The 57671-nt window shown below is 36.3% G+C and carries 23 protein-coding genes, 1 tRNA gene and 1 pseudogene; 9 read left to right on the top strand and 16 right to left on the bottom strand.

Annotated elements, in window-relative coordinates:
* Positions 1–878 precede the first annotated feature (878 nt).
* Complete coding sequence (glyQ, locus tag GFK82_RS01755) at positions 879–1793, top strand: glycine--tRNA ligase subunit alpha (RefSeq protein ID WP_226811205.1); 915 nt, start codon at positions 879–881, stop codon at positions 1791–1793.
* A 9-nt stretch (positions 1794–1802) separates the two neighbouring features.
* Positions 1803–3866, top strand: coding sequence for a glycine--tRNA ligase subunit beta (gene glyS / locus GFK82_RS01750; protein WP_226811204.1), 2064 nt, complete (start codon positions 1803–1805; stop codon positions 3864–3866).
* Between the two features lie 294 nt (positions 3867–4160).
* Here the strand turns inward: glyS and secF are convergent, their stop codons facing one another.
* From secF to queA, 5 genes are all read right to left on the bottom strand, one after another.
* Positions 4161–5072, bottom strand: a complete 912-nt coding sequence (secF, locus tag GFK82_RS01745) for a protein translocase subunit SecF (protein WP_226811264.1) — start codon at positions 5070–5072, stop codon at positions 4161–4163.
* A 69-nt stretch (positions 5073–5141) separates the two neighbouring features.
* On the bottom strand, positions 5142–6989 hold the full coding sequence (secD, locus tag GFK82_RS01740; protein ID WP_226811203.1) for a protein translocase subunit SecD: 1848 nt from the start codon (positions 6987–6989) through the stop codon (positions 5142–5144).
* 27 nt (positions 6990–7016) lie between these two features.
* Positions 7017–7349, bottom strand: a complete 333-nt coding sequence (gene yajC / locus GFK82_RS01735) for a preprotein translocase subunit YajC (RefSeq protein WP_226811202.1) — start codon at positions 7347–7349, stop codon at positions 7017–7019.
* A gap of 24 nt (positions 7350–7373) precedes the next feature.
* Positions 7374–8498, bottom strand: a complete 1125-nt coding sequence (gene tgt, locus GFK82_RS01730; RefSeq protein ID WP_226811201.1) for a tRNA guanosine(34) transglycosylase Tgt — start codon at positions 8496–8498, stop codon at positions 7374–7376.
* A 157-nt stretch (positions 8499–8655) separates the two neighbouring features.
* Positions 8656–9729 (bottom strand): tRNA preQ1(34) S-adenosylmethionine ribosyltransferase-isomerase QueA, encoded by a 1074-nt coding sequence (queA, locus tag GFK82_RS01725; protein WP_226811200.1) that lies wholly within the window; start codon positions 9727–9729, stop codon positions 8656–8658.
* A 1336-nt stretch (positions 9730–11065) separates the two neighbouring features.
* On the opposite strand from queA, the gene recC reads away from it, so the two are divergent.
* A complete protein-coding gene (gene recC, locus GFK82_RS01720) occupies positions 11066–14425 on the top strand; it encodes an exodeoxyribonuclease V subunit gamma (RefSeq protein ID WP_226811199.1) in 3360 nt (1119 codons plus the stop codon).
* A 1619-nt stretch (positions 14426–16044) separates the two neighbouring features.
* Here the strand turns inward: recC and fabB are convergent.
* Positions 16045–17256, bottom strand: a complete 1212-nt coding sequence (gene fabB, locus GFK82_RS01715) for a beta-ketoacyl-ACP synthase I (protein WP_226811198.1) — start codon at positions 17254–17256, stop codon at positions 16045–16047.
* 1621 nt (positions 17257–18877) lie between these two features.
* Positions 18878–19420 (bottom strand): hypoxanthine phosphoribosyltransferase, encoded by a 543-nt coding sequence (gene hpt / locus GFK82_RS01710; protein WP_226811197.1) that lies wholly within the window; start codon positions 19418–19420, stop codon positions 18878–18880.
* Between the two features lie 1402 nt (positions 19421–20822).
* On the opposite strand from hpt, the gene GFK82_RS01705 reads away from it, so the two are divergent.
* Complete coding sequence (locus GFK82_RS01705) at positions 20823–21689, top strand: YicC/YloC family endoribonuclease (RefSeq protein WP_226811196.1); 867 nt, start codon at positions 20823–20825, stop codon at positions 21687–21689.
* 3632 nt (positions 21690–25321) lie between these two features.
* Here GFK82_RS01705 and pckA read toward each other — a convergent pair.
* From pckA to kdsA, 4 genes are all read right to left on the bottom strand, one after another.
* Positions 25322–26941, bottom strand: coding sequence for a phosphoenolpyruvate carboxykinase (ATP) (gene pckA, locus GFK82_RS01700; protein WP_226811263.1), 1620 nt, complete (start codon positions 26939–26941; stop codon positions 25322–25324).
* Between the two features lie 4375 nt (positions 26942–31316).
* Positions 31317–32009 (bottom strand): septum site-determining protein MinC, encoded by a 693-nt coding sequence (minC, locus tag GFK82_RS01695; protein WP_226811262.1) that lies wholly within the window; start codon positions 32007–32009, stop codon positions 31317–31319.
* Positions 32010–33073: 1064 nt separating this feature from the next.
* A complete protein-coding gene (gene xthA / locus GFK82_RS01690; RefSeq protein WP_226811195.1) occupies positions 33074–33880 on the bottom strand; it encodes an exodeoxyribonuclease III in 807 nt (268 codons plus the stop codon).
* A 1247-nt stretch (positions 33881–35127) separates the two neighbouring features.
* A complete protein-coding gene (kdsA, locus tag GFK82_RS01685) occupies positions 35128–35982 on the bottom strand; it encodes a 3-deoxy-8-phosphooctulonate synthase (protein ID WP_226811194.1) in 855 nt (284 codons plus the stop codon).
* Positions 35983–37999: 2017 nt separating this feature from the next.
* On the opposite strand from kdsA, the gene cls reads away from it, so the two are divergent.
* The 3 genes from cls (at position 38000) to serS (ending at position 46384) form a co-directional block, all read left to right on the top strand.
* On the top strand, positions 38000–39460 hold the full coding sequence (gene cls, locus GFK82_RS01680) for a cardiolipin synthase (RefSeq protein WP_226811193.1): 1461 nt from the start codon (positions 38000–38002) through the stop codon (positions 39458–39460).
* Between the two features lie 3782 nt (positions 39461–43242).
* A complete protein-coding gene (gene lolA, locus GFK82_RS01675) occupies positions 43243–43851 on the top strand; it encodes an outer membrane lipoprotein periplasmic chaperone LolA (RefSeq protein WP_226811192.1) in 609 nt (202 codons plus the stop codon).
* A gap of 1240 nt (positions 43852–45091) precedes the next feature.
* A complete protein-coding gene (gene serS / locus GFK82_RS01670; protein ID WP_226811191.1) occupies positions 45092–46384 on the top strand; it encodes a serine--tRNA ligase in 1293 nt (430 codons plus the stop codon).
* Positions 46385–47596: 1212 nt separating this feature from the next.
* Here the strand turns inward: serS and GFK82_RS01665 are convergent.
* Together GFK82_RS01665 and thiI are read right to left on the bottom strand one after the other, a co-directional pair.
* Positions 47597–47679 (bottom strand) — tRNA-Leu (locus GFK82_RS01665).
* A gap of 1238 nt (positions 47680–48917) precedes the next feature.
* Positions 48918–49151, bottom strand: a pseudogene (gene thiI, locus GFK82_RS04070) (thiazole biosynthesis protein); the annotation flags it as partial.
* A gap of 1326 nt (positions 49152–50477) precedes the next feature.
* Here thiI and ispA point away from each other — a divergent pair.
* Both ispA and dxs read left to right on the top strand, forming a co-directional pair.
* Positions 50478–51380 (top strand): (2E,6E)-farnesyl diphosphate synthase, encoded by a 903-nt coding sequence (ispA, locus tag GFK82_RS01655; protein WP_226811190.1) that lies wholly within the window; start codon positions 50478–50480, stop codon positions 51378–51380.
* 38 nt (positions 51381–51418) lie between these two features.
* Entirely contained in the window at positions 51419–53281 is a 1863-nt protein-coding gene (gene dxs / locus GFK82_RS01650) for a 1-deoxy-D-xylulose-5-phosphate synthase (protein WP_226811189.1), read from the top strand.
* Positions 53282–54047: 766 nt separating this feature from the next.
* Here dxs and GFK82_RS01645 read toward each other — a convergent pair.
* From GFK82_RS01645 to lolB, 3 genes are all read right to left on the bottom strand, one after another.
* Positions 54048–54995 carry a ribose-phosphate pyrophosphokinase gene (locus GFK82_RS01645; RefSeq protein WP_226811188.1) on the bottom strand — a complete coding sequence of 316 codons (948 nt, stop codon included), beginning with the start codon at positions 54993–54995 and terminating at the stop codon, positions 54048–54050.
* A gap of 108 nt (positions 54996–55103) precedes the next feature.
* A complete protein-coding gene (gene ispE, locus GFK82_RS01640; RefSeq protein ID WP_226811187.1) occupies positions 55104–55958 on the bottom strand; it encodes a 4-(cytidine 5'-diphospho)-2-C-methyl-D-erythritol kinase in 855 nt (284 codons plus the stop codon).
* A complete protein-coding gene (gene lolB / locus GFK82_RS01635; protein WP_226811186.1) occupies positions 55955–56575 on the bottom strand; it encodes a lipoprotein insertase outer membrane protein LolB in 621 nt (206 codons plus the stop codon). The genes ispE and lolB overlap by 4 nt, the downstream gene beginning before the upstream one ends.
* Positions 56576–57671 lie beyond the last annotated feature (1096 nt).

The raw sequence follows: 57671 nt of genomic DNA, 5'->3' as shown, positions 1-57671 counted from the left end.
TTTTCCTCTTTAAAAAAACAAAAAAACTGAGATTAATAAAGAGCCTATTTCTATACTCTTATTAGAGTATCGCTCATAGGTAATAATCGGGTACAGATAAAAATAATTATACAGGGATAAATTAATAGAATTTTATATGTGGAAATTTGATATCACACTCTATGTGATCATGATCGATAGATCATATCTTAATAATATGCTGAGACCTAACATTTAGTAATTAAACACTATTATTATCTATGAAAGATTAATAGACGATTACGCTTAGATTATTTAAAGACATCATATCAATTTCAGGAAATAAAACTGATTTCTTAGAGAAGAAAGATAATTTAGTTAATGCATTAAAGATAATTTTTTCTTAATAAAAGCATAATAAAAATAGATTCAATAATAAACTCAGGAGTTTAACTCTATTTAGACTACTAGCTTTTAAAAAAAGCTCATACCTACTTACTGTTCCCATATAGATATCACTTATTATCTAACATATAGAAAATAAATTGTTATTACCATATACTTCATATAAAATAATTATAACTTTTAAGTCAGTAGTCTTAAAGGTTAATTTTCTGCACAATATGTACACTATGATAAAAATATTCGTAAGCAGTTTTATCCAGCCATAAGCAGGAATGTACTCATAAATCTTTCTGGCGCATAAAGCCAATATAAGATATGATACTCATCATTACAACATTTTGATACTTTTATAAATTTCCCTATCATGTAGAATTTAAGAACCCAGATGACTATTCTGATTAAATCTATATCACATATTTACCGTTATTAGTATAATTCGGACTGCATGTCCAAATATGCAGCGCCTATAATAGCGTTTTCTTATTGCATTCACTTATATTATATGCAGATTCAGTATGCAAAAGTTTAATCCAAAAGTCTTTCAGGGCTTAATTCTAACTCTTCAAAATTATTGGGCAAATCAAGGTTGTACCATCATACAACCGCTGGATATGGAAGTTGGCGCTGGAACTTCACATCCCATGACCTGCCTCCGCGCTCTTGGTCCAGAGCCCATGGCAGCTGCCTACGTGCAACCTTCTCGCCGGCCGACTGATAGTCGATACGGTGAAAATCCTAATCGATTACAGCATTATTATCAGTTTCAGGTAATCATAAAACCTTCGCCTGAAAACATTCAGGAGTTATATCTCAATTCGCTTAGAGAAGTTGGTTTAGATCCTACAATTCAGGATATTCGCTTCGTTGAAGATAATTGGGAAAACCCAACATTGGGCGCCTGGGGATTAGGGTGGGAAGTCTGGCTAAATGGCATGGAAGTAACGCAGTTCACGTATTTTCAGCAGATAGGTGGACTGGAATGCCGGCCTGTCACGGGAGAAATCACTTATGGACTTGAGCGATTGGCGATGTATCAGCAGGGTGTTGATAGCGTCTATGATCTAATATGGAACGATGGACTACTAGGTCGGATAACTTATGGGGATATGTTCCATCAAAACGAAATCGAGCAATCCATGTATAACTTTAAACACGCTGACGTAAATTTTCTATTTTTCTGCTTTGAACAGTATGAAAACGAAACTAAAAACCTACTAGCGCTAGAAAACCCGCTACCGCTACCTGCTTATGAGCGCATACTCAAAGCAGCGCATACTTTCAATTTACTAGACGCCCGAAAAGCTATTTCAGTTACGGAGCGCCAGCGTTATATTTTGAGGATCCGCACCTTGACTAAAGGGGTAGCGCAAGCCTACTACGTTTCACGAAAAAAGCTAGGTTTTCCATTGTGTAAAAAGCATGATAAATAAGAGGCTGACATGGCACAACATACTTTTCTGGTGGAAATTGGCACAGAAGAACTACCACCAAAAAATCTTCGTGCTTTAGGAGAAAGCTTCGCCGCCCAAATTGGCGAAGAACTTGATACCGCTCATATCTTCTACGGTAGGGTAAATTGGTTTGCAACGCCTCGTCGACTAGCAGTCAAGGTCACCTCAATTCACGGTAACCAAGCCGATAAAAATATTGAGAGGAAAGGTCCATCTATCGCCATAGCGTTCGATGCCGCTGGCAACCCTACAAAAGCAGCTGAGAAGTGGGCACAATGCTGCGGTATCACAGTTAGGGAGGCTGAACATTTAACGACCGAGAAAGGCGCATGGCTACTATACCGAAACCGGGTAAAAGGAAAACCTGTACAGGATCTGCTATGCAACATTGTTAATACTGCTATAGGAAAACTACAGATCCCGAAAATGATGCGTTGGGGTGATAATAATGTTGAGTTTATTCGACCGGTACACACCGTGACACTTCTGCTAGATAATACCGTAATTCCAGGAAAAGTACTTGACATTGAGGTGGATCGCGTTCTGTATGGCCATCGCTTTATGGGTGAACGAAAAATTAACCTTGAACACGCTGATCAATATGCGCAAGTATTGCTGTCTCGAGGAAGAGTAATGGTAGATTATCTACAACGTAAAGAAACGATTCGCCGAGACGCGACCGCAGCGGCTAAAGAATTAGGCGGTGAAGCAGACATAAACGATAACCTTCTGGAAGAAGTTACGTCGCTAGTGGAATGGCCAGTTGTTCTAACTGCTTGTTTTGAAAAAAAATTTTTGTCATTACCAGCCATTGTTTACACCATTAAAGGCGCTCAAAAATATTTTCCAGTGTATGGGATTGCAGGTAATCTACTACCGTATTTTATCTTCGTTGCGAACATCGAGTCAAAAGATCCATTTCAGATTATTGCCGGTAATGAAAAGGTTGTGCGACCACGGTTAGCAGATGCAGAGTTCTTTTTTAATACTGATCGAAAACAACGCCTAGAAGATCGACTGCCATTCCTAGATGCCGTACTCTTCCAAAAACAACTCGGAACCTTACGAGATAAGAGCACACGCATAGAAGCTCTTGCAAGCTGGATAGCAGATCAGATTGGTGCAAATGTATCACAAGCAGCACGAGCTGGTTTATTATCTAAATGCGACTTGATAACCAATATGGTTTTTGAATTTACTGACTCGCAAGGTGAGATGGGTATGCATTACGCACGTCACGATGGCGAGCTAGAGGTAGTGGCGCTGGCGCAAAAAGAACAATATTATCCTCGCTTCGCTAACGATATACTCCCTACAACCTCAATCTCCTGTACAGTGGCTATCGCTGATAAAATAGATACAGTAACCGGTATTTTCGGTATTGGGGATTTTCCTAGAGGAGACAAAGATCCTTTCGCTTTACGCCGAAAGGCCCTCGGTGTACTACGTATCATCGTAGAAAAACAGTTACCCCTCGATCTTCAATCACTAATTGAAGAGTCTGCACGCCTATACGGTAAGATGCTTACCAATCCAGCGGTGGTGGATAATGTTATTAACTTTATGCTGAACCGTTTTCGTGCCTGGTATCAAGAAAAGGGACACAGGGACGATACGATCCAGGCAGTACTGGCATGCCGACCGACCTGCCCGGTGGATTTTGATGCTAGGATACGTGCAGTTAGTCATTTCCGAACCCTAAAGCAAGGTACCGTGATGGCAGAAGTCTACAAGCGAGTATCAAATATTTTAGCAAAATCTCATGATCCCATTTATCAAAATATACAAAGTACAATACTTCAGGATCCAGCGGAAATCAGATTGGCGATTCATTTATCGATATTAAGCGAAAAACTTCAACCGTTATTTAAAGAAGCTCGTTACCAGGATGCGCTGATAGAATTGGTCACGCTACATGATCCAGTGAATACCTTCTTTAATAACGTCATGGTCATGACAGACGATCGCCAGATACGAATGAATCGCCTTACGCTACTCAACCAATTACGGATGCTTTTCTTGAGAATTGCGGATATGACACTACTACAATGAAAGATATATATTTCATTACGATTTTTCCAGGTGCCACCTAGTGGTGTGTCTCAAAAAAGCATGGATACTATATACTGACTTCGAAGTAGTAAGATAAATAGTAAAAAACTTATTCAAGGCATTAACGACGTGTATTTTATCTTTTTCAGCATCTGCTTACAATAAAGGCTGATTTTTTAATGAACCCCACGAATAGCGGTACTAGTAGTAACTGGCGCATAGACAGAATTATATTCTTTGTTCGCTTTGCATAACCAAGGAAATCAACACAGAAACAAAATTACTTCGTCTTACTTAAGGTAGGCGCCAATACGGGGTGTCCCCCTCTTTTTCCACCATTATTTTTACAAGATGTATCCGCTCTATACCGAGCTTAAGAGCCAGCGCCGATGCCACATAAATTGAACTTACAGTACCTATAATTACACCAATAAATAGTGTCGTCGAAAATCCGCGAAGCATTTCACCACCAAAAATCAATAATACCACCACTACCATAAGTGTAGTGGCAGAGGTAATGATAGTCCGATTTAAGGTTTGCGTTAATGAAATGTTAAAAATATCATAGGAAGTGCCATTCCGGATTTTATGAAAGTTCTCACGAATACGATCTAATACTACAATACTATCGTTTAGAGAGTACCCAATTACTGACATGAGAGCAGCGATAATCGTCAGATCGATCTCGATATGAAATAACGACAGTACTCCAAGCGTAATCGCTACATCATGAGCAAGTGCTAACACCGCCCCCGTTGCCAAACGCCACTCAAAACGAAAACCCACATAAATCAATATACAAACCAAAGCTAATAAAAGTGCCATAGCACCTGATTGAATCAGATCGCTACCGATGCTCGGTCCGATAAATGCTACTCGCGTAACAACGGCGTTCTGATTAGTTGCGTGATTAATCACCCCAAGTACTTTATTACTGATCTCCTGTCCTAATCCATTTTTCATCGGCGGAATACGAACTATTATAGTTTGGCTACTACCAAAATTCTGCACTAAAAGATCCATAAATCCTGCCTGCTCAAATGCAGAACGGATCTGATTTAGGTTCGTAGCATTTTCTAATTGCAGTTCAATGACTGTACCCCCTGTAAAATCTAATCCCCAGTTAAAGCCTCTTATTTCTATGATCGTGATGGAGGCAATTAAGAGGATGACCGAGAGGGTAAAAGCCAGATGATCCCAACTCATAAAGTTGTAAACTTTACGACCGTAGTTTAATGCTTCAACATTTCCCTGTTGCTGAGCCACAGATCACTCCTAGATAGATAACTTCTCAATCCGTTTACCGCCGTAAAGTAAGTTTACAATAGCACGTGTTCCAAAGATCGCCGTAAACATAGAGGTAGCGATACCGATAGCGGTAGTAATTGCAAAACCCTTGATTGATCCTGTTCCCACCGCGTATAAAATAATAACGGTAATAAGCGTCGTAATATTTGCGTCAATGATACTAGAGAAGGCGCCCTGATACCCCTCATGAATAGCCTGCTGCACGGTGCGACCATTTCGTAGCTCTTCTTTGATACGTTCGTTAATTAAAACATTGGCATCTACCGCTACTGCCAATGTTAGAACAATCCCCGCAATACCTGGCATTGTTAGAGTTGCACCGGGCAATAAGGATATAATTCCGATAATTAACATTAAGTTAACAATAAAAGCTGTGCTGGCAATCAGACCAAACTTGCGGTACCAAATCACCATAAATAAAATTGATACCATCAGTCCAAATAGGCACGCTTTTAACCCTTGAGTAATGTTTTTCACTCCCAAGGTCGGACCAATAGTGCACTCTGCTACAATCTGAATTGGTGCAATCAACACTCCTGCGCGAAGCAGTAATGAGAGCTGACGTGCCTCATTAAAATTATTAATCCCGGTAATACGAAAAGTATTACCAAGTCGACTTTGAATAGTGGCAATATTAATAACTTCCTCTTGCTTCGTTAAAATGAATCGACCACTCAGATCTTTTTTACCGCTATTTTTATATTCTACAAATAGAGTTGCCATCATCTTATCGATATTATTCTTGCTGAATTGGGACATGATTTTCCCGCCCGCACTATCTAGGGAAATATTAACTTGTGGATGATGATATTCATCAGTGCTAGTGCGGGCATCAGTAATGTGATTGCCGGTTAAGATAACTGCTTTGTACAAAACCACAACTTGCTGATCGCGAGTGTTTTTTATCTCGGAATCGCTCGGTACATGGCCGTTAGCGACGGTGTTTAGATCTACTGACTGATTAACTAAACGAAACTCAACTGTAGCAGTCCCCCCTAGAATTTCCTTAGCGTGAGCTGTATCTTGGATACCCGGAAGCTCAACTACAATACGATTACTCCCCTGACGCTGTACCAGTGAGTCACTGACTCCTAGCTGATTGATTCGATTACGTAGGATACTGATATTCTCCTGCACTGCATATTCGCGGTTTTTTTGCAAATAATCATCTGTAAAAATGGCATCCAGACTGTTATCTCCAAAATCAGAGATCACTAAATTTTGATGACGGCTTCTCAACCACGATATCGCCTCATCACGAGTCTTAGGAGCGCTAAAATACACTTCAATGCCGTAATTCTTAATTTTACACATTGTTACATAAGGAATCCTCTTATCGTATAAATCACGCCGTAAGGTATCCATCGCCTGCTCCCGCAGTTTATTGAATAAGGTATCCATATTTACTTCGATTAAAAAATGAACCCCACCACGCAAATCCAAACCTAGTTTTATCGGTTCTGCACCTAGAATATTCAACCAAGCAGGTGTGGCTGCAGCTAAGTTCAGTGCCACGACGTAATTTTTTCCAAGCACGTTTAACAAGGCTTCACGAGCTTGTAGCTGCATGTCCTGGCTGGAGAAACGAGCCAAAATTGCACCTTTTTCCAGGGTGATTGATGTACTGGTAATATGTTGTTGTTTTAATATGGTTTGAATTTTTATTAGAAGCGATTCGGTAGCGATGCCACCTCGCTTAGGCGTAACCTGTACAGCGGGATCTTCCCCGTACAGGTTAGGAAGAGCATAAAGCAACCCGATGATTAACACCAGAATCATCATGATATACTGCCATAAGGAATAACGATTTAACACAGTAGTTCCCTTCGGGAAAATTGGCTCTTACAGCGCTTTTATCGTACCTCTTGGCAACACGGCGGCCACAAAATCACGTTTAATAAGCACCACGTTGGTCTCGTTAAGAGCGATGAAAATATAGCCACTATCAGTAACTTTTTTCACGCTACCAACTAACCCTCCGGTTGTCAGCACTTCATCCCCTTTGGAAATGGAGCTAATCAATGTTTTATGAAGCAGAGCGCGTTTTTGCTGTGGACGTAAAATTATGAAATAAAAAATCAGACCAAAAAAAATTAACATCACCAGCATCGAGTAGGGACTTGACTGAGATGGAGGATCGATAGAGGCAACAGCATTAGAAATAAGAAAACTCATTTAATTTCCTCATCGTTATTTCACTTAACAGCTAAAGATGCAACGGGTTTTACCTATCTGGGAATAAAACTCACGCACAAAGTTCTCTAGTTTACGTTCCGAGATAGCCTGCCGTAAACCCGCCATCAACTTATGGTAATAACGTAAATTATGGATAGTATTTAATCTAGCACCAAGTATTTCATTGCAACGATCAAGATGATGCAAATACGCGCGACTATAATTTCGACAGGTGTAACAATCACATCCTGCATCAAGCGATGAAACATCATATTTATACTGGGCATTGCGAATTTTTACGATTCCAGAAGTGATAAAAAGATGACCGTTACGGGCATTGCGAGTCGGCATAACACAATCGAACATATCGATACCACGACAAACACCTTCTACTAAATCCTCGGGCTTCCCGACACCCATCAAATATCGAGGTTTATCTATCGGAAGCTGGGGGAATAGATTTTCTAGCATACGGTTCATATCCACTTTTGATTCACCCACCGCTAATCCACCTACAGCGTAACCATCAAAACCGATCTCTACCAGTCTTTTTACCGATGCATCTCGTAAATCCTTGTAAACTCCCCCCTGAATAATACCAAATAGTGCGTTTCGGTTTTGAGATTTGTCAAAATACTGACGGCTACGAGCCGCCCAGCGCAAAGACATTTCCATTGACTGTTTAGTATAATTCCAAGTGGAGGGGTAAGGTGTGCATTCATCAAAAACCATGACAATATCAGAACCTAAATCATACTGTATTTCCATCGATTTTTCTGGGCTAAGAAAAATTGCATCTCCGTTGATTGGATTACGACAATAAACCCCTTCTTCGGTGATTTTGCACATATGGCTTAGGCTATATACCTGAAATCCACCGGAATCGGTTAATATCGGACCATCCCAATGCATAAAGTCGTGCAAATCGCCATGCAGTTTCATTACTGCCAATCCCGGCCTGAGCCAGAGATGAAACGTATTACCCAGGAGAATTTGCCCTCCGGTCTCCTTTAACTCTTCAGTTGTTATACCCTTCACACTACCATAAGTACCTACCGGCATAAATACTGGTGTTTCTACAATGCCACGATCAAATACTAGTCGCCCACGCCGGGCATGACCATCGATTTTTAATAGTTGATACTGCACACATCCTCCAACATCCGATAAACAGACCGATGTTTAATAAAAGAAACGTATTCGATCAACCCAACCAAGCGATACACAAAGCGGTTTCTTATGTTATCAGTTTATGCAATCGGGATAAGACTGATATAAATCATTGACGCATGCGTCAAGTAATTAATTAGGGCTTTCCTATCTGCTCTTTATCAGCCGTAGGATTGCGAGTAATAAACATAGCATCCCCGTAACTAAAAAAACGATAGGACTGCGCTACTGCTTCTCGGTAAGCCGCTAAAGTATAGCGATAACCAACAAATGCAGAGACCAGCATTATTAGGGTGGACTCTGGTAGATGAAAATTAGTGATCAGCGCGTCAACGACGCGAAAATGATAACCTGGATAAATAAAAATACCCGTATTCCCAAAAAATGGCGTAAGTATTTGATTACCTGATGCTACAGCCGCACTTTCCAGAGAACGTACGGAAGTTGTGCCGACAGCCACAACACGTTTTCCGCGCGCCCTACATGCCAGCACGGCATCAACTGCTTCTTGCGGTACTTCAACATATTCCGCATGCATCTGATGTTTTTCAATCCTATCCACCCGTACTGGCTGGAAGGTTCCGGCTCCCACGTGAAGAGTGACAAACGCCATTTCTACACCTTTAGCCCGCAGTGCTTCGAGCACAAACTGATCAAAATGGAGACCGGCAGTTGGTGCTGCGACTGCTCCAAGACGTTCCCCATACACTGTCTGATATAGCTCACGATCCACTCTCTCATCGAGTCGATCAATATAGGGCGGTAAAGGGATATGACCGGCTTCGTTTAACAATGTCATCACATCGCGAACATCGTGAAATTTTAATTCAAACAGCGAATCGTGACGGGCTATCATAGTAGCAATAATGCTATGATCATCTCCTAATAACAGCGCAGCGCCAGCTTTTAATGCATTGGAAGCACGCACCTGGGCCAACACTCTTTTATCATCGAGAACTATTTCAACTAGGACTTCGATTTTTCCGCCAGTAACCTTATGACCGAATAAGCGCGCGGGAATTACTCGAGTATTATTAAGCACCAGTAAATCACCTGGAGTTAATGCATCTAGCAAATCCGTAAAGACCTGGTGGGTCAAATTCCCTGTCTGTCCCTCTAGAGACAACAAACGACAGGCACTTCGTTCTGCTCGAGGATATCTAGCAATTAGATGATTTGGTAATTCAAAATAGAAATCAGCAACACGCATGAGATATTACTTTAGCATAAAAATAGGAGGTTTTGTCTAAAACTATGTATGACGTGCTGCAAAAATTAGGCATAGTAGAAGCAGTTTTGTCTATACTAGAAACATATCATATTTTAGAATGACTAGGTTTGTTTTTTTGCGTAATCTTATACGCAACTATTTAAAAAATCCCAATAGATTTTGTTTGCATTTTATTACTCGAGATTAATTAAAACAATACCGAATAATTCAGTGATGTATTTATATAGCTTTATGTGTAAGTGGATGCGTAATACTAATTAGTTCAATAAAATTGAAAATGAATTTTTAACACTTCTTTGAGAAGTTAATTCAATCGTTCAAGCATATTATTTCTTAATCTAATAGGGCGTTAGGAATATTCTTTATGTTAACATTCAGAGTTTTAGAAAACGTGTCAAGTTTAGAGCATTTTAATAAACATTATTTATTCGATTAAAGTCGAACTACAAAATCTTTGTTATTGTCTATCATAAGCCGATAGAGAGTCATGGCAAATACTTAACTGAGATTTCTTACATAAATGTCGTGAGATTGACGTTAAAATCAATAGAAGAGACTACAGCGATAGAATAATCCGTGCAGTGTTTTTGAACGCCCAATACAAAAAACTTCGTGTTATCTGATTGATTTTAAAATTTTTACTTGTACCTACGTAAAGCACGATCCAACTCTAATCAAGGATGAAAATAGTTTTAAAATTACCTATTATCATCAATAAGTTATTAAAAAATAAGGAAAAGATATTGTTATATAGGCAGAAAATCTAGATGGCTTCCTAAAACAGGAAGACGGCGTCATTTTTAAATAAAACCAACATAACTTTATTTTTTTTAACCAATGATTTTTATTAGAAAATGCTTAGTGAAAGCAAAGCGATAACACTTACTTATAAACACATGTAGCCTAATAAGTGACTTCAAAGAACTCATGATTATGATGTTTTATTCTCAGCAGTGTTTTAAATCGTCCAATCTCACCAGATTAAGTTATTGATAAGAGATCAATAACTTGATCTGGGAAAAATGAATTCATTTTTCATCGTAATAAAATATAGGGTCAATATAGAACAGTATTCTATATTAGAATACTTAATATTAAATCAGGAATCCAAATAGTAATATGTGACATTAAAACTAAGTCACTAGTTTTTTAACTGCTGCGCGATCATCTTCCATTCTTCGATTATTATCGCTGGTAGAATGGTGTTTACCTTATCTAAGAATTGAAGAAAATCACGTTAGTGTTCTAACAGACGTGGTTATATATCCTAAGGCTTAGCAAGCCCTAGCAAGGCCTACATTAATGAGAAGTATTTATGTTTACTGTTTATCATTCAAATCAGCTGGAACAGCTACTGACGCTAAATGCAAGGATAATCTTAGAACAGCCCCTACACGATCCGTTCCAGCCTGAAATTATCCTGGTGCAAAGCACTGATATGGCCCGATGGATACAAATGGAATTAGCTAAACATCTTGGTATAGCTATCAATATAGAATGTTTACGCCCAGCTGACTTTATCTCTAAAATGTTTACTCGTGTCCTACCGGAACTTCCTCAAAAAAGTATATTTTCTAAATCGTTGATAACTTGGTTTCTACTTCGCCTTTGCCAGATGCCGGATTGCGAGACAGTAAGCGTATATCTGCGTCATGATCATGATAAACATAAAACTTTCAAGTTTGTTACCCAGATAGCAAATCTATTCGAAAAGTATCTACTATACCGTCCTGATTGGTTGGAACGCTGGGAACGCGGCGAGTTAATTCAAGGAATAGGTGAAGCGCAGCGATGGCAGGCACCGCTTTGGTGTGCTTTAGTAGCTGAAACAAAACGAATAGGGAAACGGATATGGGATAACCCTAATCTCTATCAGAGATTTATTCAGACTCTAACGCAAAGCAAAATTTGCCTAGCGGGATTACCGAATAGAGTTTTCATATACGATATCTCTGCCATATCTCCTAGTCAGTTTGACACATTGATAGCGCTAGGTCACCATATTGATATCCATCTACTCTTCAGGAATCCCTGCCGCTATTACTGGGGAGATATCCGGGATCCTGCTGTTCCTGCGCAATTGCCACAGCACCGCCAGAGTTATTTTCAAGAACAGCCAGAGGATAGGCTGTTCCGGAGTCAATCAAAAGCTTGCGCATTCATTAATAAAAAGATGGAACAGAAAATAGACAACCCACTCTTAGTCTCCTGGGGCAAGAAAGGACTTGATACTCTCTACTTACTGACCCAGACAGACAGCATTGCTCAGGTGGATGCATTTATTGAGCCAACAGGTAATTCTCTCTTAAGTATACTAAAGCGCGATATCTTAAGACTAGAAGATCACACTCTAATAAACATGAGTGCTAATAGAGTGTCCGGAAATAAGAGACAGCGACTACTCCAAGCGAATGATCGTTCGCTCAGCATACATGTGTGCCATAGTCCTCAGAGGGAATTGGAAGTACTGCATGATAGTCTGTTAGCAATGATTGAGGAAGATTCCACGATTGAGCCACATAACGTGATCGTTATGGTAGCGGATATCGACCGCTACGCGGCAGCAATTCAATCAGTATTTAGTAAAGCTGGCAGAGAACAATATCTTCCTTTTACTATTTCCGACAGTCGGGTACGGTCAATCCACCCTGTTGTGCTTACCGTTCTTAACCTACTCGAATTACCCCAGAGTCGATTTTCGGCTGAACAGGTTCTAGCGTTACTCGAGGTACCAGCATTATCGGCTCGCTTTAAAATTAATGAGACAGAGCTCCACATACTACGCAAATGGGTAGCAGAGTCTGGCATTCGATGGGGGTTAGACGACGATACATTTCGTAAACTGATGTTACCTGCTACTGGTCAGAATACGTGGCAATTTGGTTTAACTCGAATGCTACTAGGCTATGCAATGGAAAGTAAGAGTGGGGATTGGCAGGGTATTGTGCCTTACGACGAATCCAGTGGCTTGATAGCAAATCTAGTTGGTCAACTAGGGGAGCTGTTAAAACAGCTTCGTCAATGGCAAGACTGGCTTGCACAACCGCGCTCTTTAGATTCCTGGGGTCCTTGCGCTAGAAAAATGATAGAGGATTTCTTCTTACCTGACCCTGAAGCTGAATCGGCGCTTGCATTGATGGAGAATTATTGGCAGCAGATCTTACGATCCGGTATACAAACGGGATACAATCAGCCGGTACCAGTGAGACTACTTCGAGAACAACTAGCTCAAAAGCTAGATCAGAATCGAGTTAATCATCGATTTCTAAGCGGTGGTATAAATTTCTGTACCCTACTACCGATGCGCTTGATTCCATACCGTATTATCTGCCTACTAGGCATGAATGATGGTGTTTATCCGAGAACACCAATGGTAGAAGGGTTTGACCTGATGGCGCAGCAACCTAGACATGGTGACCAAAGCGATCGTTATGGTGAGCGCTATCTGTTTCTAGAGCTTCTCCTGTGTGCACAGGAGAAACTGTATATTAGTTTTATCGGCAATACTCTTCAAGATAATACCTCACGCTATCCCTCGATACTCATAAGTGAGCTCAGTGATTATATCACACATAGTTTTTATCTACTTGATGACATGCACCTGAATGTTGAGAACAATACCGAGCAGATACGTGCACATCTGTGGCAATGGCACAGTCGAATGCCTTTCATGCCAGAAAATTTTCTACCCGATAGCAAGTTCCAAAGCTTCGCTAACGAATGGCTACCAGCCGCCAGAAATGAAGGCAAGCCAGAGTCGCCTTTTATCACCCCGTTAAAACCGCTGGACTTCAACACTATCAGTTTAGATGAATTGATGCGATTTTATCGACATCCGATCCGTGCGTGGTTTGTACAGCGTCTAGGGATCTCCTTTCAGCAGACCTCAATTGAGCTGCTCGGGGAAGAACCTTTTATCTTAGATAATCTGACTCGATATCAACTTAACAACCGGTTGCTAAACGTAATGATCAACGAGGAAAGTACTGAAAAACTGTTTCGCCAAGTCCGTGGCGCCGGCTTGTTACCCTATGGCGCGTTTGGTGAACTATATTGGCTTAAAGAATCTAAAAAGCTGGCACCGCTTGCTCAGCAAGTAAGAGCGTGGCGACTCTTAGATACACAGGATCTTGATATTCATATCAAACTAGACAATATATTGCTTTCTGGTTTGCTGCCAAAGGTACAGGAAAACGGATTATTACGGTGGCGACCTGGCACTCTATCTGCTCGAGACGGCATACTGTTGTGGTTGGAACATCTAGTCTATTGCGCTATGGGGGGAAAAGGAGAGAGTCGGATAGTCGGTATGCGCGGAGCATGGCATTTCGCACCCCTGCCTAGCTGCCAGGCAAAAGATTTTTTAGTTTTCCTGATTAACGGATACTCTCAGGGTATGACGTCACCTCTTTTACTTTTACCTCGGTCGGGAGGAGCATGGCTAACCCACTGTTACAATAAAGTAACACAGAGCGTTAACAAAGAGGAAATCCGACAACTGGAGGCACATGACAAACTGATACAAGCCTGGCAGGGGAATAAGTATTATCCTGGCGAAATCGAAGATCCTTATTTGAATCGAGTACTTCATCCGTTAGATAAAAAACAAATTAAGGCGATTATCTTAGCTGCGAAACACTATTTTCTACCATTCTTTAAATGTAATTTGTTTTAATGTGTAACGCTAAAACGCGAAAAGAAACACTAAAGTTAAATGATAGCATCAAGATGTCCCTACTTAAAAGGACATTAAACACCATTATTTTCTTCTTATATATAAGTGATATGAATCTGAAATAGAAAAGTGAAAAAAGATCGATAAACTAATTATCGGATAAATTAATAGCATAACTGCTAAATAGATTAGAGTATTTTATAGTGATAAGCGAAAGTCGATGAAAATAGTCACATGGGCTATTAATATTAGTCATTACAGGTAATCTAAGAAGTACACATGCGTGACTTTTAATAACCTCTGTTTTTAAAAACAGAGATTCTCTATCATGAGAAGGTGGTTGATGAAAGGAATTCTGATAAGAAAGTATCTAACGCAAATCTTCTCTAAACGAATGAATAAAAAAAATCATGTACGTCTAGGCATTGATGACAGAATATAAAAAATATTTGAGTGATGGTCGCTTATTCAATGATACTGTTATATCACCTAGATAAAATAGCACCAATCTATCGGTTAAACGAATACGTTTCTTTACTGATCTTTCTTTAGTTTATATTAAGTTTTTTTTGCCAAAAAAAATATTAACAACACTGTTAGTAGAGCATTAGGTAGATTTCTTTAGAACCACTAGATAACCAGTCATATCCGTCTCCCGTATTTAAAAAATGTATTCCTTATTAGAAATAAGAATCGTATGCTTTTTTAGCATTTAGAATATCTTTTTTTATATTAAAAGATTAATGCAATAATCATCTCGCCATCGTTATATCCTAGCGAATAATATTGATTTTCAAGATAAAAGGCTACGCACTATAATGCGTGTAGTTGCCTCGTTTAGGATCGAAGATAATTTAAATAATTTTACTACTCGTTTCTATAAGGGATATGGATCGCGAAACTGGGTCCTTAGAAATTATTTTCTTAGGTGCCAGTGCTAAAATAGCAAGAGATTCAGTGCAGTTATCTTCAGGTGATACCCAATTCGAATTTTTTTCATTAGGATTCTGCTTGTTTAGAGACAAGGAGTAATAAAAGTGTATAGTTAAAGAAAATGTTTTTACACCGCTATGTAAATATTAAATCAATAGAAAAACATAATGTTATTGAGAAATATGGGAGAACTTCTTTCAATCTTTGTAAGATTAATTATATATATGAATTAGATCTATCCCAATCGATCTAATCAAATATCTTTACACATACTATTTTTCGCCAATACTTTATAATGCTTGATATATTTTTGTCTCTATAAAAAGACAACATCTGATGAATGCCTTCAATAAAATATTGATGCTGACTAATCTCATATTTAAATAAAGGTTTTTTAAAAGGCACCAGCACTTTTATGCTGAAGCGGTAAAGAGTACTAAACCCTGAAACGAAAGGTGATAAAAAAAGCAAGCGCTTTCATCAAAAGATGCTACTAAAATACCTTTGCAATCTATGAAAGATACATAGACAATTAGATAAATTTAAATACGCTAAAAATAAACCGTACTCTTTCCACTTTAAAATGTCAGATGCCTTTATAAATGTAAAAGTTAATACCATTTCATCTCAAAGGGAATATATGTTGGGTTTTACTAGGATAGTAATCAATACATGACTAATAATACCTAGCGATATTTTCTCATCACGAGAGTTGCGTTTGTACCACCGAAACCAAAGCTGTTACTCATAACGGTAAATAATTTTCGTGGGATGAGCTTAGTTATAAGATTCATACCTTTGGCTTGCGGATCAAGTCCCTCGATATTAATACTTGGTGCTATAAAACTGTTCTGTAGCATCAAAAGCGTAAAGATCGTTTCATGTACCCCGGCTGCTCCAAGCGAGTGACCAGTCATCGCTTTAGTAGATGAGAAAGCCGGGTTCTGGTTGCGGAAAGTTTCGCGAATTGCCCATAGTTCTTTCACATCCCCGACTGGGGTGGAAGTACCGTGAACGTTAAGATAATCTATCGGCGTATCGACATCTTTTAGCGCCATTCTCATACAGCGAATAGCACCTTCTCCAGAAGGAGCGACCATATCAGCACCGTCAGAGGTTGCACCATAGCCGATAATTTCAGCATAAATATAGGCTCCTCGGGTTAGAGCATGTTTCAGTTCTTCTACGACAACAATACCACCACCCCCAGCGATAACAAAACCGTCTCGGTTGACATCATAGGTACGAGAGGCTTTTTCCGGTGTTTTATTATAGTGGGTAGACAAAGCGCCCATAGCGTCGAATTCACAGGCCATTTCCCAACATAGTTCTTCACCGCCGCCGGCGAAAACTAAATTTTGCTTACCTAACTGGATTATTTCCACAGCATTACCGATACAGTGCGTTGAGGTTGAACAGGCAGAACTGATGGAGTAATTAATACCGCGAATTTTAAAAGCTGATGCCAAACATGCCGACACCCCAGAAGCCATTGCTTTTGTTACCATGTAAGGCCCAACACCTCGCAAACCACGAGTTCGCATTCCGTCTGATCCAGCTACTTGATTACGTGGGGACCCCCCTCCAGAGCCAACGATAAGACCAGTACAATCATTAGAGACCATACTAGGAGTGAGGCCGGAATCAGCAATTGCTTGCTCCATTGACAGAAAAGCGTAGATAGAAGCGTCACTCATAAATCGCACCATTTTACGATCAATCAGCCCAGTAGTATCGAGTTTAACATTGCCCCAGACATGACTACGCATGCCTGAATCTTTTAGTTCCTGGGAAAAAGTAATCCCAGAGCGACCTTGTTTCAGTGAGGCTAAAACTTCTTTTTGGTCATTACCGATACTTGATAAAATTCCTAGGCCGGTAATCACAGCACGCTTCATTTAGCACCTCTTATAAAATTTTTAAAATTCCCGTGATGCATTTTAGCTTACAGATGTAAGATAAATAAGTCTGATTGGCAGATATTAGAAAAATTTTCACTAGAAAATCTATATACCTAAAGCGTACTACTCTCCATTCAATAATCTAGCTTTAGATAAGCTACAATACGATTTAACCCGATGTTTTATGCTATAAGAATTATAGTAAGCGTATATTCCCAACATTGATAACATTTACCTCTCAAACCAGAACACTCTGACAAAAAAATAAGCGTGTCATATATCACCAAGTGGCATAATTTATTTTTGACGCTATAAATTTAACTATATTCAAATCTTGAATAAACAGCAATGCTGTTTATTCATCTAATAGTATGATATAAATCATCTTAACCTTTTAAAAACACACGATATTAACAATTGATAACATCTAAGCTAGTAATAATCAAAGAAATGTAGTTTGATCTAATAGTCATTCGGCAGCAGATATAAAATAGCATATCCAAAAATAATATCTTGTTCCAAATTGTTCTCAGCCATCAAAAATCTTAATCGGGCATACATAAAATTATTTTGATATAGTAATAAACAATTCTCACTTAAAAGAAATTATATAAATTTAAGTATTATATTAAATAATACTTAAATGCATTAAGCCATTACCACCACTGATAATCCGCTATACAGTAGCGCAATAATGATTTTATATCATAAATATATAGCAACATGATTCCGCTCTTATTTTTTAGAAAAAATATAAATTAGATAGAACTAACATTATGTTACATAATTTTCTATCTGAATAATGCTCAAAAGAATTAGGAAAGTATTCTTTTCAATCCGTGACATGGAAAGTTTTTACTTAATTCGCTTTGACTTGTGGAGGTCATAGGTTTCCTTATGATAATTATAGGATCTTATGGAGAAGTAAAATTAAAATTTAGATAATACCAGTATTTCAGAAGAAAAGGTCGACGCTAATATACTAACTGCTAGTGAATTGGTTTAGTGTCGCAAACAACCAGAATGAAAAGGACCACTATAAAGAAATTGATTGATGCGGGCGATAGAGGTACGATGAAAGTACGCTACGGTATCATATAGTTAAAATGATATTTCTTCATCTACTTACCCAGTAAGCTGATCTATGAATATAGTGTGATTTTTTATCAGGTCAAATGCTTTTTATATATTCGCCAGATCTAAAATGAATCAAATGAAAATAAAAATGATATTCGTTATAGAAATAACCCAATCCTACTAAGATGCTAATGAGTATTTTTTTATCGGACATTGTAAGCACGCTCAAATTAATGAATTAATATCAACCCTATTACTCGCAATAATTATCTGCTTTTATAACAAAAAACTATATAGAATAAGGCGATGACATAACAGGTAATCATTTGTTTTTAAAGAAAACCCAGAATCATAAGTCTATGGTACTTGATTGATATTTTACAAGCAAAGGCTACTTCTCATAGAAAGCAGTAGCCTTTGCTTGATGTAAGTTCTAATATTCTGTCAACTATAGCTAAATCTTATACCATCTAAAAACTAATGATTCATTAACATTAATTATGTGTTATTATTATATGTATTCATTCCGGTCTATATCCCCTTAGGAAGTCTTTATTTTAGAAGTAATCTTGCCGATATAGGGTAAATGACGATAACGCTGTGCATAATCGATGCCGTAACCAACGACAAACTCATCAGGAATAGTAAACCCAACCCAAGCTACCGCCACAGTCACTTCACGGCGATCAGGTTTATCTAACAGAGTGCAAATACCAATAGACTTAGGCTGGCGCAATGCGAGAATCTCATGAACCCGGCTTAGGGTATTACCCGAATCTATGATGTCTTCCACAATCAATACATCTTTACCAAAGATATCCTCATCCAGGTCCTTAAGAATTTTTACATCTCGGCTGGAACTCATGCTTCTCCCATAGCTGGAAGCAGTCATAAAATCCACTTCGTGAGAAATCGTGATAGTCCGGCAAAGATCTGCCATAAAGATAAATGAACCCCGTAAAAGACCAACTAACACCATTGCGCTGCCACTATTTCGATAATATGCACTAATGGATTGCCCTAATTCAGAAATTCGCTTCTCGATCTCCTTTTCGGAAATCATAATTTCCACGCGATGCCTCATAACTCACCAATTTTACTAATCATAATCCGTTAAACAAATCACAACGGTAAAAAACTATTGAAACACCCACTAATCAACGAAATATCGCTTTCTCAGGTATAGTAAATGGAGTACATAAATCTTTTTAAACCGAAACCTTATATCCGTTAACAGAGCGAGATAGGCTATAAGGATCATAACAAATACATGCTTTTAACTATGCCACTTGCAATTTTTTAAAGAGTATAGTCTGAGTAGTGATCTATGAAGTGTAGAGGAGGCTATATACTCTCAAATTTAAAAATAATTTTCTAAATTAATTAAAGTCTCACTATATACAAACATCTTGTGGAATAAAGTTCCATTTCACTATCCTACATGAATAAAAGTATTTTATGCTTATACATCTAAAGATATCGCAAACTACGTAATCTAAAACCACTAAACAGAAGAGATATTCTAGATTTAAGTATCTCTTGGAAGCCTCGTCTCTAATCATGAAATGATTCTTCCTTGATCTGCAGTGTTAATGGTAAGCTACCCATAGCTCATCTATACAGTCATGAAGTTGATTTCAGATAAAATCTGATACAAATTCTGTGAGACTATAAAACTCTTAAAAAGAGTCATGTTATTTCAATCTCATATGATTTAAAACAATTATTTATGCATTTTCTAGAACTACACCTACTAACGTATACGTCAATAGTACAAGAAAGATTTCCGTTACGACACAGGAAGTATATTCCAATATATGAGGTAAAATTAAAATCAATTAGATATAAAACTTATACAGAAGATAATATAAAATATTGCTTACATGGTCTAAATTAGAAATATCTAATGGGTATTCATCAGGTAATAACAGCAAAATAAAGAAGAATTTATCAACCATTTTTCCTAGCCGGTGAAAAATACATCCATAAAAAACATTAACTCTATCGTTTAGATACAGAGCCCAGTATAAAATATCAATTTATATTAACCCCATCTTTGAAAAAGACTAGTATAATCAAGCAATTTTATGGAAATATGTACTATCAAAAAATATCCCGATTTCAACATAAGTAAGTGTTCTACTGTTTTTTTGGATAAGAAACTAGATATTATCTAATATCTTTTATTAACTCTGAGTAGTTGATATATATAATATATGGTTAAGAAAATTTATTTCTTATTGACCTATACAATGTGATATTGATCAAGGGAAAAATTTACTTATTTCACTCTGTATCAGACATGAAACGCTTCTTATTTCCATCTAGAGATCACTTCTTGTCTAAATTCAACTGCATCAGTTCAACAAACAATATCATCACAATTAAAGAGTGAAGCTATATAAAGACGTCACCGCCTCATATCTAGATATCCTGCTAAGGCAGGATATTAGTTGCAAAACACTTCTTCACAAACAGGTAAGTCTATGATCCACAGTATGACCGCCTTTTCCCAGCGCGAAATCAAGGGAACTTGGGGCACTGCCGCCTGGGAACTACGCTCTCTTAATCAGCGATACCTAGAAATTCAGATTCGTCTTCCTGAACAATTTCGCAGTCTAGAGTCAGCCATTCGCGAACGCATTCGCCTTCGCCTCACCCGGGGAAAAGTGGAATGCAATTTACGCTTTGACGTTAATCCCAGTGTACAAAGTACGCTACTCCTTAATAAAAAACTTGCTAAAGAACTCGTGGAAGCTGCTCAGTGGGTCAAGCTCCACAGTCAGGAAGGTAAAATTGATCCACTAGCTATTCTTCGCTGGCCAGGGGTAATGTCCGTAACTGAGCCAGATTTTAATACTGTTAGCACTGAGTTCTTGTCTAAAGGGTTTGACCAAATTCTAGATGAATTCATAAACGCTCGTGAAAGTGAAGGTAATACCCTTAAAACATTAATAGAAAAACGACTGGTAAGTGTCATGAATGAATTGCAAAAGATACGTCAACAGATGCCAAGAGTTTTAGTTTGGCAACATGAGAAGTTACGGAGAAAATTAGAAGAAGCTCAGATACATTTAGATACTAATCGTCTGGAGCAAGAGTTAGTGATGCTGGCTCAGAGAATAGACGTTTCGGAGGAATTGGAGCGTTTAGACGCTCATGTAAAAGAAACTTATCAAATTTTAACTAAAAAAGAAGCGGTAGGGCGTCGGTTAGATTTTATGATGCAGGAATTTCACCGTGAGTCAAACACACTAGCATCTAAATCAATAAATACTAATGTCACAGCATCTGCCATAGAACTAAAAGTCCTGATCGAACAGATGCGCGAGCAAATACAAAATATCGAGTAATTCCTTATGAATTATAAACCAATGGGAGATATTCTATAAATTATTTAAAATTATTATTTATTATTATAAATAATAATTTTTAAAAAAACCTCACATATAATTTAGAGATATACGGTATAAGATGTTCGAATAGTATTCGAACATTCCTTATTCTCCATACAGTTCCTGTTTTTAAAATACAATCCATGATCAACGTTATCTTTTATTTTATATAATGATTAAAACTCAAAAAAACAATACATCTTATATAGATAACGTAACTTCCTAAATCTGTATTAAAATAAAGCGTCTATATTCTAACAGAGAACTTTTTTTACTTCTCTTAAACCGTGTAAAGATCCAGTGAATATATCAGCAAGTCATCCATTACATATCGCATATCGATAATTTTAGTAAGTTATTTATTTAAGTAATAGGAATTAGAAATTAATAACAACCTGAATTACAAAATCAATTAAATCATCTGTAATATATTACAAAGAAAAAAAGCAGTTTTTCACCAATAAAAAGATAAGCGCTGATGTAAGTACTTTTCCATACCCCCTACAACTCTATTAATGTATATATATTAATAGAGTTCACTATCTCAGTTATAAACTTATAAATTATAATGTTAATAATATATACAAGAATTGTAAACTTTATTAGTTATTAAAAATCTAATAGTAACAGAAAATAGCTTTTACTTATGTTATTAGGTAGAGAATACAAACATTTTGTATTAATTGTTTCTCTTTTTTACTTATATTCGAAATAATTTTCATGAGATTGATTCCTGTTTGATTTAATAGAGCGCCTTTATAAACATAATAATATATCTATTAGATAGAGCAACATCACCAGATTTAAGTAGTTATCAATTTTTAAAAACTAGAAGATTTGGCTGATACAATCCTTATAACGATTAGTTCTAAGGCTATACTGACGAATTAATGATTTACAATACCAATTGAATTTCAGAACTAATCATGTAATTACAATGCAGACTCATTACAAGTCTATCTATAATAAACTTGTGTATTAAGTATATGTTTTTCAAAGATCAAGGAAAGCTGGTTAGTCTATACGATAATCTATCATAAGATATTCATCCGTTTTTATCACGAGGTGACTACTCAGTTTTACTGCTTCCATGGCGCTTTTTATTGTCCAGCATCGTTACCGTCTCCTTTAATTTCATCGCTATATTTCTCATGCCCGTATTCATTTTATTTTATCAGGTAGGGGGGGGGATCTAAGGATGAACTGTTGATTTTTAAGGTATTTTTTCTGGAATCAATTTAAAATTGTCTATTCATTTATTAAATATCTTTAAAAGTTTAAATGATTTCATAAAGATTTACTCTTTAAATAGCGAATAAAATTCATATCAGAACCTGCCATAAATTATTTATTTGAACTGATTAAGTATTTTTTTGAGGATCTTTTTCTAAAAAACATCAATGTCTAAAATAAATCAGGGGATTGTGCTGTGTTATTCCGGATTTGTATGAATATTTATTGTTTAATAAGAGTTCGGATTAAAGAATGTACCTTAGGTAAGTATTATGATAACGGAGACTCTTTAACATATTTTTGAAAAGCTAAGTGCATCGCTTAGATATATACCCTGTATTTTTGGGTATAGTACGAGAAAATCTGGAGTAGTATTTGCTATTAAGTTTTTTATAAGACTGTGTAAATTCATGTTTCCATGTTATGAGATATTTATCTTCGGGTCATAAGTAAACCGATTAAACTGTTACGTAATCTGAACAATCAAGTAATAAAGATATCTGTTTTGATATAGGAACTCTCTTCTTAATATGAATAATATGTTCAAGGTAAACACACTGGTTTGTCGCAGTAAAAAAATTTTTGAAATTTAATTTCATTAAAGATCTTAATGATCGCTATAGCCAATGCTATTGGCTTTTCAGAATAAATAGTTACCTCCCTCTTCATAGAGTCATTACAGTCATCGATACATTCCTAAACTAAGACAGATATCAATCAGTCTTCGATTGCTTTTTAGATACGCAAAAAGCAAAGCAAATATGAGTCAAAATAAAAAATGAGCACGGAAATCGTGCTATAAAACTTTCAAAAATCGAGGATCAAAGTGATTTTCTTTTTGATATAAAACTATACTTTTAAATGTCTAACGATATCTCATTGATGATTTCTCGACAAGTATGAAACATGTTATGAAAAAACAATGCTTGTTTTACGCTTTTAACCATGCTTTTCAAATAACAGTTGCAATAGGAGTACTAAAGTATGAAAAGGATTTTAAGATCGTTTTATTGAGCTGAAAAAATACATCATTATAAATTTTTCATAAATCGAAATGGCTTTTTTTGACTGTATAGGTAATTAAGATGATGCTAATTTCTCAATTATATATATAAGCTAACAGCTAGAGATTTACTAAAATGGAAATCATGACTTTTGCATATTTTTGTATATTCATCATATTTATTGATGATATATTGATTTCATATAAAAAACAATTAATTCGATTACACGTTATACACTAGTTCTAGAATTTATATATCTTACTTACAGTATATTGTTTCAGAGAGACACGCTCTATTATGGATAGATACTTAATTACGCTTGATAAAGTAGCCTTTTTTATAACTCTATCACTGCGTTTCCTCATTCACACTCACCCAAAGGAATGAGTGTGAACTGTATCGAGCTTAAGATAATATCTTTAGGTGTATGTAGAATTTTTAAAGATACTTTATATCTATAGGATAGATAATATCTTTACAATTTTGAAGGTTTAATACTGAAAATTCAGTATCTTTTCCATTTAATTTTACCCAAATATCCTGCGCCACACCTTTAAAAAACAATCTTAACCTGGTTAAAATAAAATAGAGTAAAATAAATATCGAATTTTCAAATATTCTCAATAATAGAAATAAATACAACCTTGATCTTTAGTAGTATCACGTTTTTGATAAATTAATCATATCTAAAAATAAAACTAAAACAAAAGAGTGTCTTAGCTTATGCCATTATTTGAAATACGCATCTAATCTTTAAAAGAATTCTCATCTGACTATCCAGTTAAATTAAAATAACATATTAATTTTAATTAAATCTCTTAATAACCATATTTCCATGCGCAAAGACTACCATTAAGAGCATTTATATAATGTTTACAACCCAAAGACTAGATGATAATTATATTTAACTTTATCGAGTGCATGATAATACAGGAAGAAAACATTAATACTTCGCATTATATATTTTTTATAGAATCAAAGATACTTTCTTACTCAATATATGTTGCGATCATAATATTAAAAAAATAAAAATAAATCATTTAAAAAATATACCACCCAATTTAAAGTAAAACAATATCTATTGCAGTTCCTTATACTTAAGATAAACCACTGTACTAACGGAACGATGTTTATCTTTGTTTAGCAATTCTTGAAGAATTGGTATATGCCCACACTGAAAGAAACTAAACTTCTGCCAAAAACTGAAAAGCCCATTCATCTCAACCGCTCATATTATTCAATTCACCTAATCTAAACCAAACCACAGTCACTAGAAAAATCCTAAGTAAAACTTAACCTTGGTTGTTAAAAGCAACAAAGATCTCTAACTACCTGACTCTCAAGTAAGCGGCGTTATCGTTGAGGACCCGCACTTACCAGTGATGCTACAGCGGGACTATCGATAAATTTACTAAAATTATCAATAAATTGCTGGGCTAAACCTTCAGCCTTAGCCTGCCATTCGCTAACACTCGCGTAACTGGAGCGTGGATCTAGACTCTTGGAGTCTACTCCCGATAATGCTGTCGGTATCATCAAATTAAATATTGGTAGAATATTTATCGGGGCATCATCAAGCTCACCACTTAAAATAGCATTAATAATTACCCGAGTGTCTTTAAGTGAAATGCGATTACCACTACCGTTCCAACCTGTATTTACCAAAAAAGCGCGAGCGCCAGAAGCATTCATACGTTTAGCCAATACATCAGCATAAACGGTGGGATGCAGTGTTAAAAACGCAGCACCAAAACACGCAGAAAAAGTAGGTACTGGCGCAAGTACACCCCGCTCAGTTCCAGCCAGTTTGGAAGTAAACCCGGATAGGAAATGATACTGAGCCTGTTGCATCGAGAGACTAGATACTGACGGTAAAACACCGAACGCATCAGCAGCTAGAAAAATAACGCGCCTAGCATGTCCAGCACGAGATACTGGCTTAACAATATTCTCAATATGATCAATGGGATAAGAAACACGGGCGTTTTCAGTTTTACTTGCATCATCGTAATCTACGCTACCATTTGACCTTACCACTACATTTTCCAGCAGTGCGTTACGGCGAATCGCCTGGTAAATTTCCGGTTCTGCCTCAGGGGAAAGACGGATCGTTTTAGCATAACACCCACCTTCAAAATTAAATACACCTTCATCGTCCCAGCCGTGTTCATCATCACCTATCAATCGTCGATGAGGGTCAGTTGATAACGTTGTTTTTCCAGTTCCAGATAAACCGAAGAACAGAGCTACATCTTCTTCTAGACCAACATTGGCCGAACAATGCATAGAGGCGATCCCTTTCAGGGGAAGAAGATAGTTCATCACTGAGAACAGCCCTTTTTTCATTTCGCCTCCGTACCAGGTACCGCCGATAAGCTGGATCCCTTCTGTCAGATTGAAAGCGACAAAGTTTTCCGAATGCAAACCCTGTTGAAACCAATCAGGATTAGTGCATTTAGCACCATTTAACACTACGAAATCCGGCTGAAAACCATATAGTTCTTTTTCGTTTGGCCGAATAAACATATTTTTTACAAAATGCGCTTGCCAGGGGACTTCTGTAATAAAACGCACTTTCAAGCGGCTATCTTCGTTAGCGCCGCAGAAAGCATCAATGACAAACAGGCGCTTTCCACTTAGCTGCTGACCCACTAGTTGTTTAAGATGATTCCAAGTTTTCTGATCAAGTGGATGATTGTCATTAGACCCTTTACCTTGATCAGACCACCATAAAGTATTACGGGTCTTATCGTCACGGACCAGATACTTATCGAAGGGTGAACGACCGATAAAAACCCCGGTATCAACCGAAACTGCGCCAGAACTAGTAACCGTAGTGCGTTCAAATCCCTGTAGGGTTGGATCGGTTTCTTCTTCAAAAAGCTGATCATATCCTGGGTTATATATCACTTCACAATATCCTGTTATTCCATAACTAAGCCATTGTTGCTGGGTAATACTCTCACTTACCATGTCACTGCTCCTTAGTTCAATAAGTACTATTAGCGATAAATAGGGGGTGAGCGGTGGGCTCGCCAAGAGATGAATCAAGGATTAACCTGACCTGGAAGCTTTAGATTATTCTCCAAATGATTCCCCGGAAAATAAGTTATTACCTTAACATATGCTGCCAGAGAGGCAATTATCTAGCAGACTTGATAGATGAAATCTATAGGTTAGTCACAGATCTTCTTTTAACGCCAACCGCTCCAGAATTCTGATATTGTCTCAGACAATATGTTAATAAGATTAAAACAAAAATATAGTGCATATCAATCATCCTGATTTTTTTTCAATTGCGTCGTTGAGTTCCAATATGTCGAAGATAATTAACATATCAGTACAGCGCTAGAGTGAAACAATATTGCGCGCCTTCAGATCTCACCAATATATCAAGAAATCTTTTGTCTAATTCTGACGAAAGAAAATCAGCAAATAACCGCGCTATTTTTCCTATTGATATCTTCTTTTTCCATCAGCTCATAGAAATACAAACAGCGATAAGTTCTTGCCTCAATCGTGTTAAAAGCATTTCTGTTATTAGTCACGATTTCACTATGACCAATAGCTAGATTAGCTGTTTGACACGATTCTGGTAGACGCCCATCTATCCCTCTTTTAAATATGCATCAACTTTAATAAAGTTTCTTCTACAAAACTATAGCATCCACACCTACAAACTATGCTACTCGTAGTAGAGAACTTAATTCTCTACAAAAAATATTTTTTTTGCAAATCTATCAGTAACAATACTAAATATTTTCCGTAATGTTTTTCCAAACAGTACATGGCATGAAATTCTGTAATTTTTTGAATCGTGAATATGTAAATGTCTGCCTATCTAAGATAGGCTGAAATAGCCTTATACTTTTTAACATTAATCTAAGGCGTTTCTCATTATAGATCCAGACATACCAATCCTGCATAATTTCAGATTCTTCAGTAATATGAATATATTCGTTTTTAACGCTTTGTTGTACACTTATACAATCGTCTAACCATATTCTATTTTTATATAAGTAAAAAAAAAATAAAGTAAAAAATGAATTTTCTCCTATATCAGGATTATCACTTAACTCACGCAAACGATCTGTTATTTTCCACTCTTATCTGTAACAATACTAAAATAGTAGTGTAAGAGCTACATGGCATATATCGCGTAGAAAAAGAGATTATTACTTCCAGTCTTGGTTTTTAAAACCCAATCAAATCACATCAAGTTGCACAATCTACCTATAACCGCTAAAAAGATAGATTTATAGGATTTTATCTAAATTTATAAAAAATACTGCATCTTCCCTACCAAATAACTGTATCCGTAGATTGGAATGGTATTAGAGTATGTTTCTATTCCTTTTTCTTCTGCAGGTCTCATATTTTTCCACTGCAAAACTAAGTAGACAACGATTCAATTTTAATATTATTAACCCGAATACAACAACTGACGTCTAACCGTTACACATCTTTAAAAGAGAGGCAATATTTTTCATAGGAAAGTAATATGGTTGTATTAAAAATTGACGACGTCATCTGTTATCAATAGATAAATACAACTTTAATCCAAATACTATCATAGTGTTTCCATTGAAAAATTGATTCTTTTGAACACCCATCACAATACGCCCATTTTTCCACTATCTTGTGACTTACTTTAAATACAACTTTGATCCAAAACTTGGTGATAACCCGGGAATAAGAATTATTCATCATGATATTTCCTCTTGGAGCATATCCCGGAGAAGCAATCTTTCCATTTAAAATAGCTAAACGGTCATGGACAATAGAATATTTAGGAACACATCATTCCAGATTCAGTAATTCCAAACTTAAGTGAATAGACCTAGATATCAATGAAAAACAAAAAAGATAATCTTTATGAGATATATAACATATTGCCACTCTAGACTATATCATCGAAATTAGGTCGCTTAGTTGTTTTATCGGATAGGTTTTCTGAAAAAACCTTAAATTCAGAAAATAGGTGGCGTCCTAAATCATGGTATGCGTTGACACATGGGTATAAAAATCTAGGTTAATCTAACCTCGCAAGGTTTATAACTATTTTCCTATCCAGTAATGTTTACCTTTGATATGGTTCAATAACTATAACAATCTAACGACAATCGCTATCATCAAGACTTCTGTAATTACCAATCAAGATTGGTACGTAACAATTGATTAACAATTCTTGCGCACTATCTATTCCTAATAGAAAACCACCTAGTATTTATGTTATACCGCATCTATAACAGCACAGAAAAAATAGAGGATGAATGTAAGATAGGCACAATGTTTATCTTCTATTACGGCAACCGCTTGATATAATTATGCAATATATGATTTACCAAGCCTTCTATTATTTATCGGAATATAAAATTACGCAACCTACTGTGTCATTTTTTAGACATCAACCATGCAATTTGTTAATCTTCTTACTATCTCGAGTGTTATGGATCTAGAACCATTGTTTAAACAGGGCGAAATTATTTAGCTTTAGGAAATCGATGCGGAATAGATATACTAAGAGAAACAGTCGTTTAAACATACTCAACAATATGTTTGCTATCTAATCAATACTGCTCGGGTTGTCAAGTACTGTTTGGACGGGCCACAATAACATGAATCGGTTTCAGAAAGGGATGACTGAATATTAGTCATTTTTACAATAGTAAGTAAAAAAAATACTTTAAATGTAAAGAATACTGTATATCGAACTGATAATGCTATTTTTTAGCTTGAAAAGCTATTAACAAATATCATCTGTTATTGTAATGAATAAGTTTATTTTGGTAACTAGTCACGATTATTAATAGTGCACTCTATAAATACGAAACACAAAAATTCCCGTCACATGATTTACCCAAGTCATAAGAAATCCGATAGAGACAATGGATTACGTTAATTGCGATACGTTGAATATGGCTAGCCCGATAATGCCAAATATCACCTTTAAAAGGTACTGATTATCCTTGACCATGACATTTTTCTACTGCAAAGGGCACTATGGAAGTGGGGCATACTTTCCATCTTAGAGATGGCTTTGTCAGGATATGCCATTGAAATATATATACTATTTCATTTCGCATGGAGCTCATCATCTCTCTTAGAGAGAGCATCTTTAGATGCTGCGTCCATAGATACGTCTAAGCTACTAGATTTTAATGGTATCCTTTTAAGGACTGTTTAAAACAGTTTTTACTAATTAAAAGATCTTAATCATCCAATCGGATACTTAAGCAACTACGTTACCCTTTTTTAATACGGGTATTGTTCGATAGGAATCTCCATTTTTTTCGCAATCATTTTATTTAATATAAATAGTGATCTTTTATCAAGATGAACATAAAACCAAATTTTCTCTCTATGAACCAGTATGTTATAGAGAGATCTCTATGTAAGAGATAGATATTGGATTAGAGTCAGAATGACATAATTAAATCAAGTAAAGTTAAGTAATAAATATTTATATAATGATCATGGATTCCAAAGTTAAATTTATATAAAGATTATTTGTTCTTAACTTAGCTCTCGTCTGATAGATATTTCCTATTTCTTCACGGATTTCATCAGGTGGTTCTAATGGATTTTATAGTTTCTCTTAAGAAGAGCATAAGAAGTCTTCTAATCTAGAAAACGAATCGATGACGTTTAAATGTTTTAAATAAAACTGAAAATAAATCATTAAGAGATAGAAAATGTTGTCTAGAGATAAAAAGAGAATTTCTTTTAAAGAAACGATAGTGTTTATTGTCAAGCTTAGCTGATATTTATAATCCATTGATAATGGTAATGCTCTAACCACATTTAGTCACGCTAGATCTAAACGCCTTAGTATATACAACATAAAGTGTTAATATGAATTAATATCATTAATCTCAATAAGGTAGATAAACATTATATTCCCATCCGTATAGTGAAATTAATTTAAAACAACACACTATATTCATGCATGAATTATTCATTCCATGTGTATAAAATACATACATTAAAGTTTGATGAATTACTTTACTGTATTTAAATGAAATAGATTTTTTCTAAAGTCCTCATTTTTTAAAATGAGAAACGCTATCAGATAAAGTCATAGATAAAGTCATAGATACAGTATATAAAAAATCCATAGCGCGTTTACTACGAGTACTTCGTATACTCAAGTACTCATATTGATAAATCAGATCATATCTCTCATTAACATATTCGCGCAATCTATATTTTATTAAACCCCAATAAAAATCAGCAAAAAAATAAAAAATATTCGTATGCAACACCATTACTCATACTCAATTTTTAGCATATAATTACTATTATCACATTGATCTACAAGGAGATGTTTTTTAAACTAAATGAGAGTCTATATAGTGATCTTTGAAGGAATAGTTAAATTTAAAGGATGAATAATTAGAGTGCCATCCTGCAAAGATAACCGTGCGCCCTTACCTAAATACTCAGCCGGAATTTGATCACTTAACCAATACTGGCCGGCAATCGATAAAAGTTCGGGGAAGAGATGGGTACAGAATATCTGGCACTCTCCTTCACCTGACGCACCAGCTAATGCACGACCCCGCATCATGCCATAAATATGTATATTGCCATCCGCAATAAGCTCAGCGCCAGCGCTGATACTACTCGTGACTACTAGATCACTGTTACGGGCATAAATTTGTTGCCCAGAGCGCACTGGAGTGTTAATAAGCTGCATTTTAAGTGATGCTGGGGAAGCAATGCGCTTTAGTACTTTACCTTCAGTTAATAATGGAAGGCCACTTCTAACAATCGCCTTTTTTAGTTTACTGTCATTGCAGCCACTAACACCGACTAAATGTAAACCAGTAGCTAGTAATGCCTGTAAAAGAGCCTCCCAGGGAGGATCGCGCCCAAGACCGGCGACATTGATAACAACCGGCGCTTCTTTTAAAAATTCAGGTGCTTGTTCAACTTTTTCCTCTATCGCCCGGCGAATTTTCTCTGGCTGATCATCACGTATATGAATTACCGATAGAGTAAAATTACTCCCTTTCAACTCAATTGGCATTGTAGAGATCTACCTTGACTCAGTCTTAGACATGTATTTCCCGATGTGTCACGGGATATGATATATCATATCCCTACAGTGATGTTATACATACCGCTATGTATTGACATATATACTTCAATATGGAAGTAAAACAAAAAAATATGTTTTTATAATTTATCGCAGTAAAAAATAAACCACTCTAGTTTGTTTTTCCAAAAAAACAAGATATATCCTCCCTCTTAGACAACTGCATAATCGAATGCAACAAACCGAATTTTTTAATTTCTTGAACTTTTATAGACAGGATTAAAATATTCACTTTTAGGAAACATACAAGAAACAATTATAAAAATTTTATCTCTATATCTTCCTATCGATAGACAGTTTATCATTTTTATCTAGGATAGAATCAATTATTAATTAAGACATTTTGCTATACTTTTAACGGGATAAAAATATTATGATATTGTGGAAATAAAATTTAATTCAAATTCACATTTATTAATATGAGATAGATGCCAAGAGATGATCCAATACTTTATTTTATGCATTATATTTAGTTTTAAAGTGTATATTTTTCCGCAAACAACTTGAATCCGGATATGTATATTTAAGTTAAACAACTCTATCTTTTTGTGTTTTTTATTACTGCATAATTAGATTAATCTAAAGATATTTTATAAACAGGCTGTCTATCCACGATAGACATAAGTATATTTCATTAGTTTAATAAAAGCATTTATTGCTATTTAATAGCTGTATCTTATTATCTGATGATAATCAATGAGGGGGTGAATTCATTCGAATATAATTGCTAAACAACTTATTTTGTTGATTTTTCTTTAAATCTTAGAAGATTGCATCTTGTCATTTTTAGTGATTTAGATAGTGCTCTACACCATATTATAGCATTAAAGATATCAACAAACTTAATTTTTAGCTGTTCATTAGCATGACAATGCTAACTGTGCATCACATTTCTTACATATGATTTATATATGAATACACTGACAAAGTCCCATCATGTATTAAATCAAATATTTAATCATCTTATAAAATCCAGAATGAGATTACCTGATTTATGATGGATTTTATAAATCAAAATCCACCCATACAGCCGCGTGATCAGACGGTCTCTCCATAGATCGGATAGTATAATCAATACCCGTCGTCTTCACAGATGCCGCTAGCGGGCGCGAGGCTAATAATAAATCAATACGAAGACCATAGTTTTTATCAAAGCCACGAGAACGATAGTCAAACCAAGAGTAGCAATTATTAGTATCTGGATGACTCAAACGGTACATATCGACTAAACCCCATGCCAACAAGCGTTGTATCCAAGCCCTCTCTTCAGGCAAGAAAGCGCACTTTCCAGCACGAAGCCAGCGCTTACGGTTTTCTTCACCGATACCAACATCTAGATCCGTAGGGGTGATATTCATATCCCCCATAATAAGAAGCAGAGATTTATCATTATGATTGTCCTGCACATATTTTTGAAGATCACGGTAAAAACGTTCTTTAGCTGGAAATTTTATGGGATGATTACGGTTTTCACCCTGAGGGAAGTAGCCATTAACCACCGTCAAAATTCCTTTAGGTAAAACATAATCAGCCATGATAATACGGCGCTGTGCTTCAGCACTATCCGTACTAAAGCCTCGACGAATAGCTAACGGCTTTTGTCGACTAAATAATGCCACACCATAGTGGCTTTTCTGACCATGGTAGTAAAGATTATAATCGTAATCTGCTATTGCTTCGATTGGAAACATATCATCGTGAACTTTAGTTTCTTGTAAACCAATAAAATCTGGGTTTAATGTCGAAATAATTGCTTTAAGCTGATGAAGGTGTGCACGTATCCCATTGATATTAAATGAAACAAACTTCATTGTTTATTCCAAAATAGAATATTTTATTGATGTTATCAGAAAAATTCAGTAAAAGAAACGAAGTGCAACAAACTCGGTTTATAAGTGATAAAGATGCAGATCTTGATCTACTTCTGATTAGGTTTTTCTTCCTTTAAGAAAGAAGAACTTTCTTTGTGCTATTAAGATATGTCATCATGGGATGACATCCAATAGTTTTCCGATCTGCTATACCTATCATCTAGGATATATTTTCTTTAAATAGTATTTAACATTCATCTATTGATTAATCTGGTGGATTGTGACTGTCGTAGTGATTAAATTGTTATAGGCGATATAACTATCCGAAAATTTCTCCCATAGCTTTATAGCTATGCATAATCATGAAAAATTCTCAGTAAAGACACTAAAACCTATCAAGTTCCATAATCAAGATGTCAATCATTTAATTTTGTTGTTTTTTTGATTTTTTTGTGATGGATGTGGTATTTTCAGCTGTATTTCATACATATTTTTTACTCTTTTCCTATGTTCATTACGTTTTAAGTCTGATTGAAAAATAGCGAAGTTAGATGTTGACTTGTAATCATTAGATTAACGTCAATAAAATTGAAAAATTGAAAGAATATAGCTGTGTTAAGAACACATCAGAATCTGTCAATAACGGCAAACTTAAATGTGATCTATCAGACAACCGGCGTTTGTTGCTTTTAATCTATTTCTCTTCAGATAGTCGCTAATTCTTAGCATTCGTCGATGCAAGCTAATGACTCACATAAAGTACCAATCTGATCTTAGGGCTATATGTTACTTGTCTATGGACATATATCGTCCCAATGATTTACTTTAGCTTAAATCTCTTAGAGATCTGGTTATGAGTATCTTGTTATTCGTAACATTACACAATAAAATTTCACCAAGTACTTTACTAATTCAATAGAGGTTAATATATCTTGGTGTTTTATGTGAGGAGGACTATAAAATCAGTGAGGTTGCTAGGTAACAGGAATCAAAGTAGGTAGGGCAACCCTTATTTGATAAGGTACGTGTTCGATAAACTATACTTAGTGTATCAATGAATACGCATTTATATTAATTGTTTAAAACATTAGACTGCCTCTCTATAGTCTGGTGACTATGTGGTGATTTAATTAATATATGACTAATAATACCGAAGTTACTTATCGGTAAGTAGTGGTACTTTATTGGTATTCGTAAGGTGCTGAGAACATGGTATTTGCTTGCCTTCTCAGTTTACTTTAACAGCGTTAATGACTAGTGTCAAGTTCAGGAAAGGATTTTAGGAGTTCATCAATCATCTTGATCTGGAGTAATAATGGCTCCAGTTGAGCCAACGGTAAGGCGGAGGAGCCATCACATTTCGCCTTCTCCGGGTCAGGATGAGCTTCAATAAAGAGACCAGCAATACCGACCGCTATACCAGCTCGCGCTAATTCAGTTACCTGTGAACGACGGCCACCGGAAACGGCGACAAACGGATCTCGAACCTGCAGTGCGTGCGTGACATCAAAAATTACCGGACAGCCGCCGGAAACTTGCTTCATTACATTAAATCCCAACATGTCAACGACTAGATTGTCATACCCGAAATTACTACCACGATCGCATAAAATTACCTGATGGTTACCAGCTTCACGAAATTTATTAACGATATGACCGACCTGTCCTGGACTAATAAACTGAGGTTTTTTTACATTGATTACTGAACCGGTATGGGCTATTGCCTTCACTAAATCGGTCTGGCGAGCTAAAAATGCCGGTAACTGGATCACATCCACCTCTTCCGCTACACTTTTTGCCTGACTAACTTCGTGTACATCTGTGATCACTTTCACACCAAACTGCCTTTTTAGATCGGAAAAGATCTTCATCCCCTCTTCTAAACCGGGTCCGCGATAAGAATAAATAGACGATCGATTAGCTTTATCAAAAGACGCCTTGAATACATATGGAATGCCTAATTTTTCTGTCACGGAAACATAGTGTTCACAGACGTGCATTGCCAAATCGCGGGACTCTAGTACATTCATACCTCCAAACAACACAAATGGCCGATTGTTCGCCACTTGGATATCCCCAATACTAACTACTAAGTGTTTCATGCGTTACCTTTTTAATAGAAATTAAACAGGAATCTGCGATATAGTCGACTATAGCCGATTAATGATGGCTAAGCGACTTTATGTTCATGACATTATCACCTATCCTTTATTGATTAGATATATAGTTTTTTTAAAAAAAGACGTGTGGGCATGTTATATAGAGACTTTCTCATATAACAGATCCCATGGAGAGAAATGTAATACGCATTCTTTATTATAGACTAATGCTTCCATCTGTCAGTAATCTTTGCAAGTATTTTGGTTCCATTTTTGCTATCTATCAGCGCGATTAGTTATACATCACACCATCATTGATATAGAAATCCTGACCTCTAAGTAAAAAGATGCTCTATGGAACACACATTAGCAAGTTTAATTTCGTATATTACCGAATTAAGTTATTGATAGCTAGGTCACAGCTAAATTTATTAGCTTGTGTTTTAAACATGCATAGTGCCATTAGATGTAATTTACATGTCAAGAAAGTAATCTTGTTGGTATCTTTTAAAAAAATTGTAGTGTCTATTGACTCTTGTTCAGATTACAATGGCAGTTTTTTCTTAAAAAACCATTAGAAATCACTTAACTTATAAAAATATCTAGTATGTGTTAATCTAAATCCTTAATTCTTTTACTTTAAAATGCATTGACTTTTTAATATATGATATATAGTAGAGAAAAAATATACTTGCTATTGACTTATCGTTTCTTATGATAAGTCGATTTGCAAAGTTAAAAATATCCTACAAAATCTTAGTGTTGTCTGTAACTTATTGATAAACAATGGTTGGTTGTAGAGGTTATATAACATTACGATTTTTACCCTTTATGCATGGAAAGATAGCTACTTAGCGATATGGTTAATTGGGGAATATCATCATAATTTCATATCGAAAGTCTGCTAATAATAAAATATAATAATTATATCCTAATTCAGGAAATGCATTAATCTGCATATACAAAATCAGTGAGTATACTCTTTATTATTTTAAACCGAGCGTGTTTCTATTTAGGTAAAACCGGCGTATATATATAAGCAAAATTCTTTTCTTTCGCTAGAAGATTGACTAAAAATTCTAAAGTGAATTATTAATTCTCAATAATTATGCGCGATTTTCTTATAACTTATAACAGGGATCTCTTCATCGTTAGAAAATTAATACTAGAGTTAGTCTATAACTCTTCTTAACTATAATTTATTCATTACTGACGCTAATAGTAAAACTAATCGGCTTTTAAAGCTAAAAAATCGCGCTACCAATAAGCATGTATAGATCGCTTACATTCCATCGATTGATATGTGGCACTGATTTAGCTTATCTTCTAGATAAAGAAATATAAAAAAGATTCTTATTACTATAATAATTACCCTCCATTTATAATAGAAAGGATAAAATTCAACTAAAATGTTGATTTCTAATTGCAGAATGCTTTTAATACACTTAATTACGACCTCCAATAAAATTACATGGCGTATTAAGTTTCGTACTGAGCACATGTTAAATTAAGTTATAAACTTACTAAGAATTCTACTATTCTAGCCCACGAATATCAAGTCAAGGAGAAAAACAGGGATGCATCAAACCGATTTTTCCATTATCTGCAATTCACTTTAACTAGCCTGTCTAACAGACCTGTGGCTACTTAACTAGTAAAAAAAATAAATCGCTCCAACTTCAGAATATAAAAAGAAAAAAATAGGAAAGAAATATCGATATGGTCTAGATTGTAGAAACACAAACAAATTAGATGGTAGTGATAAATGCTAGATTGTATTCTAGACAACTCACTTCCTTGTCAATGTAGTTAACGCCAGAGATAACAGCGATATGTTTAATTATTATTTTGTATAAAAATTACCTTCAAAAAAATAGAAATCAATATGTTACATATTAGCTGCTTGTTAAGCATACTAAACCACCCGGCGGAGAAGATGCCAAACAAAAAAAATCTCTTCCCTTACCCGTATGGGTAAACTCAATCTTACGCTTGCGAATAGGATTTGTTCCCCTCCCCCATGATGACCTTTTATACCGTAATCAACTGGCTATTGCTATTTGGCTATTGGTTGTTGATCGCAGGTGTAACCTTGAAGGTAATGATAAAAAGGCGAGCGGTTCCCTCTTCTATGGCTTGGCTGCTGATCATCTATATTCTACCCCTAGTCGGAATCATTACTTATCTATTATTCGGAGAACTCAATTTAGGTAAACGCCGCGCTGAACGTAGCAAAGCGTTCTGGCCTTCAGCTGCTAAATGGATGGAAGACATGAAAGGCACTCCGTGTCTTTTCACTAATAGAAGTAGCGAAGTAGCTCGCTCCGTATTGCAGCTATGTGAGCACAGGCAGGGAATGGGTGGTCTAAAAGGTAATGGGATACAACTACTCACTAGTGCTGATGATGCACTAAAATCGCTGATTCACGATATCACCCTGGCAAAAAATAATATTGAGATAGTATTTTATGTTTGGCAATCGGGTGGCCTAGTAGAGCAGGTTGGTGAAGCATTAATGGCTTCTTCTCGACGAGGCGTTCGTTGTCGGCTAATGCTTGACTCGGCCGGCAGTTTAAGTTTTTTTCGTAGTCCCTATCCCGCACTTATGCGCGATGCTGGAGTACATGTGGTAGAGGCGCTTCACGTAAGCATCTTGCGCGTATTTCTAAGGCGCATGGATTTACGTCAGCATCGCAAAATGGTACTAATTGACAATTATATTGCCTATAGCGGCAGCATGAATATGGTTGATCCGCGTCTTTTCAAACAAGATGCTGGTGTTGGCCAGTGGATCGATATCATGGCGCGCATGGAAGGACCCGTGGCTAGAGCTATGGGTATCATTTTTGCATGTGATTGGGCAATAGAAACTGGTGAGCATATTCTTCCATCTTTAAATACCAACCTAATACCTTTTAAGCCAACTGAAGACCATAATAGTATTCAAGTCATTGCCTCAGGTCCAGGTTCCCCCGAAGGCGTAATCCATCAAGCGTTGCTTATCTCTATTTATTCGGCACGTAAAACATTAGTCATGACAACACCATACTTAATACCAAGCGATGATTTGCTTCAGGCCATTTGTACTGCAGCACAGCGTGGTGTAGAAGTGCATATTATCGTTCCACGCCATAACGATTCAATACTAGTGAATTGGGCTAGTCGAGCATTTTTTTCCGAGTTACTAGAAGCCGGCGTGTTGATACATCAGTTTGAAGGCGGTCTACTGCATACTAAAAGTGTCCTGGTAGATCGGCAGTTAAGTCTTGTAGGCACGGTAAATCTAGATATGCGCAGCCTTTGGCTGAATTTTGAGATCACACTAGTCATTGATCATAATGCTTTCGGCTACGATTTAGCTAGGGTGCAAGAAGATTATTTGGCCCGATCACAGCTGATCGAAGCGACAATCTGGTCTAATCGACCCTACTGGCAGCGTATTATCGAAAGGCTATTCTACTTCTTTAGTCCCTTGCTATAATCGTATCTGAAACAAATAGATCACAATACGTTTTTTAAAAGACCTGTGTTCTTTTAATTTCAACTTTTACCTATGAAATGCGAAACAGATCATTGCTATTTCCTGTGATGCATCATATATAATATCAATTCATAACATATAGTTATATGTTGTTCTTCTAGAAGTGAGAAAACTTAGTTTTCCTTAAAAACAGAACACATATTGATGATATGGAAAGTGATTTCCATTAACTCACTAAGATCAATAATTCCCATCATATTTATATATTATTGTTTCAAAAAAAACAAATTCAGGCCACTGAATCTAATGCAATCATAAATGAGAAATACTGAGTGAGAAGATTATTTGTTCAACGTATACTGCTATTATTCCTCTTCTGTAGAAGAGATAACGATTTTCAAAATTTTCTTATATTTAAGAGGATCAATTGATAAGATTGTTTTAAACACATTAACGATATTAATTCTGATTTCTAGTACCAAAATACTTTTTTTTGAATCGTCTCACTAGCATCAATAACACTAGAAAGTCTTTTTAAGAATTCCCGATAAACATGATAAGATTCTCACTAAAAATTAAAAATTCAATTAAATATCATCCGCTTTATCATTCCAACAGTATATAATATAAATGTTTACTATAACACATATTAAAATGCATGAATAGTCAATTATTTAGTAAATTCTAATTACATGGTTTTCTTATCAACTACTATTATATGGAATAAGATACATATCCTGTTTGGCCTGATAAAAAAGATTGCTAAGAAAAAACTTAACGAATTCTTTTTGAGAATAGAATTCTATATATAGCGTTATTTCTGAAAAAATCAGCGATCAGTCTCTCCTTGTTATCAAGGAGAGACAATGTCAGAAATATAATTCATAGTAAACAATATAAAAACGGGTCCAGCTGGTAAGGCAGTCCCGTCATTGAATAAACGCAATTTAATTTTATACTCAAAATACCCCAGCGCCAACATCTTTCTACTGCTAAGTTTATAGGTGATATAGATAAAAATAAAAATAAAAATGGAGACTATATTTCATAAAAAGATAATTTAGCCATAAATGGTAAAGCCCCTACTGGTTTATCTCTCATGGTATTCGATTACTTATCTAGTGTATCAACTGGTGTTTACATATTATGATTAATAAGAACAGCATGTTACAGAACCCCATTAAGTCCAGATGATAAAAACTATCTACGAATTTAGAGCACAATAGATTATATATATTTAAGCTGTATATCAATACACTAGCTAATGAAGTGTCTATACCTAGACTAAATAGGAGGATGTTTAATTAATTCTTGATTTATAACAGCAGGAGGATTTAGATATCTATATGTAATAGACAAGATTATATATAGTAAAATCAATAATTTAGTGTGAATTACCGCTATCTTTTAGTCTTAGCTCGACCAATACCCTCCTTATGCTATTTAGTCTAAATAACTCAATATCGCTATTGAACTGTACTCAATAAAAAACAATACTGAAAAAAACAAGAAATCCCAGTCAAGCTGAAAAATATAAACGTGATAATCTGCTTGGTTGTTATTACAGATATATTTAGGATATCGACTTTATATTAAGTCAGTATCTAATAAACTGATTAAATATATCGTTTTATGCACCAATGTTGTTTACTATATATTATAGTGTCATTGACAATATCTGATATTAGTAATAAATTCTAATTTTTTTTTCCTGTTCACGCTGATAATGATGAAGAGCAGGTTAATGAGCAATAGAGCAAACTATAAAAGCAGGATTTTTTTATGATTCTAACTATAAGTGATGCGCTGCTATCCATATGGATAGCAATCAGCGACGTTAAAAAAATCGCTTGGCATGAGCCAAGCGATAGTTTTATCTTTGAAAAAGCGGGAATGGTCTTTTTCTGTTCTCTTTTTTTTAAAAAAAGGATAGTTCTTCTGAAGAAGTTTTACTTAATAAAATTAATAGCTTTTACTAAAACATTTGTCATAAAAATTATTAGATATTTTCCTGTTTAATCTCATTCGCTTTATCTAAATAGAAAAACTAAATTTACGATTGCCTTGTTATTTTTTAGACGCAAACACATTATTAATACGCGATTTTGTATTAAATATAAAATTCTTTCCACAATCCTCTTAATTTATATTTCCATAAAAATAATCTATAAATTATTTCATACCCCCTGTTCATACTCGATAGTCTGTAATTGGGGATAATGGATTAAGACAATGAAGGAAATAATCTTTATTAGCATAATGTTATTTCTGAAAATTGAGAAAACACATCAAGATTTAGGTAAGTAAGTTCGTCTTTTAAAAACAAATTAAAACCGTGTCTTTGTTTTTATTTTTTATAAAAGTTCTTACCTTCATACTTAGGAAAATCAAGTCGCTTCTGTCTCGTTCTGAGGAACGATATAATGTAAAATTTACATCTAATTACCAGCTATTTATCAAATAGGATAGCGTTATTTTTTATCATTTATTAGAATTTCTTCAACATACTACATGCTGATCTATAAACCATGGTAAATATGGTTATAATAATCCATATTATACATTGTAATATTTACCAACCTTAGATTTAAAATTGATTCTTTATCACTAAGTGGAGCTAAGTTTTATATCCCGCCATTTCTATCTTTCTCTCTCAAAATCTGAGCAGTTAATGTTGAGATAATCAACGAGAACTAAAATATAGCTCTTTTTGTGTTAACTCTTCATCAGAGAAAAGCGAAGATTCTAAAGTAATTAATAACATAGATTTTAGGAACGGATATGTGCGATATTACGTCATACTCACGTATAAGTGATAAATAAAATAGCAATAGATTTTTTATAAATTAAAGATATACCAAAATAAATATTTATATCAGATCGATTTACCTTCTTTCAAGGTGATCGAACGACAGAGATAAGGTAACCTTCTGGTACTTTGCCATAACGGATGTAGAAAAAATAAAATACACTTAAAGAACTGAAGTTTTTAAAATAATATTATTGTTATCGCTTTTTTACTCTTCATTTTTTTCTTATTGGATGTGACTGGGTTTTACTCTAGTAAATATATAAAAAGCAATATTCTCCTAGAGACAGATATGGTATTAGTGATATTCACTAGGAATGATGACTTAGATTTTTTGAGATAAAAAGATCCTTATATGCTAATCAGCAATCTTATTGTATATTAGTTATAAAGTAAAAAATAAAAAGGAGTGGAAAAGGTGTCTTTGACACTAAAGAGTGTACTATTTGACATGAGTATTAATGCCAGTATATTTTATATAAACTTAACAAACAACATACGCTTAGGTACTAATGTTAGTATGTTAGATGTCAAGGTAAAATTCTTACCTTGATCTTTTTGAATCTAACGCTGCTTAAGTATAAGCGCAAATAAAAGTACATCTTTCTTATGATACACACTTTTCTTCTTTCTGCATTTAGGGGATATAAGAAAAATAAAGTCACTTAGTCATATCGACAGTCTTACCAGTACCGGTGGAAAAGAACTCAATATGTTATGCAATAAACAATCATGTTGTTTAGCAATAGCTAAAGAACTATAGAATTAGATAGCATAATCTTAGTCCTTCCCTAGTACCACAGTAACCACTGAGCTCTATCCCCGTCTTAAACACAGTTATCAATTAAAAATTGATACTTTTTAAAAGTGCTCCTGGTATTCAACCCATCGTTTAACAAGATTGAATACTATTACCTAACGTTGGGGGGGTAAGAGTAATACACGAATTTAATATGTTAAGGAATGCTAATAAATGCAAAAAAGATTAATGATCGTTTATTGTCTTGCCGCCATACTATCAGCTCCGGTTTTTGGGGATGATGCCGACGTACTGAAAAACCGCCTAAATAAGATCAATAGTTTTTACGCTCATTTCGTTCAAAAGGTGACGGGAACATCGGGTGATCTGATCCAGGAAGGTAAAGGGGAAATCTGGGTAAAAAGGCCAAATTTATTTAACTGGCATATAACTGAACCAGATGAAAGTAGGCTGATTTCTGACGGAAAAACTCTATGGTTTTATAATCCTTTTGTTAAGCAGGCAACTGCTAATTATCTAAAAAAATCGATAGAAAATACACCATTTATGCTAATCCTAACCAGCAACTCCGAAGACTGGCGGCAGTACCATGTCAGACAGGATGGAAACGATTTTTGGCTAGTTCCGAAATCTGACGAGGGTAATCCGAAAGAGTTTAGGATAAACATCACCGATAACGGCACCATGAAAGCTTTTAGTATTGTAGAGCACGATGGTTTATGTAGCGTTTATGAGTTAAAAAACCAAAAACAAACATTTATAGATAATGTTCAGTTTAAGTTTACAATACCACAAAACGCAACGCTCGATGATCAGCGCTAAAAAAGCTATATCACTATATTTTTCACTTATATTATTAGCTCCAACTAGTCGCTGGAGATGAAAAACGTTTATTGACGATTAGGCTGTATATTAGTTCAAGAGATTTTCTGATTGAAGATAAATCGCTAACCTAAGTAATCAATATAGTCATCGCATCCAAAATTATTTGAAAACCCATAGAGGAAAGAGGAACAACTCTAGAAAAACTTGTTCCCCATTACAACCTGATTCAGTTAGAGAACACTAAGGGTAAGGATTCTACGTCTCAAGGATGAGAAAAAATACTTAATTAAAGAGTATCCGCTAGATTACAATACAGAATTAGACACTCAATACCATGAGTCAATGAGAAACACAGTATTTTTTTCATAAAAACAACCTAGACGCCTGTTACATAAGTAATTATAGAAGGTTATCATGATCTTTATCAACGACACCATTGAGAACTAGGGTTTTAAACTACATTTAAGGCTGCTGTTGTCTCTTAGTAGTATTCTATTACACGGTCCAAACATCAATTTTTTTTATTGATTAGTGAATCCGTACAAAGAAAATCATATATACTCAGTAAAACAATATATCATACAGCAGTCGGCAATCTATCTTCTTTCAGAAGATAAAATAAACAGTAATATGCACTTGGATTTCAAAATTTTACGCTCTCAACAAGAAATAAGTACAACCGACAGTAAGGCTGCATGAGAGAAGGGGCGTTCCTTGATGAGATACGCTAAGTAGCAATCGTTTTAGTATAGATAAGATCCGGCTGATATAGACGCCTGCCAGGCAACTCTATAACAGCCTGCTAACCCTATTGTATCGATAGTGGCGTGTATCATTCAACCAAATCGCTACTCGAATAAAGTGATATTATCTATCTTGAGTTGAAAACCGAATAACGATCTCAATCCTCATTTTAAACAGCAATCTAAAATAGACCCCCGCTTATCCTTGCGAGCCCTTTAGCTTATCAAGCTAAGATATAAAGCTTATGTATTGAACATAGGCATCTCAAGGCAAACTTAATATCTATCTCTGCTGATAAAACTATATTCTCTACTGTATCACTCATAACCGAGACTATTATTCAAAACTAATCGACATAGATTGAGCTAGCCAGACAAAAAAGTATCGATCACCCCATTGTTGGGGTAAGGTTAGTAATATTTATCATACGGCGTCCGTTTATTGGTCGTAAGGCCGATAATTTACATTAGATACTCATCACTATAGGACTAGCATGCTCGATTTAAATCTGCTACGCAATGAACTTAACACTGTCGCCATAAAATTGGCACGCAGGAAATTTCAACTGGATGTGACAATCTTTCGCCAACATGAGAAGCGTCGAAAATTGCTCCAGGTAGAAACCGAAAATCTACAAGCAGAACGTAATGCCACCTCTAATTCAATCGGCAAAGCCAAATACCGCGGGGAAAATATCGCCTCAATGCGGGAAACGGTTATGAGGCTTAGTGAGCGTTTAAATGCTGCGAAAAAAGAATTAGATGTATTGCAAACCTTTCTTCGTAACTACACGCTCTCGCTACCTAACATTCCTGCCGACGAGGTACCAGATGGCGCTGATGAAAACCATAACATAGAAGTTTTGTACTGGGGTGAGCCACGCCACTATGATTTTCCTATTCGAGATCATGTCGAGCTAGGTGAAATGGCGGGCGGTTTAGATTTTGCCGCTGCAGTAAAACTAACCGGGTCCCGTTTTGTAGTAATGCGTGGGCAGATTGCCCGCCTTCATCGCGCATTACCACAATTTATGCTGGATTTACATACCGAAAAACATGGCTATTTGGAGTATTATCTACCCTATCTAGTAAATAACCTTTCGCTGTACGGTACTGGACAACTACCAAAATTCACTGAAGATCTTTTTCATACTCAGCCACTTAGCGGACAACCAGACACTAGCACGTATGCACTGATCCCAACTGCGGAAGTGCCGCTGACTAATCTGATACGGGATGAGATCATCGAAGAAGAATCGCTACCGCTAAAGATGACCGCCCATACGCCCTGTTTTCGCTCGGAAGCCGGCTCTTATGGACGTGATACTCGTGGACTTATTCGTATGCATCAGTTTGATAAAGTGGAAATGGTACAACTAGTAAAACCAATACAGTCGATGCAAGCTCTCGAAGAGATGACTGGACATGCCGAAAAAGTACTGCAATTACTAAAGTTACCCTATCGAAAAATACTCCTTTGTGCTGGGGAAATGGGTTTTGCCTCATGTAAAACCTACGATCTAGAAGTGTGGTTGCCAGCACAAAACACCTACCGCGAGATATCCTCTTGCTCTAATATTGGTGATTTCCAGGCGCGCCGGATGCAAGCTCGCTATCGCAGTCGGACAGAGAAGAAACCTCAGTTACTACATACGCTTAACGGTTCTGGACTCGCAGTTGACCGTACCATGGTAGCGCTTTTAGAAAATTATCAATTAGCCGACGGTCGCATTGAAATACCAGAAATACTGCAACCCTACATGAAAGGTTTGACCCATATCGGCTAAGTAATCACATGCATAGTATGTCGTTAATAAGCGCATTTGTTCACTATATTGACTATCCTGCGATATATTATAAATATAATATATTGATTCAATACTGTTTTATTCACTTTTTCTGCCATATCCGAGATGGAAAAAGTTATTTTGTTGGATTTTTTTAGTAACTCCTATATTTACAATCAAAACTATGTTTCAGATCATTCGCCACTAGATTAACAAAGAGAGCGTTACGTCTTCATGGCTTATTCAAGCTGAATCACGTTGATAGAGCAATAATAATGCGTATTACTGCAACCTATTGATCACAGTACCCATTGTATCTCCTTATCCGTTTATGTATCAACGCATAAACACCGATTTCTCTCAATCGCATATTGAAAACAGCTTTATTAGTCAATCAATACAGGTAGTGTTCATCACAACTCTCAGCATCTTTTAATGAGAAAAACCAGTTTCGTCTATTATTTATGGAAAACCTAAAATTACATCACTTCTTATATCATCCCTGCTTAAACACTATGTTAATAGTCATGACATATACCAAGCATGAGAAGATGCGGAATCGTCTAGCAGACGATCCTTGATCACTAAATATCTACTTGAACTATTTCTTGGATTTTCGTTGGCTTGAGAATTCGCTGAAAACAAGCGAAAAAAATAGATACTTCTTTCTATATAATTTTTTTCATTCTAATTTGTCTTTTATCATCCACACTCAGCGAATAAACTTTTCACAATTGGTCAATCTGTTGCAAACATCACAGATATCCTTTTGAAGGATATTCAAACAGTTTTTATAGAGGACTGATGATACATGCTTTATCAGCATGTATTACTTGATAATTAGATATGATTAATAATCAGTATTAAATAACAAGAGATTGCTGTAGGCGATCAAGCATGAGTTAATAGTAAACCTATCTATATCTATAGATATAGATATAGATATAGATATAGATATAGATATAGATATAGATATAGATACATTCTATAAAATAGGCGCTGACCGTAGGAATCTTACTTATTTAGTAATCGAAATATATCCTTATAATATAGTAAATACGCTATCTCTCTCAATACTCATTAATATAATAGATGAAGTTTAATCTTCAATTATAGTAAAACGGCACTTCACCCTTTATAATAGAAGCAACGGTTTCTATCGCTTCCATTATAAATGGAATTGATTAATATCAATATTATGGGATTGGATAATGCCGAAGGCCGGACTCGAACCGGCATACCGCGAAGGCGGTTGATTTTGAATCAACTGCGTCTACCAATTTCGCCACTTCGGCAAAGACTATACGAGAATTTAAGTTCCATACTACCGTATCATAGATACTACTGCAATAGTAATTCACTTTTCTATATGCAGGACTAAGTACAAAAAATCTAAAAAGTATATGATCTCCTCAGTCAATGAGCAGTGGGAGAAAAGGACTAGTGATTCATCTAAAATAAGGTAATTGTAGTCATATTCTTTATATTATTTATTAAATATATTCCAGTGTACGTCATGTGTTAAGGCTAGATAAAATCTTGCAAACCAAAGATTGGAATACAGCAGTGTTTCATAGGAAAAACTATATTTGCTTGCATTGAATATCATGATTCAAATTAATGAATTAAAATAGGATTTCATCCTTGACAAGATCTTAATGTTTATTAAGCGCAATGGACAAGAACTTGATTGGTTCTCAATAAAGCATTAGGAATGCTCTCACACAACTCTAAAGCATGTGCAAAAAGTGTTAGAAGCTAAGGGAAGTTTTTAAAACTCCGCTCTAAAAAGATACAATCTAACTTATTTGATAACAAAAATTGTTTCTATGACACCTTACCAGAGGTTTAAGGCCTCCCCTGAAAATTAATAAGATTTTACTTTGAATAAATCAGAAAACCAAAAACAAAGAAAAATAGAGTTTTTTAATAAATATTCTAACAATTGTATTGTACTGGATCTTATCTTTTTCTCTTTAAAAAAACTTCATCATTGTGATATACAAAAGCACTTTCTAAAAACTAAATATTTAAAATCTATCGTCAGTATGGAATATCTATTCCACCCAATTTAGAAGATCCAATTGAGTATTGAAAATAAAAAATCATTATGGCGTAGGACTCTGTTTAGAGAGGGTATAATACCCATGAAGTCAATTAGATAATTTTTAGGGATAAGGTGAAATGTTCTAATGTTTTTTTGCTTACCTATATGCTGTCTTAGCAATTTTAGCATTTAAAAGACTCTTCGAAGAAAGCAAGTACCATAATCAATACGAGCAAAACATACCATCTCTTCTTCACGAACATAACAAGGCCCGCACGATAAATGTTCTTTTCAACTGCATTAATTATATTTTAAAATAGCCAAACGCGGACGATGAAGCTAGTTAATGTATATTACCTCAAGATATTTTATCGGAAATGGAAACAGGCCAAGATAACCTCTAATCATGGTAGCATCCTGTATGATTGTGGCTGATAAGGATAGGGATTTAAGGGCAATAAACCTTTAATATTATAAAATCTCTTTTTATCGTAAATAAAGTGCTTGAAGACGACTCATGACCCCACGTTCACAGTATAAAAGGTAGGTGTGTGTCTGATTAAGAGTACAAAATTGACTACCTAGTTTATAGAACAGTATGATCTTCACTGCTGCATGCTTTAATGTTAGCGATCTATCTTCCTGTTCATCAGGAGATCTAATATCCAACAAGAGATGACTATTACTCAATGCATCAGTCGTTTTCACTTCTATGAAGTTTACAGCATTCTCCTTGCAACAATGCTGTAAAACTCACATACCTGTACCTAAAATAACGGAACGTCAAGCACTATACAATCAAATCTCTCTCTCTTCTTGTTTGAGTTGACTTTTCACTGCCTAAACAGTCGATTTTTTAGAAAAATCCATAGTATTCTGACATACTTTGAATATATTTCTATGCCGACCTGACGTGCCAGATTGATCATATTTTATTTATTATGGGAAATACAGGGTCAGGACCAGTGAGTGCATCCCAAACATTGACAATCCTGTACAGATTAGTGAGTCTCTGAGAGAATACTTGAATACGTGCTTCGCCTGTTACTAGCGCTTAAATAGCATATCGCTTTATAATAAATGATATGGTACACACCATGATGCGCTTTAGGAAAATCCTATCTATCAGGCCGTCATCTACCTTTTTTAAACTTTCGTTGCTCACCTGAACGAAATCAAAAGATATAAAATATACGTTATGCGATATTAAAAATCGATGCCATAAGAGATAGCAATACCTAACAGATACCGATTTCATGAAACATGTGGATAAAATTAAAAAACAATAACCACCTAAACCTTCGAAGTACTCAAATTATCAGGCCTAGCTGATCATATGTAATTTCTAGTAATATTATTGTATCGGGATGAGTGCATTGAATACAAACATGTGGCTATCATGGCTTGATAAACATCAAGCATTTTTTTTCAAAAAATAACCTTATATCTTGAATATATGATAGATACCGAGAAGATGAGTCAAAACATTGGATAGGTAGTGCTATGTACTGAAGTACTAGCTTATACCTCGATATAATCTCAATAAAGTAATACCGAACATAAGATATCGCAAAGTTTAAGAATATTACAGGTCTTACTAACAAGTATTTTTATAAAATATAACTGTGCAATTTAACTTTTTATCGTGATTTTCTGCAACAGTTCGATGATGAATTTCAGAAGAATAGTCATGCCCTACTGATTAAGTAGTAACGCCTTGCAATCTATTATATAATAGAAAACCAGGTACACTGTACCCCCTACAGAACAAAGCAAGAGTACTATTTTCACATTTCATACGGGATTCAGGTGACATTTGCTAATCATCACACTCTAGATTAAAATTGAATCTTATCCCTACTTTAGGTAAGTAACCGGTAAGATATAAACCATGAAAAAAAAACTGAAAAACTCGCGAGTTTTGATACTACCATCAAAAAAATTAAAGCAGAAACTCACTAAACAAGCAAAACAGCGAGTTCATATCCTTTTGAATAACAAACCAGAAGACCTACTTACTTATTTTTATTCAGAAAAAGATAGAGTATGAGCGATTTTGCAAGAGCGCTAGAAGATAGTCGCAAGAAGGTAGATGCCGTACTTGAACATTATCTTAACGCCCTCCCTAGACAACAAGCCCCCCTTATCAAAGCTATGCGCCATGGTACACTACTGGGTGGAAAGCGTCTTCGGCCGTTTTTAGTTTATCAAACAGGGCGTCTTTTTGGTCTACCTTCCATCAATCTTGATGCCCCTGCAGCTGCGATTGAGTGCATTCATGCTTATTCGCTGATTCATGACGATCTACCAGCAATGGATAATGATAAATTACGGCGAGGTTTACCAACCTGCCATGTTAAATTCGGCGAAACGATAGCCATTTTGGCTGGCGATGCGCTGCAAACATTGGCTTTCAGTATTTTAGCTGATGCAGAGATGCCAGAGGTATCTTTACAAGATCGCCTAAAAATGATCTCCATTCTAGCTTCCGCTAGCGGAGCTAAGGGGATGTGTCTCGGACAAGCGCTAGATATAACGCTAGCAGAGAAACAAGTCTCACCTAAAAGCTTAGAGATTATGCATCGGCACAAGACAGGCAAGCTTATTCGAGCAGCAGTAAGGCTAGGTATGCTGGCACCAGGCCAATACAATAGCGTAACGGGTCGTTATCTGGATCGTTTCGCTGAGACGATCGGTTTAGCTTTCCAGGTACAGGACGATATTCTTGATATTGTGGGTGACAGTCACAGCACTAGAAAACAACAGGGTCAAAATCAAAAAATAGATAAAATCACCTATCCGGCACTACTAGGACTGGATATGGCGCGAGTAAAGGCTAAAGCTCTATATGATGCATCGCTAGCATCCTTAAAATCTATCGCTTCGCTCGGTTATAATATAGCCCCGCTGGTAGCGCTAGCGCGCTATATCATTGAACGTGATAAATAAGTCGATGTGGTTCTTTACATCTCAAACATGAGTACTCCATGAGTCTTGACACAAAAAAATACCCAACACTGATCTTGGCTAACAATCCTATAGAGCTTCGCCAGTTACCACAAGAGAGTCTAGTAGCTCTATGCGAAGAGCTACGGAATTTTTTGCTAGATAGTGTTAGCCGCTCAAGCGGACATTTCGCTTCGGGACTGGGTACAGTGGAACTGACAGTAGCACTTCATTACGTTTATAATACGCCGTTTGACCAGTTAATTTGGGATGTTGGCCATCAGGCTTATCCACATAAAATTCTAACAGGACGCCGCGATCGTATTACCACTATTCGCCAACGTAATGGGTTACATCCATTTCCCTGGCGTGGTGAAAGCGAATACGACCACTTATCTGTAGGACATTCTTCAACCTCCATTAGCGCTGGACTCGGTATGGCAGTGGCGGCTGAGATTGAAGACTTAGATCGTCGTACAGTATGCATCATTGGTGACGGCGCCATCACCGCCGGCATGGCATTCGAAGCGATGAATCACGCAGGCGATATAAAATCAAACCTGCTTGTGTTACTAAACGACAATAACATGTCCATTTCGGAAAATGTTGGGGCGCTGAATAAGCGGATAGCACAGATCCTGTCTGGTAAACTCTACTCTAGTCTGCGTGAAAGCGGAAAAAAAGTATTATCTGGTATTCCGCCGATCAAGAAATTAGTAAAGCGCACTGAAGAACATATTAAAAATATGGCAGTACCGGGTACTCTATTTCAGGAGCTAGGATTTAACTATCTCGGTCCGATGGATGGACATGATGTCCATGGCCTAGTGAACACGCTTAAAAATATACGTAACAAAAAAGGACAACATCTTCTGCATATAATGACCCAAAAAGGCCGTGGCTATGCACCAGCAGAAAAAGACCCTATAAGCTGGCATTCGGTACCAACATTCGATCCCAAAATTGGTACACTCCCAAAAAGCGGAAACAGATGCCCCTCCTACTCAACTATTTTCGGTGATTGGCTTTGCGCTAGTGCCTCTGGTGATAATAAATTGATGGCGATCACACCGGCTATGCGTGAAGGTTCGGGGATGGTCGAGTTTTCTCGCCAGTACCCGAATCAGTATTTTGATGTAGCTATTGCTGAACAGCATGCAGTTACCTTTGCTGCAGGACTAGCTATTAGCGGTTATAATCCTGTGGTCGCTATTTATTCCACCTTTTTGCAGCGTGCGTACGATCAGTTAATTCACGACGTGGCCATTCAGAATTTACCGGTTCTATTTGCCATCGATCGCGGCGGGGTAGTTGGTGCTGACGGCCCAACTCATCAGGGCGCATTCGATCTCTCTTACCTACGCTGTATTCCGAATATGGTCATCATGACGCCGAGCGATGAAAACGAATGCCGCCTAATGCTACACACTGCATATCACTACCGTATAGGGCCAACTGCGGTACGTTATCCACGCGGCAACGGAACCGGAATCATTCTTAGCGATCTGTATGAATTACCACTAGGAAAAGGAATAGTTCGACGCCAAGGTACGGGGGTAGCTATTCTCAATTTTGGTACCTTATTAATTCACGCAGAAAATGCGGCGAAGGCCCTGAACGCAACACTAGTAGATATGCGCTTCGTCAAACCTCTCGACGGTGCGCTAATAAGCGAAATGGCAGATAGCCATCGGGCACTAGTCACAATAGAGGAAAACGCTATCATAGGGGGCGCCGGCAGTGGAGTAAATGAATATGTTATGAACAGTCGGCTACAGGTGCAAGTATTAAATATCGGCTTACCGGATCACTTTTTACCACAGGGTAGCCAGGACGAGATCCGGTCGGATCTAGGACTGGATGGTGAGGGGATCCGTCGGAAAATTGAGGCATGGCTAGCTTAGCCCTTAGTAAAAAATATATTCTCCTGGCTACATTACTTAAATACCCTATATTACTAGATTCTTAACGGATATATGCAGCATTTCCTATTCATGATCATAGACTAAAGATTCAATTTTTTCCCGTTATAGTAGCTAATCTATTTGAATGCATTAAGCATAGCACTGATTCTTAACTCTCCTCATGTTTTTTAGCTGTGTTTTATGAAAAAATTCTATACGTTGTTAAATTACATCCGCTTTTTATAGAATAGCACTCCCCATTAAAGAGATCCTAAATTACTGTTGTTATAAAAAACTGAAGTATTCTAGCTGTTTTAATAAGTCTTCTTTTAATTTTATCTCCAACTTGTATTCATTCAGATTTAACTAACATGTAATCAAGCATTTTTCTTTAATAAATCCAACGAGATACAACGCAGATATAATACAGAATTTCTTTACTGTTATCTCGTATATATACACTTTTTTCTGTATAGTGTAGCGCAGATTGCAAGAAAATCATGGCATTATTCTTCATCATGCATGCCTTCAATACCCCATCAAGATAGTTATGCTTGATATCATATTCACCACCTTCTCGCTCATATCTCTACTTCAGGTAAGACTACGGTTACCTCCATCCTTATCCCAGCACTCCCTTAAAATAAGAAGTAATAATATTAATGTTTACAAAAGAATCATATGCAACAAATCATAATCGATATTAAATCTCCACCGGAATACTGCACTCTATAAAGAGCTATCAATATTAACGTATAAAATCATATTAATGTTCAAACATCGCGGAAATAGACTCTTCATTACTAATACGACGAATCGCTTCTGCCAGCATCCCAGATAATGTTAGCGTACGCACATTAGGTAATGCCTTTATTGCTGGATCTAGCGGAATAGTATCACAAACAATAACTTCATCGATTACCGATTTTTTAATATTGGTATAGGCATTGCCAGAAAAGATCGGATGCGTAGCATAAGCAAAAACCCGTTTAGCGCCATGCTCTTTCAAGGCTTCAGCGGCTTTACATAGGGTGCCTCCAGTATCGATCATATCGTCTACTAGTACACAGTCACGACCTGATACATCTCCAATAATATGCATAATCTGCGAAATATTCGCGCGCGGCCGTCGCTTATCAATAATTGCCATATCAGTATCATTAAGCAACTTAGCTATTGCACGCGCACGCACCACACCCCCAATATCGGGAGAAACGACAATTGGATTTTGCAAACCCTGTTGCAACATATCTTCTAAAAGAATTGGGCTGCCGAATACGTTGTCTACCGGTACATCAAAGAAACCCTGGATCTGTTCTGCATGTAGATCGACTGTCAGAACGCGGTCAACACCAACGCTTGATAGAAAATCCGCTACTACTTTGGCAGTAATTGGAACGCGAGAAGAACGGACACGACGATCTTGACGGGCATATCCAAAATAAGGAATAACAGCAGTGATACGGCCAGCAGAAGCACGACGAAGCGCGTCAACCATAACCACCAATTCTATTAAATTATCATTAGTGGGTGAACAGGTAGATTGAATAATAAAAATATCCCCACCGCGGACATTTTCATTAATTTGCACAGTAACTTCGCCATCACTAAACCGACCAACAGCAGCGTTACCGAGATTGGTATACAAACAATTAGCAATACTATTCGCTAGTTCCTTGGTAGCGTTTCCAGAAAAAAGCTTCATATCAGGCACGAGAAAAACCTCCGACTTGCATCTAGAAAAAGTCTTGCGGCAACTAGACACCGGAAAAGATATCGAGCTCTACGCAGCAATCCTAAAAAGAATATAGTACGCTATATGTTATGCTTCTAATAAGACTCGGTGCAATGGGGAAACATTAACACCTCGCGCTACAAAACCGCGCATCCATACCGGAGCCTGAGATAAAACCTGGCGTGCAGCCATCTCAGTGTCAAATTCATGAAATACACAAGCCCCTGTACCTGTCATTCGTGAAGGTGAATATTTTAACATCCATGTAAGATGCTGTTCCACGGAGAAAAAACATTTTCTGGCAATCGGTTCACAATCATTATAAAAAGGCGTGTCCATAAGCTGAAAGTGTGAGCGTACTGGCGTATCTCTTTTTAGCGCAGGATTGCTAAAAATATAAGGCGTAGAAATATTAATCGGTGGAATCAGAACGAGATACCACTTTTCTTCCGGGCTTGCTGGCGTGAGGCAAGCACCGATACCTTCAGCCAATGCCGCTCTGCCGTATACGAATACCGGAACATCTGCACCCAGACTTAACCCAAGCTCTGCAAGCGTTGACAAAGCCAGCCCGCAACCCCAGCGGACATTAAGCGCCACAAGAACAGTGGCGGCATTTGAAGACCCGCCGCCTAGCCCCCCCCCTATGGGTAGCACTTTCTTAAGCCAGATATCTGCCCCCGGCGTTAAAGGATCATCTAACGTCCAGCAGTGGCGCTGCAATAACCGAGCGGCACGAAGAATAAGATTCTCTTTTTCCGTAACGCCAATAATCTGATTTTTTAGGCAAATTCGGCCACCCATAGTGGGTACTATGATTAGGGTATCGCTATAATCAAGAAACTGAAATAGAGTTTGTAAAAGATGATAACCATCGGCACGCTGTCCAGTAATATATAAAAATAGGTTAAGCTTAGCCGGGGCAGGCCACTCGTTCGTCATGATAATCTCCAGCTATCCATTTTTAATTTGATGCAATTATCTCCCTGATTTAATTGCATTCTCTCTGGCATAGCTGGTACAATCTCTTCATAATACTTTTGATAATTTACCGTCCAGATCTGCCCATTGTAGCACTGATGCAGTGTATGCAAATATCCTCGGGAGTCCAGGGTAAAATTCGATGCATGACCAGGTAGGCCTAGCATCCATTGGCGTAAGTCGTTTATCGGAATAGGTATACCAGCCAGTTTCTTTATCATCATCTCAGGATCTGTGCCAGTATAACATTTACCCTGTTTATTGATAAACCTCCCTTTGTTTAGCTGGATATTAATATCCATTTCTGTGGCACCAAGCGGGTTAGTTAAAATTAACCGATAACGATTAGCGCTAATCTGGTGCCAATTAAATCTAGCATAGACTTTTTGATCACTAGAAAGATAAGCGAATGCACCACACGTCTGATAATGCGTGAGGTTTGATACTTTCTTCTGATGGGCGACCCATTCGGGTGAGCTGTGAATTTTAGCAGAAATAGAAGAAGAAACACCACAGGCAGAGAGTAATAGGCTAAGAAATAAAAAGAATCGACAAACAGTGTGGTTAGGCTCTGGCATGACTTTACCGTCCTTCAAATGCGAGGAATAAAAAAGTTTTTTTACGCTAGCTTAGAGGATAGTGAGCGTCAATAGCTATCATTATTAAATTTCATCTCCCAATTGATGAGGAATAATGTAGAAAGAAAAATGCGGTTTAGTTTTTCTTCTTTCTGATTATCAAATATAAATATCATTGCTTAATCAATGATATTTATAAAATGCAGTATCAATAAAAAACAGTATCGTTGGATTTATGTAAACGGGTAACTTTTTAACCAGATATGATAGAGGCAGCACTAGATGACTTAGTGGCATACTTCCAGATCAAAAGTACTCACGTCCTTTCTAATCGTAATCACGCTAACTTAGTCAGTATTGAATAGCAAGTTGACTATCACGAGGCGGCTGCCTCAGTGACTGAGATATAATATATCCCCATCTAGAACCTATCAAAGCATCCTGTAGTCTTTCTGGATCTCAGCTAAACCACTATCCGGCATCTAATGCCCGTCATATAAACTTAGACTCACTAATCCTCATCAAGCTCTATATTCTCGAATCAATGGAGAAATTCATTAAATCTCACTAGGATCACCACCTATCACTAAATAGACGTTAATCCTTTTGAAAGTCATTATTTATGGTTGATAGAGTACACACTAAAATAACGATCAATTCCCTCCCAACATCAAAATCATCTCTATTCTGGATCTAGAAGATTTTTAAATCTCTTGTAGAAATGACCCTCATGCTACTATATAAAGAAAAACCATGCACATAATCGCATGAATAATATTGACACTAAAATTAAGATTAATCGACTTATCATAACCACATGCCTGCGCCTATATCAATAGGCGATGGAACTAAGAACAAAAGTTAGCGCTCATGTTATTAGCTACGTAAAACTTGATTAGCAGTCAAGCTATTCCTTTCGTTATCACCACTCACACTTCCAGTACCTTATCAAATATAGCTAAAATGCTAAAGAAAACACTTAAAGTGAGTCGTTTCTTACCCAGCTTGCTAGGGTAAAAGCTCGATCACATATATATCTATATACTCTGCGTGATCTTCATTTAATTCTTCCACAATAGAATTGTATTAGAAATAA

The sequence above is a fragment of the Candidatus Steffania adelgidicola genome (assembly GCF_020541225.1).
Lineage (GTDB): Bacteria > Pseudomonadota > Gammaproteobacteria > Enterobacterales > Enterobacteriaceae > Steffania > Steffania adelgidicola.
Note: the sequence above shows the minus strand (reverse complement) of the source record. Positions and strands in the feature narration are given on the sequence as shown.

Coding starts and splice junctions, on each gene's coding strand:
- yajC (WP_226811202.1), bottom strand. CDS start 7,349: ATGAGTTTTCTTATTTCTAATGCTGTTGCCTCTATCGATCCTCCATCT.
- GFK82_RS01705 (WP_226811196.1), top strand. CDS start 20,823: ATGATCCACAGTATGACCGCCTTTTCCCAGCGCGAAATCAAGGGAACT.
- fabB (WP_226811198.1), bottom strand. CDS start 17,256: ATGAAGCGTGCTGTGATTACCGGCCTAGGAATTTTATCAAGTATCGGT.
- ispA (WP_226811190.1), top strand. CDS start 50,478: ATGAGCGATTTTGCAAGAGCGCTAGAAGATAGTCGCAAGAAGGTAGAT.
- recC (WP_226811199.1), top strand. CDS start 11,066: ATGTTTACTGTTTATCATTCAAATCAGCTGGAACAGCTACTGACGCTA.
- xthA (WP_226811195.1), bottom strand. CDS start 33,880: ATGAAGTTTGTTTCATTTAATATCAATGGGATACGTGCACACCTTCAT.
- secF (WP_226811264.1), bottom strand. CDS start 5,072: ATGAGTTGGGATCATCTGGCTTTTACCCTCTCGGTCATCCTCTTAATT.
- glyQ (WP_226811205.1), top strand. CDS start 879: ATGCAAAAGTTTAATCCAAAAGTCTTTCAGGGCTTAATTCTAACTCTT.
- ispE (WP_226811187.1), bottom strand. CDS start 55,958: ATGACGAACGAGTGGCCTGCCCCGGCTAAGCTTAACCTATTTTTATAT.
- lolB (WP_226811186.1), bottom strand. CDS start 56,575: ATGCCAGAGCCTAACCACACTGTTTGTCGATTCTTTTTATTTCTTAGC.
- queA (WP_226811200.1), bottom strand. CDS start 9,729: ATGCGTGTTGCTGATTTCTATTTTGAATTACCAAATCATCTAATTGCT.
- dxs (WP_226811189.1), top strand. CDS start 51,419: ATGAGTCTTGACACAAAAAAATACCCAACACTGATCTTGGCTAACAAT.
- pckA (WP_226811263.1), bottom strand. CDS start 26,941: ATGGTAAGTGAGAGTATTACCCAGCAACAATGGCTTAGTTATGGAATA.
- serS (WP_226811191.1), top strand. CDS start 45,092: ATGCTCGATTTAAATCTGCTACGCAATGAACTTAACACTGTCGCCATA.
- lolA (WP_226811192.1), top strand. CDS start 43,243: ATGCAAAAAAGATTAATGATCGTTTATTGTCTTGCCGCCATACTATCA.
- cls (WP_226811193.1), top strand. CDS start 38,000: ATGATGACCTTTTATACCGTAATCAACTGGCTATTGCTATTTGGCTAT.
- hpt (WP_226811197.1), bottom strand. CDS start 19,420: ATGAGGCATCGCGTGGAAATTATGATTTCCGAAAAGGAGATCGAGAAG.
- kdsA (WP_226811194.1), bottom strand. CDS start 35,982: ATGAAACACTTAGTAGTTAGTATTGGGGATATCCAAGTGGCGAACAAT.
- glyS (WP_226811204.1), top strand. CDS start 1,803: ATGGCACAACATACTTTTCTGGTGGAAATTGGCACAGAAGAACTACCA.